Source organism: Klebsiella sp. HMSC16C06 (assembly GCF_001808325.1).
Lineage (GTDB): Bacteria > Pseudomonadota > Gammaproteobacteria > Enterobacterales > Enterobacteriaceae > Klebsiella > Klebsiella variicola.
The window spans coordinates 248,673-305,418 of record NZ_KV793000.1; the positions used below are offsets into that span (position 1 = coordinate 248,673).

General features: G+C 55.6%; 56 protein-coding genes and 2 tRNA genes (2 of these 58 only partly in view). 22 read left to right on the forward strand and 36 right to left on the reverse strand.

What is annotated here, in order from left to right; genetic code table 11:
- Window positions 1–540, forward strand: partial view of a luciferase-like monooxygenase gene (locus tag HMPREF3142_RS12500; protein ID WP_022066332.1) — the 3' portion only. 468 nt of this gene lie to the left of the window's left edge; only the last 540 of its 1,008 coding nucleotides appear in the window; its start codon lies beyond the left edge, outside the window; its stop codon occupies window positions 538–540.
- Between the two features lie 44 nt (window positions 541–584).
- Here HMPREF3142_RS12500 and mtr read toward each other — a convergent pair whose 3' ends face one another.
- From mtr to HMPREF3142_RS12560, 12 genes are all read right to left on the reverse strand, one after another.
- Window positions 585–1,829, reverse strand: coding sequence for a tryptophan permease (gene mtr / locus HMPREF3142_RS12505; protein WP_012540482.1), 1,245 nt, complete (start codon window positions 1,827–1,829; stop codon window positions 585–587).
- Window positions 1,830–1,972: 143 nt separating this feature from the next.
- The gene (gene deaD, locus HMPREF3142_RS12510; protein WP_070612108.1) at window positions 1,973–3,886 is read right to left on the reverse strand and encodes an ATP-dependent RNA helicase DeaD; all 1,914 of its coding nucleotides are present in this window, start codon (window positions 3,884–3,886) and stop codon (window positions 1,973–1,975) included.
- Window positions 3,879–3,959 carry a protein YrbN gene (gene yrbN / locus HMPREF3142_RS29035; protein WP_085903200.1) on the reverse strand — a complete coding sequence of 27 codons (81 nt, stop codon included), beginning with the start codon at window positions 3,957–3,959 and terminating at the stop codon, window positions 3,879–3,881. Before yrbN ends, deaD begins: the two co-directional genes overlap by 8 nt.
- A 104-nt stretch (window positions 3,960–4,063) precedes the next feature.
- Window positions 4,064–4,948, reverse strand: a complete 885-nt coding sequence (nlpI, locus tag HMPREF3142_RS12515) for a lipoprotein NlpI (RefSeq protein WP_002918241.1) — start codon at window positions 4,946–4,948, stop codon at window positions 4,064–4,066.
- A gap of 108 nt (window positions 4,949–5,056) precedes the next feature.
- Window positions 5,057–7,192: a polyribonucleotide nucleotidyltransferase gene (gene pnp, locus HMPREF3142_RS12520; RefSeq protein WP_008806626.1), complete on the reverse strand. Its 2,136-nt coding sequence runs from the start codon at window positions 7,190–7,192 to the stop codon at window positions 5,057–5,059.
- 242 nt (window positions 7,193–7,434) lie between these two features.
- On the reverse strand, window positions 7,435–7,704 hold the full coding sequence (rpsO, locus tag HMPREF3142_RS12530) for a 30S ribosomal protein S15 (protein ID WP_012540479.1): 270 nt from the start codon (window positions 7,702–7,704) through the stop codon (window positions 7,435–7,437).
- Between the two features lie 148 nt (window positions 7,705–7,852).
- The gene (truB, locus tag HMPREF3142_RS12535; RefSeq protein WP_008806628.1) at window positions 7,853–8,797 is read right to left on the reverse strand and encodes a tRNA pseudouridine(55) synthase TruB; all 945 of its coding nucleotides are present in this window, start codon (window positions 8,795–8,797) and stop codon (window positions 7,853–7,855) included.
- Window positions 8,797–9,198, reverse strand: coding sequence for a 30S ribosome-binding factor RbfA (rbfA, locus tag HMPREF3142_RS12540; RefSeq protein WP_002918248.1), 402 nt, complete (start codon window positions 9,196–9,198; stop codon window positions 8,797–8,799). The genes truB and rbfA overlap by 1 nt, the downstream gene beginning before the upstream one ends.
- Window positions 9,199–9,300: 102 nt before the next feature.
- Window positions 9,301–11,991, reverse strand: coding sequence for a translation initiation factor IF-2 (gene infB, locus HMPREF3142_RS12545; protein WP_008806629.1), 2,691 nt, complete (start codon window positions 11,989–11,991; stop codon window positions 9,301–9,303).
- A 24-nt stretch (window positions 11,992–12,015) separates the two neighbouring features.
- Window positions 12,016–13,503 carry a transcription termination factor NusA gene (gene nusA / locus HMPREF3142_RS12550; protein WP_008806630.1) on the reverse strand — a complete coding sequence of 496 codons (1,488 nt, stop codon included), beginning with the start codon at window positions 13,501–13,503 and terminating at the stop codon, window positions 12,016–12,018.
- Between the two features lie 27 nt (window positions 13,504–13,530).
- On the reverse strand, window positions 13,531–13,983 hold the full coding sequence (gene rimP, locus HMPREF3142_RS12555; RefSeq protein WP_002918364.1) for a ribosome maturation factor RimP: 453 nt from the start codon (window positions 13,981–13,983) through the stop codon (window positions 13,531–13,533).
- A gap of 208 nt (window positions 13,984–14,191) precedes the next feature.
- Window positions 14,192–14,268: transfer RNA gene (locus tag HMPREF3142_RS12560), tRNA-Met, on the reverse strand.
- A gap of 307 nt (window positions 14,269–14,575) precedes the next feature.
- Here HMPREF3142_RS12560 and argG point away from each other — a divergent pair.
- The 3 genes from argG to HMPREF3142_RS12575 all read left to right on the forward strand — a co-directional run bounded on the left by argG (window position 14,576) and on the right by HMPREF3142_RS12575 (window position 17,621).
- A complete protein-coding gene (gene argG, locus HMPREF3142_RS12565) occupies window positions 14,576–15,919 on the forward strand; it encodes an argininosuccinate synthase (protein ID WP_008806631.1) in 1,344 nt (447 codons plus the stop codon).
- 171 nt (window positions 15,920–16,090) lie between these two features.
- Window positions 16,091–16,720, forward strand: a complete 630-nt coding sequence (locus tag HMPREF3142_RS12570; protein WP_012540476.1) for a winged helix-turn-helix transcriptional regulator — start codon at window positions 16,091–16,093, stop codon at window positions 16,718–16,720.
- Between the two features lie 349 nt (window positions 16,721–17,069).
- Window positions 17,070–17,621, forward strand: coding sequence for a YfaZ family outer membrane protein (locus HMPREF3142_RS12575; protein WP_008806633.1), 552 nt, complete (start codon window positions 17,070–17,072; stop codon window positions 17,619–17,621).
- A gap of 41 nt (window positions 17,622–17,662) precedes the next feature.
- Here the strand turns inward: HMPREF3142_RS12575 and HMPREF3142_RS29420 are convergent, their stop codons facing one another.
- From HMPREF3142_RS29420 to rlmE, 7 genes are all read right to left on the reverse strand, one after another.
- Window positions 17,663–17,911, reverse strand: coding sequence for a hypothetical protein (locus HMPREF3142_RS29420; protein WP_162493299.1), 249 nt, complete (start codon window positions 17,909–17,911; stop codon window positions 17,663–17,665).
- Window positions 17,912–18,208: 297 nt separating this feature from the next.
- A tRNA-Leu gene (locus tag HMPREF3142_RS12585) sits at window positions 18,209–18,295 on the reverse strand.
- A gap of 9 nt (window positions 18,296–18,304) precedes the next feature.
- On the reverse strand, window positions 18,305–18,634 hold the full coding sequence (gene secG / locus HMPREF3142_RS12590; protein WP_002918369.1) for a preprotein translocase subunit SecG: 330 nt from the start codon (window positions 18,632–18,634) through the stop codon (window positions 18,305–18,307).
- A gap of 229 nt (window positions 18,635–18,863) precedes the next feature.
- Window positions 18,864–20,201 (reverse strand): phosphoglucosamine mutase, encoded by a 1,338-nt coding sequence (gene glmM / locus HMPREF3142_RS12595; protein WP_002918370.1) that lies wholly within the window; start codon window positions 20,199–20,201, stop codon window positions 18,864–18,866.
- Window positions 20,194–21,042 carry a dihydropteroate synthase gene (gene folP / locus HMPREF3142_RS12600; RefSeq protein ID WP_070612109.1) on the reverse strand — a complete coding sequence of 283 codons (849 nt, stop codon included), beginning with the start codon at window positions 21,040–21,042 and terminating at the stop codon, window positions 20,194–20,196. Before folP ends, glmM begins: the two co-directional genes overlap by 8 nt.
- Before the next feature lie 98 nt (window positions 21,043–21,140).
- Complete coding sequence (ftsH, locus tag HMPREF3142_RS12605; protein WP_008806637.1) at window positions 21,141–23,075, reverse strand: ATP-dependent zinc metalloprotease FtsH; 1,935 nt, start codon at window positions 23,073–23,075, stop codon at window positions 21,141–21,143.
- 99 nt (window positions 23,076–23,174) lie between these two features.
- On the reverse strand, window positions 23,175–23,804 hold the full coding sequence (rlmE, locus tag HMPREF3142_RS12610; protein ID WP_008806638.1) for a 23S rRNA (uridine(2552)-2'-O)-methyltransferase RlmE: 630 nt from the start codon (window positions 23,802–23,804) through the stop codon (window positions 23,175–23,177).
- Between the two features lie 123 nt (window positions 23,805–23,927).
- Here rlmE and yhbY point away from each other — a divergent pair, with 123 nt between their 5' ends.
- Window positions 23,928–24,221, forward strand: a complete 294-nt coding sequence (gene yhbY / locus HMPREF3142_RS12615) for a ribosome assembly RNA-binding protein YhbY (protein WP_002918374.1) — start codon at window positions 23,928–23,930, stop codon at window positions 24,219–24,221.
- A gap of 152 nt (window positions 24,222–24,373) precedes the next feature.
- Here the strand turns inward: yhbY and greA are convergent, their stop codons facing one another.
- Window positions 24,374–24,850: a transcription elongation factor GreA gene (gene greA, locus HMPREF3142_RS12620; protein ID WP_008806639.1), complete on the reverse strand. Its 477-nt coding sequence runs from the start codon at window positions 24,848–24,850 to the stop codon at window positions 24,374–24,376.
- Window positions 24,851–25,085: 235 nt separating this feature from the next.
- Here greA and dacB point away from each other — a divergent pair, with 235 nt between their 5' ends.
- Entirely contained in the window at window positions 25,086–26,519 is a 1,434-nt protein-coding gene (gene dacB / locus HMPREF3142_RS12625) for a serine-type D-Ala-D-Ala carboxypeptidase (protein ID WP_070612110.1), read from the forward strand.
- A 51-nt stretch (window positions 26,520–26,570) separates the two neighbouring features.
- On the opposite strand, the gene cgtA is transcribed toward dacB, so the two are convergent.
- The 4 genes from cgtA to rplU form a co-directional block, all read right to left on the reverse strand.
- The gene (gene cgtA / locus HMPREF3142_RS12630; protein ID WP_008806641.1) at window positions 26,571–27,749 is read right to left on the reverse strand and encodes an Obg family GTPase CgtA; all 1,179 of its coding nucleotides are present in this window, start codon (window positions 27,747–27,749) and stop codon (window positions 26,571–26,573) included.
- 15 nt (window positions 27,750–27,764) lie between these two features.
- Window positions 27,765–28,730 (reverse strand): DMT family transporter, encoded by a 966-nt coding sequence (locus HMPREF3142_RS12635; protein ID WP_008806642.1) that lies wholly within the window; start codon window positions 28,728–28,730, stop codon window positions 27,765–27,767.
- 92 nt (window positions 28,731–28,822) lie between these two features.
- Window positions 28,823–29,080 (reverse strand): 50S ribosomal protein L27, encoded by a 258-nt coding sequence (gene rpmA / locus HMPREF3142_RS12640; protein WP_002434222.1) that lies wholly within the window; start codon window positions 29,078–29,080, stop codon window positions 28,823–28,825.
- 20 nt (window positions 29,081–29,100) lie between these two features.
- Window positions 29,101–29,412 carry a 50S ribosomal protein L21 gene (rplU, locus tag HMPREF3142_RS12645; protein WP_002918379.1) on the reverse strand — a complete coding sequence of 104 codons (312 nt, stop codon included), beginning with the start codon at window positions 29,410–29,412 and terminating at the stop codon, window positions 29,101–29,103.
- 260 nt (window positions 29,413–29,672) lie between these two features.
- Between rplU and ispB the strand changes: the two genes are divergently transcribed.
- Together ispB and sfsB are read left to right on the forward strand one after the other, a co-directional pair.
- The gene (gene ispB, locus HMPREF3142_RS12650; RefSeq protein WP_008806643.1) at window positions 29,673–30,644 is read left to right on the forward strand and encodes an octaprenyl diphosphate synthase; all 972 of its coding nucleotides are present in this window, start codon (window positions 29,673–29,675) and stop codon (window positions 30,642–30,644) included.
- 196 nt (window positions 30,645–30,840) lie between these two features.
- Window positions 30,841–31,113, forward strand: a complete 273-nt coding sequence (gene sfsB, locus HMPREF3142_RS12655; protein ID WP_008806644.1) for a DNA-binding transcriptional regulator SfsB — start codon at window positions 30,841–30,843, stop codon at window positions 31,111–31,113.
- A 54-nt stretch (window positions 31,114–31,167) separates the two neighbouring features.
- Here the strand turns inward: sfsB and murA are convergent, their stop codons facing one another.
- The 7 genes from murA to mlaF form a co-directional block, all read right to left on the reverse strand.
- Window positions 31,168–32,427: a UDP-N-acetylglucosamine 1-carboxyvinyltransferase gene (murA, locus tag HMPREF3142_RS12660; protein WP_008806645.1), complete on the reverse strand. Its 1,260-nt coding sequence runs from the start codon at window positions 32,425–32,427 to the stop codon at window positions 31,168–31,170.
- A 53-nt stretch (window positions 32,428–32,480) separates the two neighbouring features.
- Window positions 32,481–32,735: a BolA family iron metabolism protein IbaG gene (ibaG, locus tag HMPREF3142_RS12665; protein WP_004144910.1), complete on the reverse strand. Its 255-nt coding sequence runs from the start codon at window positions 32,733–32,735 to the stop codon at window positions 32,481–32,483.
- Between the two features lie 136 nt (window positions 32,736–32,871).
- Entirely contained in the window at window positions 32,872–33,162 is a 291-nt protein-coding gene (gene mlaB, locus HMPREF3142_RS12670) for a lipid asymmetry maintenance protein MlaB (RefSeq protein ID WP_008806646.1), read from the reverse strand.
- Window positions 33,162–33,797, reverse strand: coding sequence for a phospholipid-binding protein MlaC (gene mlaC / locus HMPREF3142_RS12675; protein WP_002918386.1), 636 nt, complete (start codon window positions 33,795–33,797; stop codon window positions 33,162–33,164). Before mlaC ends, mlaB begins: the two co-directional genes overlap by 1 nt.
- Window positions 33,798–33,815: 18 nt before the next feature.
- Window positions 33,816–34,367, reverse strand: coding sequence for an outer membrane lipid asymmetry maintenance protein MlaD (gene mlaD, locus HMPREF3142_RS12680; RefSeq protein WP_004206195.1), 552 nt, complete (start codon window positions 34,365–34,367; stop codon window positions 33,816–33,818).
- Window positions 34,368–34,371: 4 nt separating this feature from the next.
- Window positions 34,372–35,154, reverse strand: coding sequence for a lipid asymmetry maintenance ABC transporter permease subunit MlaE (gene mlaE / locus HMPREF3142_RS12685; RefSeq protein WP_004150949.1), 783 nt, complete (start codon window positions 35,152–35,154; stop codon window positions 34,372–34,374).
- Between the two features lie 7 nt (window positions 35,155–35,161).
- Window positions 35,162–35,974 (reverse strand): phospholipid ABC transporter ATP-binding protein MlaF, encoded by an 813-nt coding sequence (mlaF, locus tag HMPREF3142_RS12690; RefSeq protein ID WP_012540470.1) that lies wholly within the window; start codon window positions 35,972–35,974, stop codon window positions 35,162–35,164.
- A gap of 209 nt (window positions 35,975–36,183) precedes the next feature.
- Between mlaF and HMPREF3142_RS12695 the strand changes: the two genes are divergently transcribed.
- From HMPREF3142_RS12695 to npr, 11 genes are all read left to right on the forward strand, one after another.
- Window positions 36,184–37,161, forward strand: coding sequence for a calcium/sodium antiporter (locus tag HMPREF3142_RS12695; protein ID WP_008806648.1), 978 nt, complete (start codon window positions 36,184–36,186; stop codon window positions 37,159–37,161).
- The gene (gene kdsD / locus HMPREF3142_RS12700; protein ID WP_075206807.1) at window positions 37,158–38,162 is read left to right on the forward strand and encodes an arabinose-5-phosphate isomerase KdsD; all 1,005 of its coding nucleotides are present in this window, start codon (window positions 37,158–37,160) and stop codon (window positions 38,160–38,162) included. Before HMPREF3142_RS12695 ends, kdsD begins: the two co-directional genes overlap by 4 nt.
- A 14-nt stretch (window positions 38,163–38,176) precedes the next feature.
- Window positions 38,177–38,743 carry a 3-deoxy-manno-octulosonate-8-phosphatase KdsC gene (gene kdsC / locus HMPREF3142_RS12705; RefSeq protein WP_008806650.1) on the forward strand — a complete coding sequence of 189 codons (567 nt, stop codon included), beginning with the start codon at window positions 38,177–38,179 and terminating at the stop codon, window positions 38,741–38,743.
- Entirely contained in the window at window positions 38,740–39,315 is a 576-nt protein-coding gene (gene lptC / locus HMPREF3142_RS12710; RefSeq protein ID WP_008806651.1) for an LPS export ABC transporter periplasmic protein LptC, read from the forward strand. The genes kdsC and lptC overlap by 4 nt, the downstream gene beginning before the upstream one ends.
- Window positions 39,284–39,829 (forward strand): lipopolysaccharide ABC transporter substrate-binding protein LptA, encoded by a 546-nt coding sequence (lptA, locus tag HMPREF3142_RS12715; protein WP_002918415.1) that lies wholly within the window; start codon window positions 39,284–39,286, stop codon window positions 39,827–39,829. The genes lptC and lptA overlap by 32 nt, the downstream gene beginning before the upstream one ends.
- Before the next feature lie 6 nt (window positions 39,830–39,835).
- A complete protein-coding gene (gene lptB / locus HMPREF3142_RS12720) occupies window positions 39,836–40,561 on the forward strand; it encodes an LPS export ABC transporter ATP-binding protein (protein WP_002918417.1) in 726 nt (241 codons plus the stop codon).
- 47 nt (window positions 40,562–40,608) lie between these two features.
- Window positions 40,609–42,042, forward strand: coding sequence for an RNA polymerase factor sigma-54 (rpoN, locus tag HMPREF3142_RS12725; protein WP_008806652.1), 1,434 nt, complete (start codon window positions 40,609–40,611; stop codon window positions 42,040–42,042).
- Window positions 42,043–42,064: 22 nt separating this feature from the next.
- The gene (hpf, locus tag HMPREF3142_RS12730) at window positions 42,065–42,352 is read left to right on the forward strand and encodes a ribosome hibernation promoting factor (RefSeq protein ID WP_004206206.1); all 288 of its coding nucleotides are present in this window, start codon (window positions 42,065–42,067) and stop codon (window positions 42,350–42,352) included.
- Window positions 42,353–42,422: 70 nt separating this feature from the next.
- Window positions 42,423–42,911: a PTS IIA-like nitrogen regulatory protein PtsN gene (gene ptsN, locus HMPREF3142_RS12735; RefSeq protein ID WP_004144926.1), complete on the forward strand. Its 489-nt coding sequence runs from the start codon at window positions 42,423–42,425 to the stop codon at window positions 42,909–42,911.
- Between the two features lie 45 nt (window positions 42,912–42,956).
- Window positions 42,957–43,811, forward strand: coding sequence for an RNase adapter RapZ (gene rapZ, locus HMPREF3142_RS12740; RefSeq protein WP_002918428.1), 855 nt, complete (start codon window positions 42,957–42,959; stop codon window positions 43,809–43,811).
- Entirely contained in the window at window positions 43,808–44,080 is a 273-nt protein-coding gene (gene npr / locus HMPREF3142_RS12745; protein ID WP_002918431.1) for a PTS phosphocarrier protein NPr, read from the forward strand. Before rapZ ends, npr begins: the two co-directional genes overlap by 4 nt.
- A gap of 63 nt (window positions 44,081–44,143) precedes the next feature.
- On the opposite strand, the gene mtgA is transcribed toward npr, so the two are convergent.
- The 4 genes from mtgA to uxuA form a co-directional block, all read right to left on the reverse strand.
- On the reverse strand, window positions 44,144–44,869 hold the full coding sequence (mtgA, locus tag HMPREF3142_RS12750) for a monofunctional biosynthetic peptidoglycan transglycosylase (RefSeq protein WP_008806653.1): 726 nt from the start codon (window positions 44,867–44,869) through the stop codon (window positions 44,144–44,146).
- Window positions 44,866–45,519: an isoprenoid biosynthesis glyoxalase ElbB gene (gene elbB, locus HMPREF3142_RS12755; RefSeq protein ID WP_042946704.1), complete on the reverse strand. Its 654-nt coding sequence runs from the start codon at window positions 45,517–45,519 to the stop codon at window positions 44,866–44,868. The genes mtgA and elbB overlap by 4 nt, the downstream gene beginning before the upstream one ends.
- 233 nt (window positions 45,520–45,752) lie before the next feature.
- Entirely contained in the window at window positions 45,753–48,092 is a 2,340-nt protein-coding gene (gene arcB / locus HMPREF3142_RS12760) for an aerobic respiration two-component sensor histidine kinase ArcB (protein WP_012540466.1), read from the reverse strand.
- A gap of 149 nt (window positions 48,093–48,241) precedes the next feature.
- A complete protein-coding gene (uxuA, locus tag HMPREF3142_RS12765; protein ID WP_008806656.1) occupies window positions 48,242–49,306 on the reverse strand; it encodes a mannonate dehydratase in 1,065 nt (354 codons plus the stop codon).
- A gap of 288 nt (window positions 49,307–49,594) precedes the next feature.
- On the opposite strand from uxuA, the gene HMPREF3142_RS12770 reads away from it, so the two are divergent.
- Both HMPREF3142_RS12770 and HMPREF3142_RS12775 read left to right on the forward strand, forming a co-directional pair.
- Window positions 49,595–50,611 (forward strand): Zn-dependent oxidoreductase, encoded by a 1,017-nt coding sequence (locus HMPREF3142_RS12770; RefSeq protein WP_012967168.1) that lies wholly within the window; start codon window positions 49,595–49,597, stop codon window positions 50,609–50,611.
- An 86-nt stretch (window positions 50,612–50,697) separates the two neighbouring features.
- A complete protein-coding gene (locus HMPREF3142_RS12775) occupies window positions 50,698–51,981 on the forward strand; it encodes an MFS transporter (protein WP_008806658.1) in 1,284 nt (427 codons plus the stop codon).
- A 46-nt stretch (window positions 51,982–52,027) separates the two neighbouring features.
- Here HMPREF3142_RS12775 and HMPREF3142_RS12780 read toward each other — a convergent pair whose 3' ends face one another.
- A complete protein-coding gene (locus tag HMPREF3142_RS12780) occupies window positions 52,028–52,963 on the reverse strand; it encodes a tRNA modification radical SAM protein MnmL/YtqA (RefSeq protein WP_070612111.1) in 936 nt (311 codons plus the stop codon).
- 673 nt (window positions 52,964–53,636) lie between these two features.
- Here HMPREF3142_RS12780 and gltB point away from each other — a divergent pair.
- Window positions 53,637–56,746, forward strand: partial view of a glutamate synthase large subunit gene (gltB, locus tag HMPREF3142_RS12785; protein ID WP_008806660.1) — the 5' portion only. Its footprint extends 1,351 nt past the window's final position; 3,110 of the gene's 4,461 nt are visible here — the first part of the coding sequence; the start codon lies at window positions 53,637–53,639; the stop codon falls past the right edge of the window.

Sequence of the window (56,746 nt, forward strand, 5' to 3'; positions counted from 1 at the left end):
CCGGTTCCCGGCTATGGCGAACGAATTCCGGTGTGGCTGCTGGGCTCAAGCCTGTACAGCGCCCAGCTGGCGGCGCAGCTCGGCCTGCCGTTTGCTTTCGCCTCGCATTTCGCGCCGGATATGCTGTTCCAGGCGCTGCATCTGTATCGCAGCAATTTCAAACCTTCGGCGCGGCTGGAAAAACCGTACGCGATGGTGTGTATCAATATTATCGCCGCCGACAGCAACCGCGATGCGGAGTTCCTCTTTACCTCTATGCAGCAGGCGTTCGTTAAGCTGCGGCGCGGCGAAACCGGACAGCTGCCGCCGCCGGTGGAAAATATGCATCAGCTGTGGTCAGCGTCCGAGCAGTATGGCGTGCAGCAGGCGTTAAGCATGTCGCTGGTCGGCGATAAAACGAAAGTCCGCCACGGCTTAGAGTCCATTCTGCGCGAAACCAAGGCGGACGAAATCATGGTCAACGGCCAGATCTTCGACCATCAGGCTCGCCTGCATTCTTTCGATTTAGCGATGCAGGTGAAAGAGGAGCTGTTGGGGTAACACAAACGTCAGCCCGGTGGATGTTATGCCACCGGGCATTAACCTTACTGATAAACCGGCAGCAGATTAAAGCTCGACAGGAAGTGCACCACCGCGTTGCCGAGACCAAAGAGCAGGATCAGCACAATCATCGCTTTTCCGCCCCACACGCGGAACTGTGGGCTGCCGAAGCGTTTACGCGAAGCGCGGGCCAGCAGCGCCGGCACAATGGCCGCCCATACCGTCGCCGCCAGGCCGGCATAGCCGATGGCGTAAAGGAAACCATCTGGTTTCACCAGCCCACCGAGCATCGGCGGGATAAAGGTCAACAGCGCGGTCTTAAAGCGCCCCATCGCGCTATCGTCAAAGCCAAACAGATCCGCCAGATAGTCGAACAGACCCAGCGTCACGCCGAGGAACGAACTCGCGACGGCAAAGTTGGAGAACACTACCAGCAGCAGATCCAGGCCGCGGTTATTCAGTACGCCGCTCAGGGCCTGTACCAGTACATCAATGTTACCGCCCTTCTGCGCAATATCGATAAACTGCGGACGCGGGATATTGCCCATCGTCACCAGCAGCCAGACCACGTACAGACCCAGCGCCAGCAGCGTACCGTAAATCAGACAGCGGGTAATGGTGCGCGGATCCTTACCATAATATTTCATCAGGCTCGGCACGTTACCGTGATAGCCAAACGAGGCCAGGCAGAACGGCAGAGTCATCAGCAGGTAGGGCGCATAGGAGGCATTCTTCTCCGCGACGTTAAACAGCGTCGTCGGTTCGACGTGTCCCAGCAGGCTGCCGAAGGTCAGGAAGAAGGTGATGACCTTGGCGCCGAGCACGATAGCCGTCATGCGGCTCACCGCTTTGGTGCTCATCCAGACAATAAATGCCACCAGAAGCGCAAAGCCGAAGCCCGCCGCGCGCGCCGGTACGTTCAGCGACATTTCACTGAAGGTATGGTGCAGGATCGAACCGCTCGCCGAAATATAGGCGTAAGTCAGGATATACAGCACAAAGGCGATCGACACGCCGTTCACCAGGTTCCAGCCCTTGCCGAGCAGGTCTTTGGTGATGGTGTCGAAACTGGAGCCAATCCGGTAGTTGAGGTTGGCTTCCAGGATCATCAGACCGGAGTGCAACATGCAGAACCAGGTAAAAACCAGCGCCGCCAGCGACCAGAAGAACCACGCGCCGGACATCACCACCGGCAGCGAGAACATGCCCGCGCCAATAATCGTGCCGCCGATAATCACCACGCCGCCAAACAGGGACGGCCGGGTGGTTGTAGTGGTTAGTGTCGCCATTTACCGAAATCTCCAGTCAAAAAAACTTTCCCACAGTGGGTGCGACGCACTGTACCAGTACACGAGTACAAAAGGAATAAAAAAAGCCCCAATCATGGCGATCGGGGCTGTATTATTTACTTTACGCTAGCGTGTTGCGCTAATTACGCATCGCCACCGAAACGACGACGACCAGCGGAGTCATCACGGCGCGGCGCAGCTGCATCGTCACGACGCGGCGCACGGCCTTCACGACGTTCGCCGCTGAAACGACGACCATCACCACGACCGCCTTCACGACGTTCGCCACCGAAGCTACGGCCGCCTTCACGACGCTCACCGCCGAAACCACGACCGCCTTCACGACGTTCAGTGCGCGGCTGCGCATCGCCCATCAGCTGCATGTTCATCGGTTTGTTCAGGATGCGGGTGCGAGTAAAGTGCTGCAGTACTTCGCCCGGCATACCTTTCGGCAGTTCGATGGTGGAGTGAGAACCGAACAGCTTGATGTTACCGATGTAACGGCTGCTGATATCGCCTTCGTTAGCGATCGCGCCAACGATATGACGAACTTCAACGCCGTCATCACGGCCTACTTCAATGCGGTACAGTTCCATCTCGCCAACATCACGACGCTCACGCTTCGGACGATCTTCACGATCGCCACGCGGGCCGCGGTCATTACGGTCGCCACGACGCTCGAAACGGTCATCACGATCGCGGAACTCACGCTTAGGACGCATCGGCGCATCCGGCGGGACGATCAGAGAACGTTCGCCCTGGGCCATTTTCAGCAGCGCGGCGGCCAGCGTTTCCACGTCCAGCTCTTCGCCTTCCGCCGTCGGCTGGATTTTCGCCAGCAGCGCACGGTACTGGTCCAGATCGCTGCTTTCCAGCTGCTGCTGAACTTTAGCCGCGAATTTTTCCAGGCGACGTTTGCCCAGCAGTTCTGCGTTTGGCAGTTCTACTTCAGGGATCGTCAGTTTCATCGTACGTTCGATGTTACGCAGCAGGCGACGCTCGCGGTTCTCAACGAATAGCAGGGCGCGGCCAGCACGACCCGCACGACCGGTACGGCCGATACGGTGAACGTAAGACTCGGAATCCATCGGGATGTCATAGTTAACAACCAGGCTGATACGCTCAACGTCCAGACCACGGGCCGCAACGTCGGTAGCGATCAGAATGTCCAGACGACCGTCTTTCAGACGCTCCAGCGTCTGCTCACGCAGCGCCTGGTTCATATCGCCGTTCAGCGCGGCGCTGTTATAGCCGCTACGCTCCAGCGCTTCAGCCACTTCCAGGGTCGCGTTTTTGGTACGCACGAAGATAATCGCCGCATCAAAGTCTTCCGCTTCCAGGAAGCGCACCAGCGCTTCGTTTTTACGCATGCCGTAGGCCGTCCAGTAGCTCTGGCTGATGTCCGGGCGCGTGGTGACGCTGGACTGAATGCGCACTTCCTGCGGCTCTTTCATAAAGCGGCGGGTAATGCGACGAATCGCTTCCGGCATGGTGGCAGAGAACAGCGCGGTCTGATGACCTTCCGGGATCTGCGCCATAATGGTTTCTACGTCTTCGATAAAGCCCATGCGCAGCATTTCATCGGCTTCGTCCAGTACCAGACCGCTCAGTTTAGAGAGATCCAGCGTGCCGCGCTTCAGGTGGTCCAGCAGACGACCCGGGGTACCGACAACGATCTGCGGACCCTGACGCAGAGCGCGCAGCTGCACGTCATAACGCTGGCCGCCGTACAGGGCAACCACGTTTACGCCGCGCATATGTTTAGAGAATTCCGTCATTGCTTCAGCAACCTGTACCGCCAGTTCGCGGGTCGGCGCCAGCACCAGAATCTGTGGTGCTCTCAGCTCAGGATCAATGTTGTTCAGCAGCGGTAAAGAGAACGCTGCGGTTTTACCGCTACCGGTCTGGGCCATACCCAGAACATCGCGGCCGTCCAGCAGATGCGGAATGCACTCAGCCTGGATCGGAGATGGTTTTTCGTAACCCAGATCGTTAAGCGCTTCAAGGATGGGAGCCTTCAGGCCCAGATCTGCAAAAGTGGTTTCGAATTCAGCCATGTAGTACGTGTGCCTCAAAATTAATGGCGGCCAGTCTACATAACTCATCGTGAAAATTTACGGTAATTTTCATTGAAAAGTGTGAACCGGCTCAAAGTAGGTGTATTAACGAACAACAACGCCCTCACCCGCAAAGGTGATGGCAAGCAAAAAACTATGGGCTGATGTGTTCGTCAGCTATTGCTGGTCCGATTCTGCCAGGTCATCTTGCTCCTGGCCCAAGAGCGATAATTCCAACAATGCGTATCGGTGCTCAACGTAGTTATGTACGTTGTTAGCGACCGCCAGTTTGAACAGTGCCGTAGCGCTGTCCTTGTCCCCCAGACTTAGGTAGTACTTACCTAAATAGAAGTTGGTTTCACTGAGATGCTCAGCGAGCGAGGTGTTATCCGTTGCGTCTGCCTTCAGACGAGTCATCAGCTCTTTTTCGCTAATGTCGCCAAGGTAGAACTCGACAATGTTCCATCCCCATTGCTCTTTGTCCGACTTGTTTAAGCGCTCTCTGAGTGCTTCAAGCGCCCGCTTCTCGTCGAGTTTACGCTCGGCGATATAAAGCCACAGGCTACGGAAAGGATCATTGGGATCGTCTTGATAAAACGCCAGCAGATCATCTTGCGCTAACTTAGCCCGGCCGCCGTAATACAGGGCGATACCGCGGTTCAAGTGCGCGTAGTTGTAAGTTGGATCAAGCTCAAGTACAGAATCAAACGCTTCATAGGCAGCATCAAAATTGCCTGCCTGCGTTAAGTAAATGCCTAAGTAATTGAATACTTCAGGCATATCGGGTCGGATTGCCAGCGCTTGTGAAAAATCATTTCGCGCTAATGCCCTCAGACCGAGACTATCATACAACACTCCGCGCTCATATAAAAGCTGTGCGCGTTCGTCATCGGATAAAGCCCGACTGGCAAGAATTTGTTCCATGCGTGCCAGAATCACTTCTTGCTGTAAAGTCGGTTGCAATGGTACTGCGAGGACGGCGTCCTTACGCCAGGCGGTGCTACTGCATCCTGCCAGCGTGAGAGCTGTCGCCACGAAACACCAGCGCAAAAAAGGCTTCATTTCCCACTCCCGAAGACAACGATTGGATGAACGTCCTGTTCCCCGGCTGCAAACGAGGCGTCCTGCCCGTAAAACGCCCTCCGCAAAAGCGGAGGGCTAACGGCAACCTTACTCGCCCTGCTCGGCGACCGGAGCTTCCGGCGCTGCGGCAGACGGAGTCTGTTCAGTTGCTTCTTTGATGCTCAGACGAACACGGCCCTGGCGGTCAACTTCCAGAACCTTAACCGGCACTTCCTGACCCATCTGCAGGTAGTCAGTCACTTTCTCAACGCGCTTATCAGCGATCTGCGAGATGTGAACCAGACCTTCTTTACCGCCGCCGATGGCAACGAACGCGCCAAAGTCAACGATACGGGTCACTTTACCATTGTAGATGCGGCCAACTTCGATCTCAGCGGTGATCTCTTCGATACGACGGATAGCATGCTGTGCTTTATCGCCGTCGGTCGCTGCGATCTTCACGGTACCGTCATCTTCGATTTCGATGGTGGTGCCGGTTTCTTCGGTCAGGGCACGGATAACAGAACCGCCTTTACCGATAACGTCTTTGATCTTGTCCGGGTTGATCTTGATGGTGTGGATACGCGGTGCGAATTCAGAGATATCGCCGCGCGGCGCGTTAATCGCCTGCTCCATCACGCCCAGGATGTGCAGACGCGCACCTTTAGCCTGGTTCAGAGCAACCTGCATGATTTCTTTGGTGATACCTTCAATTTTGATATCCATCTGCAGCGCAGAGATACCGTCGCGGGAACCCGCAACTTTGAAGTCCATATCGCCAAGGTGGTCTTCGTCACCCAGGATGTCAGACAGAACGACGAAGTTGTCGCCTTCTTTCACCAGACCCATTGCGATACCCGCAACGGCGGCTTTCACCGGCACACCCGCATCCATCAGCGCCAGAGAGGCGCCACAGACGGAGGCCATGGAAGAAGAACCGTTGGATTCGGTGATTTCAGATACCACGCGAACGGTGTACGGGAATTCGTCGATTGTCGGCATTACGGCCAGAACGCCGCGCTTAGCCAGACGACCGTGACCGATTTCACGACGCTTCGGAGAACCCACCATGCCAGTTTCGCCTACGGAGTACGGAGGGAAGTTGTAGTGGAACAGGAAGGAGTCGGTGCGCTCGCCCATCAGTTCGTCGATGTTCTGCGCGTCGCGTGCGGTACCCAGAGTCGCGGTAACCAGCGCCTGCGTTTCGCCACGGGTGAACAGTGCGGAACCATGAGTACGCGGCAGTACGCCGGTACGAACGTCCAGACCACGGATCATGTCTTTTTCGCGGCCATCGATACGCGGCTCGCCTGCCAGTACGCGGCTACGAACCACGTTTTTCTCGATGGCGTGCAGGATTTCACCCAGCTCGTTAGCGTCCAGGGTTTCATCTTCTGCTACCAGCGTGGCGATGGTTTCAGATTTGATCACGTCAACCTGAGCGTAACGCTCTTGTTTGTCGGTGATACGGTAAGCATCGCTCAGGCGGGATTCAGCCAGCGCAGCCACGCGCGCGTTCAGCGCTTCGTTGACGGCTTCCGGCTGCCAGTCCCAACGCGGTTTACCGGCTTCTTTCACCAGGTCGTTGATGTTCTGAATAACAATCTGCTGCTGCTCGTGGCCGAAGACCACCGCGCCCAGCATCTGGTCTTCGCTCAGCAGTTCAGCCTCGGATTCAACCATCAGCACGGCCGCTTCAGTACCGGCAACCACCAGATCCAGTTTGCTGGACTTCAGTTCTTCCTGGGTTGGGTTCAGTACGTACTGGTCGTTGATGTAACCCACGCGCGCGGCGCCGATTGGGCCATTGAACGGAATACCAGACAGGGACAGCGCAGCGGAAGCGCCGATCATCGCGACGATATCCGGGTTAACCTGCGGGTTAACGGAAACGACGGTGGCGATAACCTGAACTTCGTTAACGAAGCCTTCCGGGAACAGCGGGCGAACCGGGCGGTCAATCAGACGCGCGATCAGGGTTTCGCCTTCGCTTGGACGGCCTTCACGACGGAAGAAACCACCCGGGATTTTACCGGCAGCGTAAGTACGCTCCTGGTAGTTAACAGTCAGCGGGAAAAAGTCCTGGCCTGGCTTCGCTTTTTTCTGACCCACAACGGTCACGAATACCGCGGTGTCATCCATGCTAACCATCACAGCGGCCGTTGCCTGGCGCGCCATCATGCCGGTTTCCAGGGTTACGGTATGCTGGCCGTACTGGAATTTACGAACGATCGGATTAAGCAAAATTCTATCCTTTTTATCTATAAATCACGCCATATCAAAGACATAGCGTCTATTGACCCGATCCTCTGCATCCTCGCGACTAATGACAACCTTTACCCGCCCCTGCGGATGAAGCCTCTCATTAGCCGCGCGAACCTCTGCATGAAGATCATTACTAGCAACAATACATGAGTTTTGAATGAATTGCTGCCGCCCGGTCGAAAAAAGGGGCCGTCAGGCCCCTTTTTCTGAAACTCGCAGAATTAGCGACGCAGACCCAGACGCTCGATCAGCGCAGCGTAACGTGCAACATCTTTACGTTTCAGGTAGTCGAGCAGTTTACGACGCTGAGAAACCATGCGCAGCAGACCACGACGGCTGTGGTGATCTTTTTTGTGCTCTGCAAAGTGGCCCTGCAGGTGGTTGATCTGTGCAGTCAGCAGTGCAACCTGAACTTCGGTAGAACCGCTGTCGTTTTCGCCACGACCAAACTCAGAAACGATTTTTGCTTTAGCTTCAACGCTTAGAGACATTTTAGAACTCCAAAAATTAAAAGAAAGAAAGGGTGCCGATCTCTAATTCAGCGACCCCTGATGCAACGCCCGAAAATGTTAAAACACTTTAGCGGACGTTAAGCGGCGATATTCTACTCGTAGCAGGCTTTTATCGCAAGAAAAGCGCTTACGCCGGGTATTCCACCACCAGACGACGCGGCGCCACGCGGCCTTCATCGTCAATTTCGCCCATGCCGAGAAACTTGCCGGATTCGTTTTCCATCACCCGCACCAGCCCGTTAAGCGGCGCGCCTGACTGACGAACCGGGTTACCGTTTTTAAAGTAAACCGCGGAGGTCTCCGGAATCGCCACCAGCGGATAGTCCGACGCCGGGCTGTCCATCGGCATCAGCAGCGGATCAAGCAGCTGCGCGGCAGGAATATCCTGCGCTGCCGCCTGATCGACCAGCGCCTGCAGCTGCTCGAGGGTCACCATCCGCTCAACCGGGTATTTGCTCACCGCCAGGCGACGCAGGAAAATCACGTGCGCGCCGCAGCCGAGCTTTTCACCTAAATCATCGATAATCGTCCGGATGTAGGTGCCTTTCGAGCAGTGGATCTCCAGCTCCAGTTCATCGCCTTCATGGCGAATAAACAGCAGCTCATAGACCGTAATCGGCCGGGCTTCACGCGGGACCTCAATGCCCTGACGAGCATACTCGTACAGCTTCTTGCCCTGATACTTCAGCGCCGAGTACATCGACGGTACCTGCTGCGTCTCGCCGCGGAAACTATCCAGCGCCGCCGCCAGCTGCTCGTCGCTAAAGGTTAGCGGACGCTCTTCCACCACCTGACCGTCGGCATCGGAGGTATCCGTGCGCTGGCCCAGTTTGGCGATCACGCGATAACGCTTATCGGAGTCCAGCAGATACTGGGAAAACTTGGTCGCTTCGCCAAGACACACTGGCAGCATACCGGTCGCCAGCGGATCCAGCGCGCCGGTGTGGCCAGCGCGGTTGGCGTTATAAATACGCTTTACTTTCTGCAGCACATCGTTGCTGGAAGCGCCCTGAGGCTTGTCCAGCAACAATACGCCGTGCACGTCGCGGCCGCGACGACGAGGACGACTCATCAGTCCTCCTTGCTGTCGTCCGGGTTCACACGACGTTCATCGTCGTGTTTCACCACGCTGGTGACCAGGTTGGACATACGCATCCCTTCCACCAGCGAGTTGTCGTAGAAGAAAGTCAGTTCCGGCACGATACGCAGACGCATCGCTTTACCCAGCAGGGAGCGGATAAAACCAGAAGCTTCCTGCAGCGCTTTGATGCCCGCTTTCACCGCGGCTTCATCTTTGTCGTTGAGGAAGGTGACATACACCTTGGCATAGGCCAGGTCACGGGACATTTCCACACCGGAAACGGTGGTCATCATACCCAGACGCGGATCTTTGATTTCACGTTGCAGGATGATGGCAATCTCTTTTTGCATCTCCTGGGCCACACGCTGCGGGCGACCAAATTCTTTCGCCATAATAAGTTCTCCAGAATAAAGACAAAAAAGGGGCCAAAAGCCCCTTTTTAAAATGATTGCCGGGTGGCGCTTCGCTTCCCCGGCTGCTTAGCCATCAAATGATTAATCGATGCTACGCTGGATTTCGATGATTTCGAACACTTCGATCATATCGCCAACGCGAACGTCGTTGTAGTTCTTCACACCGATACCACATTCCATGCCGTTACGGACTTCGTTAACGTCATCTTTGAAGCGGCGCAGGGATTCCAGCTCGCCTTCATAGATAACCACGTTGTCACGCAGGACGCGGATTGGGTTGTGACGTTTGATCGTCCCTTCGGTAACCATACAGCCCGCGATGGCGCCGAATTTCGGCGATTTGAACACATCACGCACTTCAGCCAGACCGATGATCTGCTGTTTCAGTTCCGGAGACAGCATGCCGCTCATCGCCGCTTTCACTTCGTCGATCAGGTTATAGATGACGGAGTAATAACGCAGATCCAGGCTTTCCGCTTCGATAACTTTACGCGCAGAGGCATCGGCACGAACGTTGAAGCCAACCAGAATCGCGTTGGATGCTGCTGCCAGGGTCGCGTCGGTTTCGGTGATACCACCTACGCCGGAACCGATGATCTTCACTTTCACTTCGTCGGTAGACAGTTTCAGTAAGGAATCGGAAATCGCTTCGACAGAACCCTGTACGTCCGCTTTCAGCACGATGTTCACTTCGTGAACTTCGCCTTCGGTCATGTTAGCGAACATGTTTTCCAGCTTAGATTTCTGCTGACGCGCGAGCTTAACTTCACGGAATTTGCCCTGACGATACAGTGCCACTTCACGCGCTTTTTTCTCGTCACGAACCACAGTCACTTCATCACCCGCAGCCGGCACACCGGACAGACCGAGGATTTCCACCGGAATGGACGGACCCGCTTCCAGCACTTCGCGACCCAGTTCGTCACGCATCGCACGCACGCGGCCATATTCAAAGCCACACAGGACAATATCGCCCTTATGCAGAGTACCTTCGCGAACCAGAACGGTAGCCACCGGGCCACGACCTTTATCGAGGAAGGACTCGATGACCGCGCCGCTCGCCATACCGTTACGTACAGCTTTCAGTTCGAGAACTTCAGCCTGCAGCAGAATCGCGTCCAGCAGGTCGTCGATGCCGGTACCGGCTTTCGCGGAAACATGGACGAACTGGCTCTCGCCGCCCCACTCTTCCGGCAGGATGCCGTACTGGGACAGTTCATTCTTCACGCGATCCGGATCAGCTTCTGGCTTATCGATTTTGTTCACCGCAACCACCACCGGTACCTGCGCCGCTTTAGCGTGCTGGATAGCTTCGATGGTCTGCGGCATCACGCCGTCGTCTGCCGCCACCACCAGAACCACGATATCCGTCGCCTGCGCGCCACGAGCACGCATGGAGGTAAACGCGGCGTGGCCCGGGGTGTCCAGGAAGGTGATCATGCCGTTGTCGGTTTCTACGTGGTAAGCACCGATGTGCTGGGTAATACCACCCGCTTCGCCGGAGGCAACCTTAGTAGAACGAATATAGTCCAGCAGCGAGGTTTTACCGTGGTCAACGTGACCCATGATGGTCACGACCGGTGCGCGCGGTTCAGCCGCAGCGCCGGTGTCACGGTCGCTCATTACCGCTTCTTCCAGTTCGTTTTCACGACGCAGGATAACTTTGTGGCCCATCTCTTCGGCAACCAGCTGCGCGGTTTCCTGGTCGATGACCTGGTTAATGGTCGCCATGGCGCCCAGTTTCATCATCGCTTTGATGACCTGAGAACCTTTCACCGCCATCTTGTTAGCCAGTTCACCAACGGTGATGGTTTCGCCGATGATAACGTCACGGTTAACGGCCTGCGCCGGCTTCTGGAAGCCCTGCTGCAGAGCGGAACCTTTACGGTGCTTACCGCCTTTACCGCCGCGAACGGCCGCACGGGCTTCTTCACGATCAGCTTTAGATTCAGCGTGTTTGTTGCCTTTCTTCGCCGGACGCGCCGCTTTGCTGCTACGGCTACGGCCGCGACCGCCTTCAACTTCACGATCGTTATCATCTTCAGCCTGACGAGCATGCTGTGACGTAGTGACGTGATAGTCGCTGCTATCTTCCGGGCTGTCTGAGGTTTCAGACCAATTTTTTTCGTTTTCTTCTGCCATACGGCGTGCTTCTTCCGCTACACGGCGCGCTTCTTCTTCAAGTTTGCGGCGTGCTTCTTCTTCCGATTTGCGCTTCAGTTCCGCGGCTTCGTTCTCACGGCGGATCTTTTCAGCCTGGGCGGTTTTGGTCATTTCGTCGGTATGTTGATTGCTCACTTTGTCTTTTTCCGCAGCTTCACGTTTCGCTTTATCAGCGACTTCACGTTTAGCTTGTTCTGCGGCCTCACGTTCAGCTTTTAATTGCGCCTCGCGTTTCGCTGCTTCTTCAGCTTCACGACGGGCCTGCTCTTCCGCTTCACGCTGCGCCTGCTCTTCCGCGGCCAGACGTTCAGCCTCTTGCGGATCGCGTTTCACAAAGGTGCGTTTCTTGCGGACTTCGATTTGTACCGATTTACTCTTTCCACCGGTACCTGGAATATTCAACGTGCTGCGGGTTTTACGCTGCAACGTCAGCTTGTCGGGCGCCGAGCCGTGTTCACGGTTCAGGTGCGTCAACAAAGTTTGTTTCTCTTGCGCGGTCACAGAATCATCAGCCGATTTGCGGATGCCTGCGTCAGCAAATTGCTGTATCAGGCGATCCACAGAGGTCTGAATCTCTGAGGCCAGCGCTTTAATAGTCACATCTGTCATGCTGTTCCTTCCTGCTACAGTTTATTACGCTTCGTCGCCGAACCAACAAATGTTGCGAGCGGCCATGATGAGCTCGCCAGCTTTCTCGTCGGTCATCCCTTCGATATCAGCCAGGTCATCAACGCCCTGCTCGGCGAGATCTTCCAGCGTACAAACACCACGGGCAGCCAGTTTGAATGCCAGGGCACGATCCAGACCTTCCAGATTCAACAAATCATCGGCAGGTTTGTTATCTCCCAGGCTTTCTTCCTGAGCCAGCGCCAGCGTAGTCAGTGCGTTTTTCGCACGCTCACGAAGTGCTTCAACGGTGGCTTCATCCAGACCGTCGATTTCCAGCAGTTCTTTCATCGGCACATAGGCCAGCTCTTCCAGCGAGGAGAAGCCTTCTTCAACCAGCACTGTCGCGAAATCTTCATCAATATCGAGATATTTGGTGAAGGTATCGATAGCGGCATGCGCTTCCGCCTGGTGCTTAGCCTGCAGGTCGTCAACGGTCATCACGTTGAGTTCCCAGCCGCTGAGCTGCGAAGCCAGACGAACGTTCTGACCGTTACGGCCAATCGCCTGCGCCAGGTTGCCCGCTTCTACCGCGATATCCATGGTGTGTTTATCTTCATCCACCACGATAGACGCGACGTCTGCCGGCGCCATGGCGTTGATCACGAACTGCGCCGGGTTATCATCCCACAGGACGATATCGATGCGTTCGCCGCCCAGCTCAGTAGAGACGGCCTGCACGCGCGCACCGCGCATACCGACGCAAGCGCCAACCGGGTCGATGCGCTTGTCGTTGGTTTTCACCGCGATTTTGGCACGAGAGCCCGGATCGCGAGCCGCCGCTTTGATCTCCAGCACTTCTTCACCGATTTCCGGCACTTCAATGCGGAACAATTCGATCAGCATCTCAGGTTTGGAACGGGTCACGAACAGCTGGGCGCCACGCGCTTCCGGACGGACAGCGTACAGTACGCCGCGGATGCGGTCGCCCGGACGGAAGTTTTCACGCGGCAGCATATCTTCACGCAGGATCACGGCTTCAGCGTTGTTGCCCAGATCCAGGGTGATGTTGTCGCGGTTCACTTTTTTCACCACGCCGGTGATGATCTCACCTTCGTGCTCGCGGAACTGATCTACCACCATCGCGCGCTCGGCTTCGCGGACTTTCTGCACGATAACCTGTTTAGCGGTCTGCGTGGTGATACGGTCGAAGGTAACAGATTCAATCTGATCTTCGACATAGTCGCCGACGTTCATGCTTTCATCTTCGTAACGCGCTGCTTCCAGCGTGATCTCGCGCGTCGGCTGAGTCACCTCTTCAACAACCAGCCAGCGACGGAAGGTGTCGAAATCGCCGCTCTTACGGTCGATTTCTACGCGAACGTCGATCTCTTGTTCGTATTTTTTCTTGGTGGCCGTTGCCAGCGCGCTTTCCAGCGCTTCGAAAATTTTCTCGCGCGGCAGCGCTTTTTCGTTGGAAACGGCTTCAACAACAGCCAAAATTTCTTTGTTCATCGGGGCCTTTCACCTCAATCCAGACTGTTAAAAGTGGGGAACCAGGTTCGCCTTCTGGATGTTACTCAGCGCGAACACTTCATCTTTGCCTTCGACGGTTACCGTGATCATTTCACCGTCTACCGCTTTGATAATGCCCTGCCATTTGCGACGGTTCTGAACCGCCATGCGCAGCACCAGCGCAACTTCTTCGCCAGTGAAACGTTGGTAGTGTTCGGCGGTGAACATCGGACGGTCGAGACCAGGCGAAGAGACTTCCAGGTTGTAAGCGACAGTGATCGGGTCTTCAACATCCATGACGGCGCTTACCTGGTGGCTCACATCAGCACAATCATCAACGTTGATGCCATCTTCACTATCAATATAGATGCGCAGTGTGGATGTGCGACCGCGAATAAATTCGATGCCGACCAGCTCAAAGCCAAGCGCTTCAACCGGCGCTGTGAGCATCTCTGTCAATTTTTGCTCTAATGTGGACAAACCCACCCCCAAGACATAAAAAAAGGGCGTATAGCCCAGTTATTCTGAAGTCAGATAACAAAAAACCCCGATAAATCGGGGCTTTAGATAACTGAACCCTGAGATCGCCATGGCGATCTGGAACACCTTCCGCAAGAATTCTTTCAAATTCGGCTACGAAGGACACTTAGTCCTCACAGTATATTTGAAAAAGTACTTAATGGGAAAGTGGTTGCGGGGGCCGGATTTGAACCGACGACCTTCGGGTTATGAGCCCGACGAGCTACCAGGCTGCTCCACCCCGCGCCTGAAACGTGGCATATTTTACTCTTATTGAGCAAAAGACGCAAATACTGCTGGGATTTGGTACCGAAGACGGGACATAAAATCGGGGTGAATTGTATCGGCAATTAGTATATTTTGTCAACATGCTTTTTATCGCCCCCGATTGCCGTTTGTGCTGGTATTTCAGGCTTTTTTAGCAAAAAGATGATGAAGCCCTTCCTGTCGCCAGTAAAAGATGGTTAAATGAATACTCACAATTAATGCATAAAAATGCAGTTAAGGTTGTTGAGTCGAACTCACCACAGTCTATCGAGCAGGGTTTTATTTTATGACGACGATTCTCAAGCATCTCCCGGTTGGTCAACGTATTGGTATCGCTTTCTCTGGTGGACTGGATACCAGCGCCGCGCTGTTATGGATGCGCAAAAAAGGCGCCGTGCCTTATGCATATACCGCTAACCTGGGTCAACCGGACGAAGACGACTACGATGCTATTCCGCGCCGCGCGAAAGAGTATGGCGCTGAAGGTGCCCGTCTGATCGACTGCCGCAAACAGCTGGTCGCAGAAGGGATCGCGGCGATTCAGTGTGGCGCTTTCCATAACACCACCGGTGGGTTGACCTACTTCAACACCACGCCGCTGGGCCGCGCGGTCACCGGCACCATGCTGGTGGCGGCAATGAAAGAAGATGGCGTCAACATCTGGGGCGATGGCAGCACCTATAAAGGCAACGATATCGAACGTTTCTATCGTTACGGCCTGCTGACCAATGCTGAACTGCAGATTTACAAGCCGTGGCTGGACAGTGATTTCATCGATGAGCTCGGCGGCCGGCACGAAATGTCCGAATTTATGATCGCCTGCGGCTTTGACTACAAGATGTCGGTTGAAAAAGCCTATTCCACTGACTCCAACATGCTCGGCGCGACGCACGAAGCGAAAGACCTCGAATTCCTCAATTCCAGCGTGAAAATCGTCAACCCGATTATGGGCGTGAAGTTCTGGGACGAAAACGTGAAGATCCCAGCGGAAGAGGTAACCGTACGCTTTGAGCAAGGCCATCCGGTGGCGCTGAATGGCAAAACCTTCGCTGACGACGTCGAGATGATGCTGGAAGCCAACCGCATCGGCGGCCGCCACGGTCTGGGGATGAGCGATCAGATTGAAAACCGCATTATCGAAGCGAAAAGCCGCGGTATTTATGAAGCCCCCGGGATGGCGCTGCTGCATATCGCCTACGAGCGTCTGCTGACCGGTATCCATAACGAAGACACAATCGAGCAATACCATGCCCACGGTCGTCAGCTGGGCCGCCTGCTGTATCAGGGACGCTGGTTCGATTCCCAGGCGCTGATGCTGCGTGATTCTCTGCAGCGCTGGGTCGCGAGCCAGATCACCGGCGAAGTTACCCTTGAGCTGCGTCGCGGTAACGACTACTCGATCCTCAATACCGTTTCAGACAACCTGACCTATAAAGCAGAGCGTCTGACCATGGAAAAAGGCGATTCCATGTTTACCGCCGAAGACCGTATCGGTCAGCTGACCATGCGTAATCTGGATATCACCGATACCCGCGAGAAGCTGTTCGGCTATGCCCAGTCTGGCCTGCTGAGCGCCTCCTCGGCAACCGGTTTACCGCAGGTTGAGAATCTGGAAAACAAAGGCAAATAATCGCCTGACGATGTTTGCTCCCCGCCGGCGGCCCTCCGCCGGCTTTTTATTTTTTGTTCCCTGTCAGCGCCAGAAAAATTGAAAAGAGGCATTTTTTCCTTATCGCCCGGTCAGCAAAATTGTTGACTATAATAGCCTCAATTGATTAATTCATATCTGGTGATAAACATCATGAATATTAAACCGCCGATCAGGCCGCAAAAGGCCATTGACCGACTGATCGATGTGCTTGAGCCACACGCGACGCCCGTTAACGCGATCGCCAGAAAAAGACTCACCTGGGAATATAAAGGCAAAACCCAGCTCTTTATTTTTAAAAAAGGCGAGCTATCGATTATTCGGAATTCCGACAAGCTATTGATGGTGACCGTCTATGAGCCCCACCTTTTCGGCGTGGCGGAAATGCTACAGCCCAGCCGCAGCCATAGCCTGCGAGCGGAAGTCTCTTCCGAACTGCTACGCATCGACTATGACCTGGCTTCCGCGCTCTTTCGTCAGCATAACCTGTGGGAGGAGGTGACCAGCCTGCTGGCCTATCATACTTCTTACCTGGTATATCGTGACGATCTGGTCCTGCAACAGCGAACCTATTCAGTGATCCGTAACCATCTGCTGGAAATGATGCTATTAACCGCAGAGACCCGACTGCGCGTGTCTATTCTTGAATATATTCAGGACAGGACCCACCTGTCGCGCAGCAGTATTCTCAATGTCTTGTCAGCATTAAAGAAAGGTGGTTATATTGCTTTCGCCCGCGGCGGTTATTTGCAAAGCATCACCTCACTTCCTGAAAAATTTTGACCGCGTCAGTCACCTTTATTTGTTGTTACTCGCCTCAATGTTGAAAATGTTTAAATTTAAATTAATAAACGCTAACGGTAAAAAAAGAAAAATTTTATGCTGAGCACCTGAATTTACCGGCGGACAACATGTCCCTGGGCTCGACCAGCAGGCAACCACTCACGGCGTTAACCGCCGGGCCTGCACCGGCTCAGGATATGCCCCGGAAATCGGCCAGGCGTGAGCAGCGGTAGCGGGAGTTGACCCCCTCGCCTGCCGTCTGCAGCGACCATAACGATGAGATCCAAGAACCCGTTAATTTTGCCCGAACGCCCGTATCGGGCTTTTTTTTATCTGAAGGAATTCAACAATGAAGTCGATTGCTCCAAAATTGTTTGCCGTGATGATCGCCCTGGGGGCCAGCAGCGCCGTCTGCGCATCCGTTAACCTGCATGGTGAAGCCGGTGCCGAGTTCACCAATCTGTCCGCCAGCTTTGGCGCCGGGGAACCGGGTATGACGTTCAATACCCAGTGGGCTCACAGCGACAATGACGGGGACAGCGTAGGGCTGGGAATGGGCTACAACTTTAACCTTGGACCTTTTCTGATGACGCTGGGCGGTAAAGGCGTCTATCTGAATCCCAAAGATGGTGATGAAGGCTATGCCATCGCCGCTGGCGGCGGCGCAGAGCTGCCCCTCGGCCAGTACTTCACGCTCTTCGGTGAGGGGTATTACTCGCCGGACTCAATGTCCAGCGGCGTCGATGATTATGTGGAGGCCAATGCCGGATTACGTATTAACGTACTCCCGTCTCTGAATATCGAAGCAGGCTATCGTTATATCGATATGGCGGGGAAAGATGGCAATCGTGACAATACCCTTGCCGACGGGGCCTATGCCGGGGTTAATTTCCGCTTTTAATCCTTACACAGGGATTGCTGTCCGGCAGTCCCTGTCTTCTCTCAGCTGGCCAACGGCACGCTTTTCAGCACGCGGTTGATCTCCTGCAGACCGGCAACATTATTCTCTTTACGGTAAACATCATTCATGGACGCCATCTGCTCCAGACGGGTCAGGGCGCCATACACCTGGTACGCCTCACTATGTCTGTCAAACACATCGCGGCGCTCCACATCCTGCAAATAATGATTTTTCAACGAATGGTTAAGGCGACCAATCAGCGCCGTATTGTCCTGGAAATAGCGCGTCACCGCCTGGGCATTATTCGCTGTAGCCCCAGGCTCACTGTGCGATACCGGTACCGTTAGCGCATTAATCGTCTCCACCGTTTGGGAGGGTGATGTTGAACTGCACCCTGCTAAACCGAGCACACCGGCGACGATAAGCAACCCGATCTTGTTCATTATGTCACTTCACCTCTGTTAATTTGACGAGGCGACTTTAACGACAGTAAAAGAAGGGAACCAGCAAAGAGATGTTTATAATTAAATGGCCGGAGGGGACAAAAACAAAAAAAGACGCTTTTCAGCGTCTTTTTTCTGGAATATTGGTACCGAGGATGGGACTCGAACCCACAAGCCCGTTAGGGCACTACCACCTCAAGGTAGCGTGTCTACCAATTCCACCACCTCGGTACAGAATACTTAGTGCGGGATGTCGCTGGTCGGCTGAGCCGGCGCAGTTGGCTGAGTTTGCTCCGTTTTCGGTGCACTCAGGTTATCCCACTCACTTCCTTTACTGGTCTTGTTGCTGTTGATATTACCCAGCGCCAGACTGATGATGAAGAACAGCGCAGCCAGGATGCCGGTCATACGGGTCATGAAGTTGCCAGAACCGCTGGACCCAAACAGTGTGCCGGAAGCGCCTGCACCGAAGGAGGCTCCCATATCAGCGCCTTTACCTTGCTGCAGCATAACCAGACCAACAAGGCCAATCGCTACAATAAGGAAAACAACCAAAAGAGCTTCGTACATAATCAACCTGTTCCTTGCGGATTTGCCGCATACCAAGTGCTTCGACCAATAAAGCGGGACGTTTTAACGTTTCCCACTGAAGCGGGTGTGAATACTAACCAAAGCGGATGACCTTCGCAAGGGCAATTTCGACACATTGTATCAACTGCAGAAAAAAACAGCAAAAAGCCGGTATTCGATCATAAAAAAGGCGGCAAGCGCCGCCTTTTTAACCACTTAGCCGGCAAGCTTAGACGCTTTTTACCGCTTCGGCGATGCGATGCGCAAACTCGTGCACCTGATCTTCATGCTCGCCTTCCACCATGACGCGGATCAGCGGCTCCGTTCCGGATTTACGCAGCAGGACACGGCCGCGTTTCCCTAACGCTGCTTCCACTTCTGCGGTCACCGCTTTGACATGCTCGTTCTCCAGTGGGTTACCGCTGCCTTCGGTAAAACGCACATTCACCAGTAACTGAGGGAACATCTTCATGCCACTGCAAAGGTCATGCAGACTCATATGGTTACGTACCATCGCCGCGACCACCTGCAGACTGGCGACGATGCCATCGCCGGTGGTGGTTTTATCCAGCAGGATCACATGGCCTGAGTTTTCCGCACCAATGCGCCAGCCTTTTTCCTGCAGCATCTCCAGTACATAACGGTCACCGACCTTCGCGCGGGCAAACGGGATGCCTAACTGCTTGAGCGCCAGCTCCAGTCCCATATTACTCATCAGCGTGCCCACGGCGCCGCCGCGCAGCTGCCCCTGACGCAGCCCTTCCCGGGCGATGATGTAGAGGATCTGGTCGCCATCGACTTTATTGCCTTCATGGTCAACCATGATCACCCGATCGCCATCGCCGTCGTAGGCAATACCCAGATCGGCTTTCTCCGCCAGCACGCGCGCCTGCAGCGCACGCACGTCGGTGGCGCCGACCTCTTCGTTGATGTTGAGGCCGTCAGGCTCGCAGCCCATCGCGATAACCTGAGCGCCCAGCTCGCGGAAGACATTGGGGGCAATGTGATAGGTCGCACCGTGCGCGCAATCCACCACCACTTTCAGCGTGCCGAGGCTCAGTTCGTTGGGAAAGGTGCCTTTACAAAATTCAATGTAGCGCCCGGCGGCATCAACGATACGGCTGGCTTTGCCCAGCTCTGCCGAATCCACGCAGGTGAGTTCTTTCTCCATTTCGGCTTCAATCGCCTCTTCCACATCATCCGGCAGCTTGGTGCCCTCAATGGAGAAGAATTTAATACCGTTGTCGTAGAAAGGGTTATGCGAAGCTGAAATAACGATCCCCGCCTCGGCGCGGAATGCGCGCGTCAGGTAGGCGATGGCCGGTGTCGGCATTGGCCCGGTGAACGACGCAGAGAGCCCCGCGGCCGCCAGCCCAGCTTCCAGCGCGGACTCCAGCATATAGCCCGAAATACGGGTATCCTTGCCGATGATAATTTTACGCGAGCCGTGGCGCGCTAACACTTTCCCCGCCGCCCAGCCCAGCTTAAGCACAAATTCCGGAGTGATCGGCGCATCGCCGACGCGGCCACGAATACCATCGGTGCCAAAATACTTGCGGTTACTCATAACGTTTTTTTCCCTTAGCGGCGAGGGTGGCTTCCACCACGCGCAGCGCTTCTACCGTTTCTTTGACATCATGGACGCGGATTATCTGCGCGCCCTGCATTGCTGCAATGACGGCACACGCCAGGCTGCCGTTCAGCCGTTCCGACGGCCCGACGTTCAGCAACTGACCTACCATCGACTTACGCGACATACCGACCAGCAGAGGCAGCCCAAAGTGGTGAAATTCACCCAGCCTGGCCAGCAGTTGATAATTATGGGAGAGATTTTTACCGAAACCGAATCCCGGGTCGAGCAGCAATTTTTCTTTTGCGATCCCCGCCTGCTCGCAGCGCACAATATGTTCTGCAAAAAAGCGCTCGACATCGGCGAAGACATCCTCATATTTTGGCGCCTCCTGCATGGTTTTCGGCTGACCCTGCATATGCATCAGACACACCGGCAGCCCGGTTTCCGCAGCGGCCTGCAGCGCGCCAGGTTCGGTCAGCGAACGAATATCGTTAATGATATGCGCCCCGGCCCGGGCTGATTCGCGGATAACCTCCGGTTTGGACGTATCCACCGAGATCCACACTTCAAAGCGCTGAGCGATCGCTTCGACAACCGGGATCACCCGCGCGAGTTCCTCTTCTACGCTCACCTCAGCCGCCCCTGGCCGCGTGGATTCACCGCCGATATCAATGATGGTCGCCCCTGCGTTAATCATCAGATTGGCATGCTTCACCGCCTCAACCAGCGAGTTGTGAGCGCCGCCATCTGAGAAAGAGTCGGGCGTCACATTAAGAATGCCCATCACATGCGGATGAGAGAGAGCGAGGGTTGAGCCCTGGGCTACAAGTTTCATCACAAAATCCCTGAGACTGAAGAGGTTAAAAAAAGAAAAACCCCGGAGCGGGCGCCCCGGGGTTTTTAAGGTTAAAACAAGACATCAACAGCGGTAGCTTACTTGTCGCCCAGCTGCTCTGACATGGTGTTGCCCGGGTTCGGCGTACGCGGTTCATCAACCGGACGCGGCGCACGAGGCGTGCCATTGTTGTCAGAGTTATTCGAAGAACCCGGTTCTTCCCAACCCGCCGGCGGACGAACATCGCGACGAGCCATCAGGTCGTCAATCTGCGGCGCATCGATAGTCTCATATTTCATGAGCGCATCTTTCATCGCGTGCAGGATATCCATGTTGTCGTTCAGCAGCTGGCGAGCACGACCGTAGTTACGCTCGATCAGCGATTTCACTTCCTGGTCGATGATACGCGCGGTTTCATCGGACATATGCTTCGCTTTCGCTACGCTACGGCCGAGGAAGACTTCGCCTTCTTCTTCCGCATACAGCAGCGGACCGAGTTTGTCGGAGAAGCCCCACTGGGTCACCATGTTACGCGCCAGGTTCGTCGCCACTTTAATGTCGTTGGACGCGCCGGTAGAAACATGTTCCGGACCGTAGATAATCTCTTCCGCCAGACGACCGCCGTACAGGGTGGAGATCTGACTTTCCAGTTTCTGACGGCTGGCGCTGATCGCATCGCCTTCCGGCAGGAAGAAGGTCACACCCAGCGCACGACCGCGCGGGATAATCGTCACTTTATGGACTGGATCGTGTTCCGGAACCAGACGGCCGATAATGGCGTGGCCTGCTTCGTGGTAAGCGGTCGATTCTTTCTGCGCTTCCGTCATCACCATGGAGCGACGTTCCGCACCCATCATGATTTTGTCTTTCGCTTTTTCGAACTCAACCATCGAAACAACACGTTTGTTGCCGCGAGCAGCAAACAGCGCCGCTTCGTTGACCAGGTTCGCCAGGTCCGCACCAGAGAAGCCAGGGGTACCGCGCGCAATGATCGCCGCGTCAATATCCGGCGCCAGCGGTACGCGACGCATATGCACTTTCAGGATCTGTTCACGACCGCGAACATCCGGCAGACCAACGACAACCTGACGGTCGAAGCGGCCTGGACGCAGCAGCGCGGGGTCCAGAACGTCCGGACGGTTAGTCGCCGCGATAACGATAATACCTTCGTTACCTTCGAAGCCGTCCATTTCAACCAGCATCTGGTTCAGGGTCTGCTCACGTTCATCGTGACCACCGCCAAGACCCGCGCCACGCTGGCGGCCGACGGCGTCGATTTCATCGATGAAGATGATGCAAGGCGCTGCTTTCTTAGCCTGCTCGAACATGTCACGCACACGAGATGCACCGACACCGACGAACATTTCGACGAAATCAGAACCGGAAATTGTGAAGAACGGTACTTTTGCTTCGCCAGCGATCGCTTTCGCCAGCAGCGTTTTACCGGTACCCGGAGGGCCGACCATCAGGACGCCTTTCGGGATCTTACCGCCCAGTTTCTGGAAGCGGCTCGGCTCACGCAGGTATTCCACCAGCTCACCGACTTCCTCTTTCGCTTCGTCACACCCGGCAACGTCGGCAAAAGTGGTTTTGATCTGGTCTTCCGTCAGCATACGGGCTTTGCTTTTGCCGAAGGACATCGCGCCCTTCCCGCCACCGCCCTGCATTTGCCGCATAAAGAAGATCCAGACGCCGATCAACAGCAGCATTGGGAACCAGGAGATGAAGATGGAAGCCAGCAGGCTTGGCTCTTCTGGTGGTTCGCCAATAACTTTGACGTTTTTAGTCAACAGGTTATCGAGCAGCTTCGGATCGTTAACCGGAATGTAAGTCGTGTAACGGTTACTATCTTTCTTGGTAACGTTGATCTCACGTCCGTTGATACGCGCTTCGCGAACCTGGTCCTGATTGACCTCTTGCAGGAAGGTAGAATAATCCACCTTGCGGCCATTCGACTCGCTGGGCCCAAAGCTCTGGAATACTGACATCAGCACAACGGCAATGACCAGCCAGAGTATTAGGTTTTTCGCCATGTCACTCAAGGGATTAACCTCTTATTACAACTGTGTTAAAAACAGCGTCAGGATACTCTATATCCAGTTTCTTTCAAACTTTCGTTTGAAATCTGCCGGTTATGGTTTACGCCCGGTCGCTACAATATACACTTCACGCGAACGAGCGCGGGAAGAGTCCGGTTTACGAACTTTGACCTTCGTAAACAGGGAGCGAATTTCTCGAAGATACTCATCGAAGCCTTCGCCCTGGAACACCTTCACTACAAAACTACCACCTGGCGCTAATACATCACGAGACATTTCAAGCGCCAGTTCTACCAGATACATAGCCCGGGGAATATCCACCGCCGGTGTTCCGCACATATTCGGCGCCATATCGGACATGACAACTTGGACTTTACTGTCGCCCACTCGCTCAAGTAACGCTTTCAGGACTAATTCATCACGAAAATCGCCCTGAAGGAAGTCCACACCAACGATTGGATCCATTGGTAAAAGATCGCAAGCGATGATGCGGCCGCTGTTGCCGATCTGCGTGACCGCATACTGCGACCAGCCACCGGGAGCAGCACCGAGATCGACTATCGTCATCCCCGGCTTAAAAATTTTGTCACTTTGCTGTATTTCATCAAGTTTAAACCAGGCACGGGAACGTAACCCCTTTTTCTGTGCCTGTTGAACATATTTATCGCTAAAGTGTTCCTGAAGCCAGCGGCTTGAGCTGGCAGAACGCTTTTTACCTGTCATTTAACATTCCCGTTCGGGTTCATCGTACTTTACTGCGTAAAAATCGACGCGGTAGTTTGGCGATATATGGGAGATGGCGGTAGAATGACCCGTTTTCAATCCCAACGTAAGCAAAAAAACACGATGAATCTGAGTACTAAACAAAAACAGCACCTGAAAGGTCTGGCACATCCGCTCAAGCCGGTAGTTATGCTTGGCAATAATGGTTTGACCGAAGGGGTACTGGCCGAGATCGAACAAGCGTTAGGGCACCATGAGCTCATCAAGGTGAAGATCGCCTCAGAAGATCGCGAAACTAAAGCCTTGATCGTGGAAGCCATCGTACGTGAAACCGGCGCCTGTAACGTACAGGTCATCGGTAAAACGCTGGTTCTGTACCGCCCAACGCCAGAGCGTAAGATCTCGCTGCCACGCTAAGAATATCCTGAATCTCGACACAACTTTGTGTAAAACGAGGGATTTCTGCGGCCAGGCGAGCAAAATGCCATGCTCCTGACGTTGATAAAAGGCCGCTATGCGGCCTTTTTCCTTTCTTTACAATCTATAAACATCGTAGCGGGAAATACGCCTTACAGGTATTCAACCTTAGTAATTTCGTATTCCACTTCACCACCCGGGGTACGGATAGTCACGACGTCATCCTGCTCTTTGCCGATCAGACCACGGGCGATCGGCGAGTTCACGGAGATCAGATTCTGCTTAAAATCAGCTTCATCATCACCCACGATGCGGTAGGTCTGTTCCTCATCGGTATCGAGGTTGAGCACGCTGACGGTTGAGCCAAAAATTACCCGGCCATTGTTCGGCATTTTGGTGATATCGATCACCTGGGCATTGGACAGCTTCGCTTCAATATCTTTGATACGCCCTTCGCAGAAGCCCTGCTGCTCACGCGCAGCATGATACTCAGCATTCTCTTTCAGATCGCCGTGTTCACGAGCGTCAGCAATAGCGGCAATGATTTCAGGACGACGCACAGACTTCAGATAATCCAGTTCTTCGCGCAGTTTCTCAGCGCCACGTAAGGTCATCGGAATCGCTTGCATTTGTTATACCTCTTTATCATTCCTTCAGGGAACGGAGAGCTCCGCCCCGCCACCTGCCCTGCCCACAGGCAGGACACGAGCAAAAAGAAACCGACCCGGGAAACACTCCCCAGGTCAGCAGCAATTTTTCATTTGATAGGTATTTTACCCCGAAGTTCATTATGGGTCATCGTTTACTTTACTGGGCGTTGCACCGTAGTATGACGGCCTGGCTTCAGGTTGTTAGCGCGAGATTATGCGATTTCCCAGATTTATCATCGGATTGACTGCCGGTATAGCGCTTAGCGCTCAGGCGGCGAATATTGACGAGTACATCAACCAGCTTCCCGCCGGTGCGAACCTTGCCTTTATGGCGCAAAAGGTCGGCGCATCGACGCCGGAAATCGACTATCACAGCCAGCAAATGGCGCTCCCGGCCAGTACGCAAAAGGTCATCACCGCGCTGGCGGCTCTGCTGCAGCTGGGGCCCGATTTTCGCTTTACCACCACGCTGGAAACCAAAGGCTCACTTGACGGCGGCGTGCTGAAAGGCGACCTGATTGCGCGCTTCGGCGGCGATCCGACGCTCAAACGGCAGGATATTCGCAATATGGTGGCGACGCTGAAAAAAGCTGGCGTGCAGCGTATCGAAGGCAATGTGCTCATCGATACCTCGGTCTTCGCCAGCCATGACAAAGCGCCGGGCTGGCCGTGGAACGACCTGACGCAGTGCTTCAGCGCCCCGCCGGCGGCCGCAATTGTCGACCGTAACTGCTTCTCTGTCTCGCTGTATAGCGCGCAGAAACCGGGCGATCTCGCCTTCATTCGCGTTGCGTCCTATTATCCGGTCACCATGTTCAGCCAGGTGCGAACGCTGGCGCGCGGCTCAGCAGAAGCACAGTACTGCGAGCTCGACGTAGTGCCAGGCGATCTCAATCGCTATACCCTCACTGGCTGCCTGCCGCAGCGTAGCGAGCCGCTGCCGCTGGCCTTCGCCATTCAGGATGGCGCCAGCTACGCCGGGGCGATCCTCAAAGCGGAGCTGACCCAGGCGGGGATCACCTATAGCGGCACGCTGCTGCGCCAGACGCTGGCCAATGACCCCGGAACGGTATTAGCCACCACCCAGTCGGCTCCACTGCACGATCTGCTGCGGATCATGCTGAAGAAGTCAGATAACATGATTGCCGACACCGTCTTTCGTACCATCGGCCACGCCCGCTTCGGCGTACCAGGCACCTGGCGGGCAGGATCCGATGCCGTACGCCAGATCCTGCGTCAACAGGCTGGGGTCGATCTCGGCAACACGATCATCGCCGACGGCTCTGGCTTGTCGCGCCACAACCTGCTCGCCCCGGCGACCATGATGCAGGTGCTGCAGTATATCGCCCAGCACGATACCGAGCTCAACTTCATCTCCATGCTGCCGCTGGCGGGCCACGACGGGTCGCTGCAATACCGCGCCGGTCTCCACCAGGCGGGCGTGGATGGCAAAGTCTCGGCGAAGACAGGTTCGTTGCAGGGGGTTTATAACCTTGCAGGCTTTATCACTACCGCCAGCGGACAAAAGGTGGCCTTCGTGCAATATCTCTCCGGCTACGCCGTGGAACCCGCCGACCAGCGTAATCGCCGCATCCCGCTGGTCCGCTTTGAAAGCCGCTTGTATAAAGATTTGTACCAGAACAACTAAAACAAAAGGGCCGCATCAGATGCGGCCCTTTTTGATCCAGCGAAGTCAGGATTAGCGTTTGTAGATGAATTCGACGCCTTCTTCGTCGTCTTCGTCCCAGTCGTCATCCCAGTCTTCGTCATCTTCCACTTCGACTTCGGCTTCTTCAAGCTGCTGACGGTGATAGTCGTCCCACATGAACTCGACTTTCTCCGGCTTCTGCTCTTCTTCCACATGCACGATCGGGTTTTCGATGATAAAGGTCATCACGTCCCAGCACAGCTCTTTCACGCCCTGCTGGCTGGCCGCGGAGATCAGGTAGAATTTATCTTCCCAACCCAGCGCTTCGGCAATCGCCTTCGCTTTGGCTTCGGCTTCCGCTTTGTCCATCAGGTCAATCTTGTTAAAGACTAACCAGCGTGGCTTGGAGGCCAGCTTCTCGCTGTATTTCTCCAGCTCGCCAATGATAATGCGGGCATTCTCAACCGGATCGGAACCATCGATAGGCTCGATGTCGATGAGATGCAGCAGCACACGGCAGCGCTCAAGGTGCTTGAGGAAGCGGATACCAAGGCCTGCGCCTTCCGCTGCGCCTTCAATCAGCCCCGGGATATCGGCGACCACGAAGCTCTTCTCGTTGTCCATACGCACCACGCCCAGGCTTGGCACCAGGGTGGTAAACGGATAGTCAGCCACTTTCGGCTTGGCGGCGGAGACCGCGCGGATGAAGGTGGATTTGCCGGCGTTCGGCATCCCCAGCATCCCGACATCGGCCAGCAGCATCAGCTCCAGCTGCAGGTCGCGTTTATCACCCGGGGTACCCATGGTCTTCTGACGCGGGGTGCGGTTAACGGATGATTTGAAACGGGTGTTGCCCAGACCGTGCCAGCCACCTTTCGCCACCATCAGACGCTGACCGTGTTTGGTCATGTCGCCCATGGTCTCGCCGGTTCCCTGGTCGATAACCCGGGTCCCGACCGGCACTTTCACCGTCACGTCTTTACCACGCTTACCGGTACAGTCGCGGCTCTGGCCATTCTGCCCGCGTTCGGCGCGGAACGATTTTTCAAAACGGTAGTCGATCAGGGTGTTCAGGTTCTCGTCCGCTTCCAGCCAGACATCGCCGCCGTCACCGCCATCGCCGCCGTCCGGACCGCCTTTCGGAATATACTTTTCGCGGCGGAAGCTTACGCAACCATTGCCGCCGTCACCTGCTACGACCAGGATCGTTGCTTCATCTACAAACTTCATTTTACTCTCCGTAAATCATTCGCCTGAGCGGGGCAGCGGTACTACCGCCTCTCGCTTACGCCAACGCCCCCAAAGACGATGGCCGATGGCGGAATACATCGCGCCCGCAACCACGACAAACGCACCGAGATAACCAATCAGGTTTAACATCGGTCTGGCGAAAACATCGGGCCAGGCCATTGATAATAAATCAGAAAACAGTAGCGTAAACAGTGGCGTCAAGGTGATTAACGCGCTGACCTGCGCCGCCTGCCAGCGCGCCATGGCTTCCGCCAGCGCCCCGTAGCCGACCAGGGTATTTAGCCCGCAAAAAATCAGGCATGCCAGTTGCCAGTCGCTTAGCTGGGATATCACCCCGGGCTTAGCGAGCGGCAGTAATGCAATCGTACATAAAGTGTACAGCAAAAATAGTATCTGCTGTGATGCCAGACGGCGCAATAACACCTTTTGCGCGACGCCATAGCTTACCCACACCGTTGCAGCAGCAACGCCGAAAATTACCCCCCATGTGTAATCCGTCAGGCGGGTAAAGATTTCAATCAGGCTGGTGTTGAAAAACATCACCAGCCCGCTGAGCAACATCAACGCGCCCACCACCTGGGTACCGCGCATGCGCTCTTTCAGAATCACGACGCTTGCCACCATCATGCCCACCGGCGATAGCTGGCCGATGACCTGAGAAGCAGTGGGGCTGAGATATTGCAGGGAAGAACTGAACAGAATGAAGTTACCGAACAGGCCACCGGTGGCAATGGCTAACAAAACCAGCCAGCGCGGCTTGCGAAAAATTCGCAGCGGCGGCAGTTTGCCTTTGATCGCGAGGATCGCGCCAAGCCCAATGCTGGCCATCAGGAAGCGATAAAACACCACCGTAGGCGGCTCCATCACCTCAAGAACCTGTTTCATCGCAATCGGCAACGCTCCCCAACACATCGCGGTGGTAAGCGCCAGAATAATGCCAATCCCAGCCTGCTGCTTCATGCCTGTTTCCCTGCAAAATTTTCCAGTAGACGAATGTAAAAAGCCCCGCAACGTGTTGCGGGGCTTTCATCCGTTACCGGGACGCGAAAAACTTATTCAGCAACGATGCTGATGAATTTACGGTTTTTCGGGCCTTTAACTTCGAACTTGACTTTACCGTCAGTCAAAGCGAACAGAGTGTGGTCACGGCCGCAACCAACGTTGGTGCCAGCGTGGAATTTGGTACCACGTTGACGAACGATGATGCTACCTGCCAGAACTGCTTCACCGCCGAAACGTTTTACGCCCAGACGTTTAGCTTCTGAATCGCGACCGTTACGAGTCGAGCCGCCAGCCTTTTTATGTGCCATTTAAATCTACTCCTCAGGTCTTAGGCGCTGATGCCAGTGATTTTCACATCAGTGAACCACTGACGATGGCCCTGCTGCTTACGATAGTGTTTACGACGACGAAACTTAACGATTTTAACTTTCTCGCCACGACCGTGAGCAACAACTTCAGCTTTGATTACGCCGCCCTCAACGAAAGGAACGCCGATCTTGATTTCTTCACCGTTTGCGATCATCAGCACTTCAGCGAATTCAACAGCTTCGCCAGTTGCGATGTCCAGCTTTTCCAGGCGAACGGTCTGACCTTCGCTTACTCGGTGTTGTTTACCACCACTTTGGAAAACCGCGTACATATAAAACTCCGCTTCCGCGCACCTCTTTATGTGATTCAGAGTGCGCTATAAATATTCACAATAGGGCGCGAATATTACGCAAAACGCGAGCCTTTGACAAGAGCGATTAGCGATCAATGCAGAAAAAAAACACAACTTTCACGACAACGTTTATCTACGGCAATTTTTCAGTACAATCATATCTTCTTTTAATTCTGTCTTAATCCTTCTGTGATCCCACCTGGATTCATGGTAACAGGACATTTGGCCCGGCTTTTGCGATGAATTTAGAAAAAATCAATGAGTTAACCGCGCAAGATATGGCGGGTGTCAATGCGACGATTCTTGAGCAACTCAACTCCGATGTTCAGCTTATCAATCAGTTAGGCTATTACATCGTCAGCGGCGGCGGCAAACGCATTCGCCCGATGATTGCTGTGCTTGCCGCGCGCGCGGTGGGCTATCAAGGGAGCGCGCATGTCACTATTGCTGCGCTGATTGAATTTATTCATACCGCCACGCTACTGCATGACGACGTCGTCGATGAGTCTGACATGCGTCGCGGCAAAGCCACGGCCAATGCGGCGTTCGGCAATGCCGCCAGCGTGCTGGTTGGCGATTTCATCTATACCCGCGCCTTCCAGATGATGACCCAGCTAGGCTCACTGAAGATCCTCGAGGTCATGTCGGAGGCGGTGAACGTCATTGCCGAAGGCGAAGTGCTGCAGTTGATGAACGTCAACGATCCGGATATCACGGAAGAGAACTATATGCGCGTCATCTACAGCAAGACGGCGCGCCTGTTTGAGGCGGCCTCGCAGTGTGCGGGAATGCTGGCCGACTGCTCCGCGGAAGAAGAGCGCGCGTTGCAGGATTATGGTCGCTATCTCGGCACCGCTTTCCAGCTGATCGACGATTTACTCGACTACAGCTCCGACGGAGAGCGACTCGGTAAAAACGTCGGTGATGACCTGAACGAAGGCAAACCGACGCTACCGCTGCTGCATGCTATGCATCATGGCACCCCCGATCAGGCGGCGATGATCCGCGGGGCGATCGAGCAGGGCAATGGTCGCCATCTGCTGGATGCTGTTCTGGAAACCATGGCCACCTGCGGTTCGCTGGAGTGGACGCAGAAGCGTGCTGAAGAAGAAGCCGATAAAGCGATTGCAGCCCTGCAGATCCTCCCGGACACACCGTGGCGCGAAGCTTTGATTGGACTGGCACATATTGCGGTCCAGCGCGATCATTAATCCCCCCTCCTTTCCCGCGCGATGCGCGGGAAAGTTCCAGTAAAATGCCACTTCTCTCCCTAAACTTCCGAATATCTTGATAGATTCTGAATATTCTGGCGCCTTAACAGAACTTGTTAGAACCCTACATAGTACGCGGGTATAGTGTCCCCATCGCCCATGTGGACGATCTGGACCTTTAACACCAGGAGAATTTATGGATAAGTTCATCGACTGGCATCCCGCCGATATTGTTGCTGGGTTACGTAAACGGGGAACATCGCTGGCGGCAGAGTCGCGACGGCACGGCCTGAGTTCTTCAACGCTGGCGAACGCCCTGACCCGCCCCTGGCCGAAAGGCGAGTTGATTATCGCCACGGCGCTGGAAACGCAGCCGTGGGTCATCTGGCCGTCACGCTACCACGACCCGGTGACTCATGAGTTTATCGACAGAACGCAGATGATGCGTCAAAAGAAGACAGACAGGTGATGTGATAATCGACAGGGTCCCGAAGCAACGCCCCGGGGCCCTGTCAGGACACGGTTACTCGCCCTTCACGCGCTGAATATTGGCACCCAACGCCTGCAGTTTATCCTCGATACGCTCATAGCCACGATCGATGTGGTAGATGCGATCAACGATGGTGGTCCCTTCAGCGATGCAGCCTGCCAGCACGAGGCTCGCCGACGCACGCAAATCGGTCGCCATCACCTGCGCGCCCGAAAGCTGCTTCACGCCGTGACAGATAGCGGTATTGCTCTCGATCTCCGCGTGCGCGCCCATACGGATCAGTTCCGGAATGTGCATGAAGCGGTTTTCAAAGATCGTTTCGGTGATCACGCCGGTCCCTTCCGCCACCAGGTTAAGCAGCGTGAACTGGGCCTGCATATCGGTCGGGAAGCCCGGGTGCGGCGCGGTACGCACGTTGACCGCTTTCGGACGGTTGCCGTGCATATCGAGGCTAATCCAGTCTTCTCCCGTTTCGATGTCAGCCCCGGCGTCACGCAGTTTCGCCAGAACGGCATCCAGAGTATCCGGCTGCGCGTTACGGCAGAGGATCTTGCCGCCGGAAATCGCCGCGGCCACCAGGAAGGTGCCAGTTTCGATACGGTCCGGCAGTACACGGTATACGCCGCCCCCCAGACGCTGCACGCCTTCGATGGTAATGCGATCGGTGCCCTGGCCTTTGATTTTCGCGCCCAGCGCGTTAAGGAAGTTGGCGGTATCGACAATTTCCGGCTCGCGCGCGGCGTTTTCGATAATCGTCGTCCCCTCCGCGAGGGTCGCTGCGCTCATGATAGTTACGGTAGCGCCGACGCTCACCTTATCCATCACGATATGCGCGCCTTTCAGGCGACCGTTGACCGAGGCTTTGACATAACCTTCTTCCAGTTTGATCTCGGCGCCCAGCTGTTCCAGACCGCTAATGTGCAGGTCGACCGGACGCGCGCCGATGGCGCAGCCGCCTGGCAGAGAAACTTGTCCCTGACCAAAACGCGCCACCAGCGGGCCCAGCGCCCAGATGGAGGCACGCATGGTTTTCACCAGGTCGTACGGAGCACAGAATACATCAACCGGGCCGGCGTCAATCCATACTGAACCATTGCGCTCAACCTTCGCGCCCAGCTGGCTCAGCAGCTTCATGGTGGTATCGATATCTTTCAGCTTAGGTACGTTCTGGATCTCTACCGGCTCTTCGGCAAGCAGCGCGGAAAAGAGGATTGGCAGGGCGGCGTTCTTTGCACCAGAAATGGTGACTTCGCCCTGAAGGCGAGTCGGCCCCTGAACACGGAATTTATCCATTGATTCTGTTCTCTATTAAAAATTCACATACGCTGCAGGGGACCCCCCACAGCTTAGAAGCCATTTAGTTTGCGGTCTCGCGCCCACTCCTGCGGAGTGAAGGCCTTGATCGACAGCGCATGGATACGGTTGTCAGCAATATATTCCATCAGCGGCGCGTAGACGCTCTGCTGCTTTTTAACCCGACTCATGCCATCGAACATCTCACCCACAGCAATAACCTGAAAGTGGCTGCCATCGCCAGAGACGTGGACTTCCTGGAGGGGGAGTGCGTTCATCAGCACGGTCTGAATTTCATGATTTTCCATGGGCTCAAATTTATCTGATAGTGAAAACAGCCCAACATCTTAGAGGAAAGTGGCGCGGTCTTAAACAAGCAAAAAGCCCCGACGAAAAGATTGCCGGGGCTTTCGGAATAGCTTCAACGCTAAGACACTGAAAAGATTATGGGATCATATCGACAGGCAGGTTGTAAAGACCGATCAGCGTTTGCAGATTTTCGCTCTTCGCGATCAGCTGCGCTTCCCGCCCCTGACGGCGGATCAGTGCCACAAAATGCACTAACAGCGCCAGGCCCGCCGTGTCCACGCGCGTAGTCTGGCTGAGATCGATGATCGTCGCCCCCTCCGTCGCCCTGGCGCGTGCTTCCCAGAGCGGGACCAGCAGATCCTGGTCCAGCTCTCCGTGCAGCGCCAGCGTCTCGCCCTCGCGAGTCCAGCTCAGCTGCCCGGTCATTATTTTTTCTGTTCCAGCGTGATCGGCTGAGCGGAGATCGCTTTCAGCTGCGCGGTCAGGCCGTCAACGCCCTTGGTGCGCAGCAGATCGCTCCACTCATTCTGTTTGGTAGTGATCATACTGACGCCTTCGGCGATCATATCGTAGGCCTGCCAGTTACCGGTCTGGGTATTTTTACGCCACTGGAAGTCCAGACGCACCGGCGGACGACCGTTCGGGTCGATGATAGTGACGCGGATCGGAACGATGGTTGCGCTGCCCAGCGGCTGCTCCGGCGCAATCTGGTAAGTCTGCCCGTGGTACATCGCCAGCGCCTGGCCGTAGGCCTGCTTCAGATATTCACGGAAGGCGGCAAAGTAGGCCTCACGCTGCGCGGGGGTCGCTTCTTTGTAATAGCGGCCCAGCACCAGCGCGCCAGCATATTTCACCTGCACATACGGCAACAGCTCCTGGTCGACGATGTCGCGCAGATAGTTAGGGTTGGCTTTGATCTTCGGCTGTTCATTCTTCAGGCGATCGAAGGTTTTCTGCGCCGCTTCATTCATCAGCTTATACGGGTTGGACTGGTCTGCCGCCTGGACAGCGGTCAGCGGGGCAATCACCAGCATGGCGACCATGAGTAAGCGTTTAAACATATCGTGTTTCTCCTGAAATTAATGCGTCGTGCCGGCTGCCGGCGTCGCGTCAGTATGACCTTCTGCCTCGGCCTTATCATTGCCAGAATTCTGATTGTCGCCGCCCTTGCTGTTATAAAGGAACTGACCAATCAGATCTTCCAGCACCATGGCGGACTTGGTGTCCTGGATAGTACCGCCGTCTTTAAGGATAGTCGTCCCAAGGTCCGGGTCTTCAAAACCGACGTTCAGCGCCAGATACTGTTCGCCCAGCAGACCCGAGGTGCGGATCGCCAACGAACTGGTATCCGGGATATGGTTGTAGCGCTCATCGATATCGAGCTCCACGCGTGGCAGATAGGTTTTCGGGTCGAGAGTGATGTCCGCTACCCGTCCCACAACCACACCGCCGATGCGTACCGGCGAACGCGCCTTCAGGCCGCCGATGTTATCGAAGGTCGCGTAAAGGCGGTAAGTCGGCTCAGTACGTAGCGAGGTGACGTTCGCCGCCTTCAGGCAGACAAACAGCGCCGCCAGCAGCGCCACCAGTAAGAACACCCCTACCCAGATTTCATTTTTTTTCGTTTGCATGAACTCAATTCCCAAACATCAGCGCAGTCAGCACAAAATCCAGCCCCAGAACCGCCAGCGACGCATGCACCACGGTGCGTGTTGTCGCCCGGCTAATCCCGGCGGAAGTGGGGATAGCGTCATAACCGTTAAATAACGCAATCCAGGTTACCGTAATGGCGAATACCAGACTCTTAATCAGGCAGTTCACCAGGTCCATTCGCCAGTCGACGGCATTTTGCATCGCGGTCCAGAAAAAACCACCGTCAATGCCTTTCCAGCTTACGCCTACCAGCGCACCACCCCAGATCCCTACCGCGACAAAGATAATCGTCAACAGCGGCAGCGAAATGACGCCAGCCCAGAAGCGTGGAGAAATCACGCGACGCAGCGGGTCCACCGCCATCATCTCCATACTCGAGAGCTGCTCCGTGGCCCGCATCAGGCCAATCTCGGCGGTCAGCGCCGATCCGGCGCGCCCGGCAAACAGCAGCGCAGCGACAACCGGCCCCAGCTCGCGCAGCAGCGACAGCGCCACCAGCATGCCAAGACTGGTCTCTGCGCTGTAGGTGGTTAAGACCAGATACCCCTGCAGCCCGAGCACCATACCGATAAACAAGCCCGATACAATGATAATCAGCATCGACAGAACGCCAACGTTATAGAGCTGACGAACCAGCAGCGGCGCGTGCTTGCGAAACTCTGGTTTGCCCACAACGGCGTTGAAAAGCATTAATCCGGCGCGTCCAAACGTCGCGGTGGTTTTAATCCCGCGATGTCCTAGCGCGGCCAGCGCATTAAACAGCATGAGTCGCTCAACTCCCTATGCCTAATAAATCATGGTGATAGTCGCCAGCCGGATAACGGAACGGCACCGGGCCGTCGGCAATACCATCAATAAACTGACGAACCCGAGGATCGGTATTCTCCCGCAGCGACTGGGCGCTACCGTGGGCGACAATCTTTTTATCCGCCACGATATACGCGTAGTCCGCAATGCTAAGCACCTCAGGTACATCGTGCGAAACCACGATGCAAGTGACACCCAGCGTGTTGTTGAGTTCAGAAATCAGCTTCACCAGCACGCCCATGGTGATGGGATCCTGCCCGACAAACGGTTCGTCGAACATAATCAGATCCGGCTCAAGGGCAATCGCTCTCGCCAGGGCGGCACGGCGCGCCATCCCGCCGGAAAGCTCGGAGGGCATTAACTTCGCCGCCCCACGCAACCCCACCGCTTCCAGCTTCATCATCACCGTCGTATGCAGCAGCGCAGGCGGCAGCTGCGTATGCTCGCGCAGCGGATAGGCAACGTTATCAAAGACATTGAGATCGGTGAACAGCGCGCCAGACTGGAACAGCATGCTCATCCGCTTACGCACCGTATAAAGACGCGATCGCGTCATCTGCGGCACGTTCTCGCCATCAAACAGGATCTCTCCCCTGTCCGGCGGGATCTGCCCGCCGATCAGGCGTAACAGGGTAGTCTTGCCGATCCCCGAAGGTCCCATGATCGCAGTAATTTTACCGCGCGGCACCGACAGCGAGATGTCGTCGAAGATCACACGATCGCCGCGTGAAAAGCGGATACCGCGCACTTCAACTAAATTCGCCTGAGTTTGGCTCATAAAATCATCCTTACTAAACACCTGACGGGCAAGCATGGCCCTTTCTTGCGCCACAATCACAACATTTTTACAGAATCTTACCTGCACAGGTTAGCGAAAGCTGGCATTTGTTTTACTTTTGGCACACATAAAGTCAAAATTAAGAATTCGTTACGCTGCGTAGGGATAACCCAGCGAGGCGACGATTATACCTGAAGAAAGGACTTTAGATGCTCTTAGCGACGGCTCTGTTAATTATTGGTTTACTGCTGGTTGTCTACAGCGCCGATCGTCTGGTCTATGCCGCTTCCATCCTGTGTCGTATGTTGGGGATCCCGCCGCTGATCATCGGTATGACGGTGGTGAGTATCGGCACCAGCCTGCCCGAGATCATGGTTTCCACCACGGCCTCGCTGCATGGGCAGATCGATCTGGCGGTCGGCACCGCGCTCGGCTCCAACATTACCAATATTCTTCTGATCCTCGGTCTCGCCGCCTTACTCAGGCCATTTACCGTGCATTCTGATATTCTGCGCCGCGAATTACCGCTAATGTTGCTGGTCAGTGTGCTGGCCGGGCTGGTGCTCTACGATGGACAGCTGTCCCGTCTCGACGGGCTGTTTTTACTGGCGTTAGCGCTTCTGTGGCTGCTGTTTACCATCAAAATCGCCCGTCTGGCGGAGCGCCAGGGCAGCGATAGCCTGACTCGCGAACAGCTGGCGGAGCTGCCGCGTGAAGGATCGCTGCCGGTCGCTCTGCTCTGGTTAGGGGTCGCGATGATTGTCATGCCCATGGCTACCCGTATGGTGGTGGATAACACCACGGTATTGGCAAACTTTTTTGCCATTAGCGAGCTGACCGTCGGTCTGACGGTGGTGGCGATAGGTACCAGCCTGCCAGAGCTGGCCACCGCTATCGCCGGGGCGCGGAAAGGGGAAGATGACATTGCTATCGGCAATATCATCGGCGCCAATATCCTCAATATTGCGCTGGTGCTGGGTTTACCGGCGCTGATCGCGCCGGGGAGCTTTGCGAGCGAAGCCTTCACGCGCGATTATGGCGTGATGCTGCTGGTCAGCCTGATCTTCGCGGTGCTGTGCTGGCGCCGCCAGCAGCAGCCGGGACGGCTGGTTGGCGCACTGCTGGTCGGCGGCTTTGTGGTTTGGTTGGCGATGCTGTTCTGGACAGCGCCGCTCTTCGTTGAATGACTCGGGATAACATCATGTCGCAAATAGATTTGCCCACGGATTTTGACTTTCAACAGGCAGGCCGTCAGGTGCTGGAAATTGAACGTGAAGGTCTGGCCCAGCTCGATCAATATATAAATGAAGACTTTACCCATGCTTGCGAAACGATTTTCCGCTGCGGCGGCAAAGTCGTGGTGATGGGGATGGGCAAATCCGGCCACATCGGCCGCAAAATGGCGGCGACGTTCGCCAGTACCGGCACCTCGGCTTTTTTTGTCCACCCCGGCGAAGCGGCGCACGGCGATTTAGGAATGGTCACTCCACAGGATGTGGTGATTGCGCTGTCGAATTCCGGCGAATCGAATGAAATTCTGGCGCTGATCCCGGTCCTGAAGCGCCAGCAGGTGAAGCTTATCTGCATCACCAGCCGGCCTGAGAGCAGCATGGCGCGCGCAGCGGATATCCATCTGTGCGTGAAAGTGCCCAAAGAGGCCTGCCCGTTAGGGCTGGCGCCCACCTCCAGCACCACCGCGGCGCTGGTGATGGGTGATGCCCTCGCCGTCGCTCTGCTGGAAGCCCGTGGCTTTACCGCCGAAGATTTCGCCCTGTCTCATCCTGGCGGCGCACTCGGTCGTAAGCTGTTGCTGCGCGTCAATGATATTATGCATACCGGTGATGAAATCCCGCACGTCGGCCTGCAGGCCACCCTGCGCGATGCGCTGCTGGAAATCACGCGTAAAAATTTAGGCATGACCGCCGTCTGCGATGACGATATGAACATCATCGGGATCTTCACCGATGGTGACCTGCGCCGGGTCTTTGATACCGGCGTCGATATGCGTAATGCCAGCATTGCCGATGTCATGACCCGGGGAGGGATCCGCATCCGTCCCGGCACCCTGGCGGTAGATGCGCTAAACCTGATGCAATCCCGTCATATCACCTGCGTGCTGGTTGCCGATGGCGACCACCTGCTAGGTGTGGTACATATGCACGATCTCCTGCGCGCGGGCGTAGTGTAAGTAAGGAAAAAATAATGAATAATGCTGATGCTCAGTTAGCGACATGCTATGGGCCGGTAAGCCAGGCGTTTCTCGATCGCGCGGCTAAGATCCGTCTACTGATCCTCGATGTTGACGGTGTATTATCCGACGGACTTATCTATATGGGTAATCACGGCGAGGAGCTGAAAGCGTTCAACGTCCGCGATGGCTATGGTATCCGCTGCGCGCTGACCTCCGGCATCGAAGTGGCGATTATTACCGGGCGAAAAGCTAAACTGGTAGAAGACCGCTGCCAGACGCTGGGCATTACGCATCTCTATCAAGGTCAGTCGGATAAGCTGTTGGCGTTTCGCGAATTAGTCAGCAAACTGGCGGTTCGTCCGGATGAAGTGGCGTATATCGGCGACGATCTGATCGACTGGCCGGTGATGGCGGAAGTGGGTTTAAGCGTCGCCGTCGCCGATGCGCATCCGCTGCTGCTGCCGCGGGCGAATTATGTCACGCGCATTAACGGCGGACGCGGCGCGGTACGCGAAGTCTGCGATTTGTTACTATTGGCGCAGGGCAAGTTGGATGAGGCCAAAGGGCAATCAATATGAGTAAAACCAGACGTTGGGTTATCATTTTACTGTCGCTGCTCGCGCTGATCCTCATCGGCCTGAATCTGGCGAATACGGACGACACGGCCCAGCCGGAGGTCAATCCCAACGACCCGACGTATAAAAGCGAACATACCGACACCGTCGTGTACAGCCCGGAAGGCGCCCTGAGCTATCGGCTGATTGCCGAGCATGTGGAATACTTTTCCGATCAGGAGGTTTCCTGGTTTACCAAGCCGGTGATGACCACCTTTGATACCAATAAGGTGCCAACCTGGTCAATCAGGGCAGATAAAGCGAAGCTGACGAATGACCGTATGCTCTATCTTTACGGGCACGTTGAGGTGAATGCGCTCGCGCCTGACTCTCAACTGCGCAAAATTACGACGGATAACGCCCAGATAAATCTGGTCACACAGGACGTTACCTCCGATGACATGGTGACGTTATACGGCACCACATTTAATTCCAGCGGCCTGAAAATGCGTGGAAACCTTCGCAGCAAAAATGCCGAGCTGATTGAAAAGGTGAGAACCTCTTATGAAATTCAGAACAAACAAACTCAGCCTTAAGATTGCGCTCGCCGGCGCTTTACTGGCCGCCAGCCTGCCGGCCCTGGCCAAGACGGGAGATACCGATCAGCCGATCCATATCGAGTCCGATCAGCAGTCACTGGATATGCAGGGCAACGTCGTCACTTTCACCGGTAACGTGGTCGTCACCCAGGGGACGATCAAAATTAACGCTGATAAAGTGGTGGTCACCCGTCCGGGCAATGAGAAAGGTAAAGAGGTGATCGAAGGCTTCGGTAACCCGGCCACCTTCTACCAGATGCAGGATAACGGCAAGCCGGTAAAAGGCCGGGCGTCGAAAATGCGCTACGAGCTGCAGAATGATTACGTCGTGCTGACCGGCAACGCTTACCTTGAGCAGCTCGACAGCAATATCAAGGGCGATAAGATCACCTATCTGGTGAAAGAGCAAAAAATGCAGGCCTTCAGCGACAAAGGTCGACGCGTCACCACCGTTCTGGTGCCGTCTGAGCTGCAGGATAAAAGCGGCAATCAGCAAAAGAAGAGTAACTAATTCGTTATGGCAACCTTAACTGCGAAGAACCTCGCCAAAGCTTATAAAGGCCGCCGCGTGGTGGAAGATGTCAGTCTCACCGTTAACTCCGGAGAGATTGTCGGCTTGCTCGGCCCGAACGGCGCCGGTAAAACCACCACCTTCTACATGGTGGTCGGCATTGTGCCGCGCGACGCGGGCAATATTATTATCGATGACGAAGACATCAGTCTGCTACCGCTGCACGCGCGCGCGCGCCGGGGCATCGGCTATCTGCCGCAGGAAGCCTCTATTTTTCGTCGTCTGAGCGTCTATGACAACCTGATGGCGGTCCTGCAGATCCGTGACGATTTAACCAGCGAACAGCGGGAAGATCGCGCCAAAGAGCTGATGGAAGAGTTTCATATTGAGCACCTGCGCGACAGCCTCGGTCAGGCGCTCTCCGGTGGTGAACGCCGCCGTGTCGAAATCGCGCGCGCGCTGGCGGCGAACCCGAAATTTATCCTTCTGGATGAACCCTTTGCCGGTGTTGACCCCATCTCCGTTATCGATATCAAACGCATCATTGAACACCTGCGCGACAGCGGCCTCGGCGTACTGATCACCGACCATAACGTCAGAGAGACCCTCGCCGTCTGCGAACGGGCGTATATTGTCAGTCAGGGACACCTTATTGCTCATGGTACGCCGCAGCAGATCCTCGAAGATGAGCAGGTTAAGCGCGTGTATCTTGGGGAAGACTTCAGACTCTGATAGGGTAGAGGTTACAGACGTTTTAGCCGGAGATATTTACCCTGAACATGAAGCAAGGTTTGCAATTAAGGCTTAGCCAACAGCTTGCCATGACGCCGCAACTGCAGCAGGCTATTCGTTTGCTGCAGTTGTCCACGTTAGAACTCCAGCAAGAGCTCCAGCAAGCGCTGGAAAGTAACCCATTGCTTGAGCAAACCGATCTTCACGACGAGGTAGAGGCGAAAGAAGTGGAGGATCGCGAGTCCCTCGATACCGTCGATGCGCTTGAGCAAAAAGAGATGCCGGACGAGCTCCCTCTCGATGCCAGCTGGGATGAAATCTATACCGCCGGTACGCCGTCAGGCAACGGCGTGGATTATCAGGACGACGAGCTGCCCGTCTATCAAGGCGAAACCACTCAGACGCTGCAGGATTATCTGATGTGGCAGGTCGAGCTGACGCCCTTCACCGACACCGACCGCGCCATTGCCACCTCCATCGTCGACGCCGTCGACGATACGGGCTATCTCACCATTCAGATTGAAGACATCGTCGACAGCATTGGCGATGACGAAATCGGCCTGGAAGAGGTGGAGGCCGTTCTGAAGCGCATCCAGCGTTTTGATCCGGTTGGCGTCGCGGCGAAAGATCTGCGCGACTGCCTGCTGATCCAGCTGTCGCAATTCGCTAAAGAGACGCCGTGGCTGGAAGAGGCCCGGTTGATTATCAGCGACCATCTCGATCTGCTGGCTAACCACGATTTCCGCACCCTGATGCGAGTAACGCGCCTGAAAGAAGAGGTGCTGAAAGAGGCGGTGAATCTGATCCAGTCGCTGGATCCCCGCCCTGGCCAGTCCATTCATACCAGTGAACCGGAATATGTCATTCCCGACGTACTGGTCCGCAAGGTCAGTGGCCGCTGGACCGTGGAGCTCAACGCCGACAGCATTCCCCGGCTGAAGATTAATCAGCAATATGCGGCAATGGGCAACAGCACCCGCAATGACGCCGACGGCCAGTTCATTCGCAGCAATCTGCAGGAAGCCCGCTGGCTAATCAAAAGTCTCGAAAGCCGCAACGATACGCTGCTGCGCGTCAGCCGCTGCATCGTTGAACAGCAGCAGGCTTTTTTCGAACAGGGTGAAGAGTATATGAAGCCGATGGTGCTGGCCGATATCGCCCAGGCTGTCGAGATGCATGAATCCACCATTTCCCGTGTCACCACGCAAAAATATCTGCACAGTCCGCGCGGTATTTTTGAACTGAAGTATTTCTTCTCCAGCCATGTGAATACCGAAGGCGGCGGCGAAGCCTCGTCGACGGCCATTCGCGCGTTGGTGAAGAAGTTAATCGCCGCGGAAAACCCCGCGAAGCCGTTGAGCGACAGTAAGCTCACCTCCATGCTGTCCGAGCAGGGTATCATGGTCGCGCGCCGCACTGTCGCGAAGTACAGAGAGTCTTTATCCATTCCGCCGTCAAACCAGCGTAAACAACTGGTCTGACACAACCGATAAGGAAGACACTATGCAGCTCAACATTACAGGACACAACGTCGAGATCACCCCCGCGATGCGCGACTTCGTCACGGCGAAGTTCAGCAAACTGGAGCAATTTTTCGACCGGATCAATCAGGTCTATATTGTGTTAAAAGTAGAGAAAGTGACGCAAATTGCGGACGCGAATCTGCATGTCAACGGTGGCGAAATCCATGCCAGTGCGGAAGGGCAGGATATGTATGCAGCTGTCGATGGTCTTATCGACAAGCTGGCAAGGCAGTTAACGAAGCACAAAGATAAACTAAAACAACACTAATTGTCCGGGCCCCCCTGCGTCCGTCGTGGTTTAACATCGGCGGCGGGCGCGGGGGCGCTCAGGTGAAATTATGATGAACAACGATTCGGCTCTACAACTGAGCAACGTCCTGAACCAGGAATGTACCCGTAGCCAGGTTCACTGCCAGAGCAAGAAGCGTGCTCTGGAAATCATTAGCGAACTGGCCGCCAAACAGTTAAGTTTGCCGCCGCAGGTGGTGTTCGAAGCGATCCTCACCCGCGAAAAAATGGGCAGTACCGGGATTGGCAATGGTATTGCCATTCCTCACGGTAAACTGGAAGAGGATACGCTGCGTGCTGTCGGCGTTTTTGTCCAGCTGGAAACCCCCATCGCCTTCGACGCGATCGACAATCAGCCTGTCGACCTGCTGTTCGCGCTGCTGGTGCCAGCCGACCAGACAAAGACTCACCTGCATACGCTCTCCCTGGTGGCCAAACGGCTGGCGGACAAAGCGATTTGCCGTCGCCTGCGCGCGGCGCAGAGCGATGAAGAGTTGTATGAGATCATCACCGAAGCAGGAAGCAGCGATGACGCATAACGGCAGTCGCACCTTATCCTTTATCGTACTGAGGAGAAACGGTACATGGTACTGATGATCGTCAGCGGCCGCTCGGGCTCGGGGAAATCCGTCGCTCTGCGAGCGCTGGAAGATATGGGCTTTTACTGCGTGGATAACCTGCCGGTCGTGCTGCTGCCCGATCTGGCGCGGTCGCTGGCTGACCGCAATATCTCTGCGGCCGTCAGCATCGACGTGCGTAACATGCCGGAATCACCGGAAATCTTTGAACAGGCGATGCAGAACCTGCCGGAATGCTTTTCTCCACAATTGCTGTTCCTTGATGCCGATCGTAATACCCTGATCCGCCGTTACAGCGATACTCGTCGCTTACACCCGCTCTCCAGCAAGAACCTGTCGCTCGAAAGCGCCATCGACGAAGAGAGCGACTTGCTGGAGCCACTGCGCTCCCGTGCGGATCTGATCGTCGATACGTCCGAAATGTCGGTGCATGAGCTGGCGGAAATGCTGCGTACTCGCTTGTTAGGCAAACGCGAGCGCGAACTGACGATGGTCTTCGAATCCTTCGGCTTCAAGCACGGTATTCCGATCGATGCTGATTACGTCTTTGACGTGCGCTTTCTGCCAAACCCGCACTGGGATCCGAAACTGCGTCCAATGACCGGTCTGGATAAACCGGTGGCCGCCTTCCTTGACCGGCACACTGAAGTGCACAACTTTATTTACCAGACCCGGAGCTATCTTGAGCTATGGTTACCGATGCTGGAGACCAACAATCGCAGCTATCTGACGGTGGCCATTGGCTGCACCGGCGGTAAACATCGTTCGGTTTATATTGCTGAACAACTGGCTGACTACTTCCGCTCCCGCGGCAAGAACGTACAGTCTCGTCATCGGACGCTGGAAAAACGTAAATCATGACCGTAAAGCAGACCGTTGAAATCACCAATAAGCTGGGCATGCACGCCCGCCCGGCGATGAAGCTGTTTGAGCTGATGCAGAATTTCGATGCCGAAGTACTGCTGCGCAACGATGAAGGCACGGAGGCGGAAGCAAACAGCGTGATTGCCCTGCTGATGCTGGACTCCGCGAAAGGGCGGCAGATAGAGGTGGAAGCCAGCGGTCCGCAGGAAGTTGAGGCGCTCGCCGCGGTGATTGCTCTTTTTAATGCCGGATTTGATGAAGACTAAGCGTCACGCTTCCCGGCGACGGCCGACTGGCGACAGTGCCAGCCCCGGCGCCGGATTCACGCGCTAATACAGCTTATGCTCGCGCATAAACCCTTCCCCGCCCAGCTGTCGCATCTGGCGTAAGATCCAAGCCTGGCGGCTGCGCACATAGCCCGAAGGCGCGTCAGCGCGATAGCGGATCGGATTTGGCAGCACCGCGGCCAGCAGAGCCGCTTCCCCCGGCGTCAGCTGGCTGGCAGGCTTATGAAAATAGCGCTGCGCGGCCGCTTCCACACCAAATATCCCATCGCCAAACTCGGCAATATTCAGGTAGACGGTCAGGATCCGCTTTTTACTCCAGACGGTTTCTATACCGACCGTCAGCCCGGCTTCCAGCCCCTTACGCAACCAGCTGCGGCCATCCCATAAAAACAGGTTTTTCGCCGTCTGCTGCGACAGCGTTGACGCGCCGCGGATGCGGGTATCATGACGCTCATTGTGCGCCAGCGCTTTTTCTATCGCCGATACGTCGAACCCCCAATGTTCCGGGAACTTTTGATCTTCGGCGGCAATCACCGCCAGCCCCATCCATGGAGAGATCTCATCCATGCCGACCCAATCAGAGTGCGCCAGATAGTGGACATCTCCGGAGAGCCAAGCGCTCACCTGCCGCTCAAGCATCACCGCCGAAAACGGCACCGGCAGCACGCTAAACAGCGCGATCCCCCCGCCCCAGAAGACGGCGGCGATCAGCAGCAGACGCAGCGCCAGTCGTTTTAGCAGCGCAAAGGGCGCAACGCGGAGCCTCATGCGCTCAGCGCCAGCACGCGGGCGACCAACTTTTCGATCCCGGTGGCGGCTTGAGCAATATTCTCTGCCAGCATATACGCCGGGGTGGTGACCACTTTGTTCTCTTCATCCACCACGATGTCGTCGACCGGGCAAGGCACGTGCTCCGCCCCCATCTCTTCGACCACATCGGCAGTATCGAGATCGGTCCCGATGGTTATGCGCAGCGGAAACGCAAAAATCTTCGGCAGCAGCGCCGGGGCAATGCACATGAAACCCAGCGGTTTGCCGGCCTGATGCATCGCCAGTGCCAGAGCCTGCAGATCGCGGTCCACCTGACATTCGCTGCCCTCGGTGGCGAAGCTGCTTAAATTTTTCGCCGCGCCGAAGCCGCCGGGGACGATCAGCGCGTCCAGCGTCTCCGCACGCGCCTGCGTCAGCGGTAAGATGTCGCCGCGGGCAATTCGCGCCGCTTCCACCAGCACATTGCGTTGCTCCGTCAGCGGTTCCCCCGTCAGATGGTTGATGACGTCGCGCTGCGGTTTATCGGGTGCAAAGCACACCGCCTGCGCGCCGTTGCGCGCGATCGCCAGCAGGGTAATCACCGCTTCATGAATTTCACTGCCGTCGTACACGCCGCAGCCGCTCAGTACCACACCAATTTTTTTCATCGCTTTCGCTCCTCCATGCAACTCGCTGAAACCAGTCAAAAATGTCGATTTACTCGCTATGCTTCACATATTTTACTGATTCATGTAACAAATTAGTTAAGCTTTGCTATCTTAATGAGCGAGCAATCCACTTCTCAGGTTGCGCCACGTAACAACATCACTCAAATAACACTGGCTCAACCACCAGTTCCCTGGTGTTGGCGCAGTATTCGCGCACCCCGGTCTGTCCGGGGTCATTTTTTCCCGGCCTTCGCCACCCACGCCTTCAGTACCGCCACGTCGTTTTGCCACTCAGATTTCATCTCTTCAACCCATTCAGCGACATTATCAGACCAGGCTGGCAGATCCGGCGTCTGGATCTGCTGCCCCAGCTGCTGGATGTGGCGCAGACCAATAGAACCCGCCGCCCCTTTGATCTTATGCCCCTCTTCGACAATCCCTTTTTGATCGCGGGCGGTGAGATTGGACTCGAGGACAGACATATAGCCCGGCATCATCTTCTCAAACACCGCGAGGCCATCGTTGATAAGCTTCGGTCCCACCAGTTCGATATATTGCTCCAGCATATCGGTATCCAGCACCGCGTCGGCTTTATGCAGATCGGCCGCCGGCGCTTCCTGCGCTTCCTCTTCCGGCGCATCCCAGAATTTCTTGATCATGGCCGTGAGCGCTGGCACCGACAACGGCTTGCTCAGCACATCGTCCATCCCGGCGTCGAGATACTCTTTCTTATTCTTCAGTACGTTGGCGGTCAGGGCCACCAGCGGCGGCAGCTCATCCGCGGCAAAGTTCTGTTTTAGCTGGCGAGAGATATCCAGCCCCGTCATATCCGGCAATTGAATATCCAGCAACACCAGGTCGTACTCGCCTGGCTCAAACATCTCCAGCGCGGCTTTCCCGGTCATGGCGACATCCACGCTGTTGCCCAGCTTTTCCAGCACCGAACGGGCCACAATGACGTTGAGCTCGATGTCTTCCACCAGCAGCACGTTAAGCGCGGGTAATGGCATGTCGTCTTCCGCCAACGTATCTTCCACTTCTTCCGCAATGGCAGGCGCATGGACGGTGAGCGTAAAGGTCGCCCCTTTACCCGGCTGGCTGGTTACGCTGATATCGCCGCCCATATTGCGCGCCAGGCGACGCGAGACGGCGAGACCAATGCCGGTTCCGGTGGCTGGTTTGCCGCCGTGGCTGTCTTTGACCTGGTAATACATGGCGAAAATTTTGTCCTGTTCCGCTTCAGGAATACCGATACCGGAGTCTTCCACTTCGAAGTGCAGGATATCGCCTTCGTCATAGCGCACGCGGACATTCACCCCGCCGCCCTGGGGGGTAAACTTCACGGCGTTGCTGATAAGGTTCCACAGGATCTGGCGCAAACGCGTACCGTCGGTGATCACTTTATGCGGTAGCGGCAGGCTCGGCTCCAGCACAAAGCGCAGGCCCTTCTGCTGGGCCTGCAGACCGGAGAGGTTTTCAAGGTCGGCAAGGAAGCTGGTGAAGTCCACCGGCTGGTTATCGAGCTGTACCTTACGGCGCTCCATTTTATCCATGTCGATAATATCATTGAAGATATTCCCCAGCGTCACCGCCGAGACATGGATGGTTTTCAGGTATTTCTCCTGCTCGCTGGTCAGTTCGGTATCCAGCAAAATACGGCTCAGCCCGACGATCCCGTTTAGCGGGGTACGCAGCTCATGGCTGATGGTCGAGATAAAGGTAGTTTTATCCCGGCTGGCGCGCTCGAGGGCGTCCTGATAGCGTTTTCGTTCGGTGATATCGCGCCCGAAGCCCATCAGGCCGCGACGCTTACCGACGCGATCGTAGTACGGGACCTTGCGGATTTCGAAGCACGCTTTGCGACCATCGGGATAGTCCAGCCACTGCTCATAGGTCAGCGATACATTGTGGCGGAACACCTTCTCGTCGGTTTCCAGCACCTTTTCCGCGGCCTCTTCGCTATAGACGTCCTGCGGTTTGAGATGGATCAGCTGTTTCTCACTTTTGCCGGTCAACAGCTCCATCGCCCGGTTACAGCCTGAAAACTCCTTATCTTCATTGCGATAGAAGACCAGGTCCGGGGAAGCATCAAGGAAAGAGCGCAGAAAGGAGGATTGCTGTTCGAGTTGGATCTGCGTCTCTTCACGCTCTTTCATCTCGATCTTCAACTGCTCGAGAGTGGTCTCGCGCTCGGCTTCCGCCTTTTCACGTTCGCCAATCTCCTGATTCAACTGCGCGATGTTATCTTTCAGCTGCACGTTCAGCTTCAGATCGCGCTCTCGCATCTCCTCCAGCTTGTCCACCAGCCGCGAAAGACGCTGGCGGGACTCTTCGAGCTGCTCCACCACCACCGAGAGAAAGTAGACCGCCCAGGGGGTGATCAGCAGACCGAAGAAGATAGAGCGGATAACGTCGATACTTTCTACCTGGCCATGCAGCACCATGGTGACCGCCATCTGTACCACAATGGCCAGCACCACCAGCGCAAGAGCCAACAGCATCGAAAAGCGGACCAGACCCAGCTTCATCATCAGGTCGACATAATACTGCGCCAGCATACGAATTTGCTTCATAGAGGATTCCTTCACGACAACTCCGCACAATAATACTCAATTCTGAGCAATGCGCTGTAAGTTGTGCAAAAAATGCGGGAAGGAGCTGATATGACGGCTGGTCGCCAAGGCGAACCAGCCGCTAAAAAGAGGCAAGGTCAGGAGAACGGTTAGCGCTTGCTTAACGCCTCCCAGAGCCCCTTCAGGTAGGTCACGCCGAGAGCGCGGTCGTACAAGCCATAGCCTGGCCGTCCGGTCTCTCCCCAGATAAAGCGGCCATGATCCGGGCGAATATAGCCGTCGAACCCGTTGTCATACAGCGCTTGCATCACCTTGTACATATCCAGGGAACCGTACTCTGACGGATGGGCGCACTCGTAAAAATCTTTATCCCGTATCAGCTTAATATTGCGGACGTGGGCAAAGTGGATCCGTTTGCGCCGGGTAAACTCTGCCAGGATGGCGTACACATCGTTATCCGGATCTTCGGCAATCGAGCCGGTGCAGAGCGTGATGCCGTTGGCGGGCGAATCGACGGCCCGGCAGATCCAGTCCAGATCGTCGCGGTTTTTGACCACCCGCGGCAGGCCAAAAATGGAGTACGGCGGATCGTCCGGATGGATCGCCATTTTCACCCCGACCTCTTCACAGACCGGGATCACCGCCCGCAGAAAATAGACCAGATTCTCCCGCAGCTTGTGGTCATCCACCGCGCTATATTTGGCAAACAGGGTCTGCACCTCCGCCAGCCTTTCTGGCTCCCAGCCCGGCAAGGCGAAGCCGTTTGAGTTCTCCAGTACCTCTTTCACTACGTCTTCCAGCCGTTTATCGATATCTTTCTTCTCAAAAGCCATCGTCAACGAACCATCCGGCAGGACGTAGTTCATATCCGTCTTCATCCAGTCAAAAACCGGCATGAAGTTATAACAGATAACTTTGACGCCGAAGCGGGCAAGGTGGCGAATGGTCTGCTGATAGTTGGCAATATAGCGGTCACGGGAAGGAAGGCCGATTTTAATGTCATCATGAATGTTGACGCTCTCTATCACCTCCATTTTCAGGCCCGCGGCATGGGCCTGGCTGACCAGACGCTCAATTTTATCGACTGGCCATACCTCACCCACCGCGACGTCATAGAGCGCGCCGACGACCCCCTCCACGCCGGGCACCTGTCGTATATGCTCTAATGAAACCTTGTCTTCCTCTGGCCCAAACCAGCGCATTGTCATCTGCATCGTTATCACCTGCTTCATAATTTGTGTTTTTACCCTACTACCATACCAGCAATCATAATCGAATTGCCCTTTCCTGTCGTGATAACGATCACATTCCTGCACCGGGCAAGCCCATCCCGGCGCATTCATATTTTTTTTCAATTTATTTCAATAGATTAATAATAGTCTGGCTTTTTCTGACGACCTCTTCCAAATGTGATCCAGAGCTATTTATGATCAAATGCATACTTGTATGGTAATAAAAACAGGCGAAATTCGTTCGCGAAACAGACAATGGAAGGAACAGAAATGAGAAGCGTCATCGTCAAAGAGCCAGGCCAACTGAACATTGCATCACGTCCGGTTCCCGTTCCGGGCAGCCATGAAGTACGGGTGAAAATCGCCTTTGCCGGGATCTGCGGTTCCGATGTACACATCTATCAGGGCCACAACCCCTTCGCGAAATATCCCCGCGTTATTGGTCATGAATTCTTCGGCATTGTCGATGCCGTCGGCGAGCAGGTCTCTCCGGCGCGTATTGGCGAACGCGTCGCGGTCGATCCGGTGGTCAGCTGCGGCCATTGTTATCCCTGCTCGGTTGGTCGGCCGAATGTTTGCGCGCAGCTCCAGGTCATCGGGGTGCACCGCGATGGGGGATTCAGCGACTATGCCTGCGTGCCGGCCAAAAATGCCTGGCGCATTCCGGAGGCTATCAGCGATCGTCAGGCGACAATGGTTGAGCCTTTTACTATTGCGGCAAATATTACCGCCCAGCTGCAGCCCACGCCGCAGGATATCGCCCTGGTTTACGGCGCTGGCCCAATGGGCCTGACGGTGATCCAGGCGCTGAAGGGGGTGTATGGCGTTAAGCAGGTGATCGTCGTGGACCGCATTGCCGAACGTCTACAGATGGCACGGGACAACGGCGCCGATCTGACGCTAGATAACACCCATCAGCCGCTGGCGGATCAGCTGGCGCAGCGGCAGATAGCCCCCACGCTGGTCATTGATGCCGCCTGCCACCCAGCCATTCTGCAGGAGGCAATCCTCCTCGCCTCCCCTGCAGCCCGCATCGGCATACTCGGTTTCTCCGGCGAGGCGTCCACGCTGACCCAGCAAAGCATCACCAGTAAAGAGATCTCCATTTTCTCCTCGCGGCTGAACAGCGGGCGCTTTCCGCTGGTCATCGACTGGATGGAAAAAGGCCTTATCCATCCTGAGGCGTTAATCACCCACTGTATGCCGCTGGAGCAGGTGAAAGAAGCCATGGAGATTTTCGCCAACGATCGGAAGACCTGCTGCAAAGTGCTGCTGCAATTAGGCTAAGCCGACATTATTTTTAAATAACGGCCGACGGATATCTGTAGATCCGCCGCGCCTGATATAAATCATATAATGAGCATGGTGTTATCATGGGAAAAAATATTCGCTGGATTATCGTCCTGTTATTATTTTTAGTGTATATGATAAATTATCTGGACCGGGTGGCGTTATCCATTACGGTGCCGATGATTGAAAAGGACCTTGCACTTAACGCTGAACAATTTGGTATGATTTTCGGCAGCTTTTTCTTCGGCTACGCGGTCTTTAATTTTATTGGCGGCCTCGCCGTCGATAAATTTGGCGCCACATTGGTGATGGGCCTGGCGGTTGGGTTATGGTCGCTGTTTTGCGGCTTAACCGCGGTTGCCACCGGCTTTTATTCCATGCTGGTGCTCCGCGTGCTCTTCGGGATGGCAGAGGGCCCGATTTGCGCCTCAGCGAACAAGATGATTAACGGCTGGTTTCCTAAAAAGCAAGCAGCAACCGCAGTGGGGTTCCTCAGCGCCGGCTCTCCGCTGGGCGGCGCGGTCGCCGGACCTATCGTCGGTTATCTGGCCCTGGCTTTCGGCTGGCGTCCCGCGTTTATGATTATTTTCGCCATCGGTATTGTGTGGATGGTCGTGTGGTTTTTTATTGCCGCCAACTCGCCTGACAAACATAAGCATGTCAGTCAGGAAGAGCTCATGCTCATTAATAAAATGAAGCAAGAGGAGGACGCCCTGGAAACCGTAGAAAATCAAACGGCCCACTCACTGGGTTATTATCTCAAGCAGCCTATTATTCTGGTGACGGCATTTGCCTTCTTCTGCTACAACTATATTCTGTTTTTCTTTCTCAGCTGGTTTCCGTCCTATCTGGTCCAGCAGCACCATCTGGATATTAAACAGATGAGTCTCACCACCATGATCCCGTGGATCGTCGGTTTTGTCGGTCTGGCGCTGGGGGGTTATATATCCGATAAAATATTTAACCTTACCGGAAGGCTGCTGCTGTCGCGCAAAATCGTGCTGGTGGTATGCCTGCTAATGGCCGCGCTCTGCGTGGGGCTCGCCGGTACCGTTAGCAGCGTCGTTCCTGCCGTTCTGCTGATGTCGGTCTCCATCTTTTTCCTCTATGTGACCGGGGCGATCTACTGGGCGATTATTCAGGACGTGGTGCATAAATCCCGCGTCGGCGGCGCCAGCGGCTTTATCCATCTTATCGGCAGCGTCTCCGGCATCGTGGGGCCGATTGTCACGGGCTATATCGTGCAGTCCACCGGCAAATTCGACAGCGCCTTTATTCTCGCCGGCACTATCGCCGCGCTTGGCGCCGTGCTGGTGCTGCTGGTGATTAAAACCCCGCGGATGACGATGAAAGCCAGTCAGGCATAAATGGCTGAAGAGCGATGTCCGGCCTTGGCCCGGACATCGTCTGCTTCTACTTCTCCGTCAGGGGCACAGCCCAGCTGCGGCCTAGCGCCGAGCCCTGAGCGCCCTGCTCATTCAGATAGCGATCCAGTTCAACCATTCCGGTCCAGCGATTTTCGCACCACAGCGGCGCCAATAGCGTGGGTCGACGGGCGCTGGCCGATATCCGGTGATAGATCACCTCCGGCGGCGTATGGCGAATCATCTCCCCGGCGGTCACGGTATACGCCTCCAGCTCAATGCCATTGAGACGCCCGGCCTGCCACGCTTTGGCCATAATACTGCCTTTGACAATGTGCAGCGGGTGCAGCTTGATGCCGTCCACGCCGGTCGCCACCACCCGCTCCAGCGTCTCCAGGCAATGGCCCTGGGTCTCTCCGGGCAGGCCGACGATCAGATGTGCGCAGACCTTCAGCCCTCGCGCTCGCGCCAGACGCGCAGTACGCTGGTAGCAAGCGAAATCATGCCCACGGTTAATCCGATGCAGGGTTTTATCGTGCGCGGTTTGCAGTCCCAGCTCCAGCCATACCTCATATCCTTGCTCATGATATTCACTCAGCAGATCGAGGACCGCCTCCGGCACGCAGTCCGGGCGGGTGCCGACGCAGAGGCCGACAATATTCGCCTGGCTGATGGCCTGACGATACATCGAGCGGAGCACCTGCACTTCAGCGAAGGTGCTGGTATAGGCCTGGAAATAGGCCAGATAGCGCTTTGCCCGGTTGACGAGCTGCGCCTGATGAGCGAGCTGTTCGGCGATGGAGCGATGCTGCTGCGCCTCATCGGCAAAGGAAGCCACATTACAGAAAGTGCAACCGCCGCGGCCCAGCGTGCCGTCGCGGTTCGGGCAGCTAAAACCGCCGTGCAGCGTCAGCTTATGGACCTTTTCGCCATAGCGGCGCATAAGATCCCCACCAAACATATTGACTAATTTCTGTAACTGCATAATCTGATAGACCGGCCTCAACAAAGGGGGCCAAGCCTGCCACTTTTTGTCACCGACGGCGATGACCTGGATCAATCGTCAGCGCGGCGGCCACCCTCATTGCATAAACAATCATGATTACTGCAATTTCATTCACCGCTGCGGTGATGAGTTTTCCTTATATTTCACCTGCGGATAGCCCTAATCTTCTTCACGGTAAAAAACAGTATTAATATCCATTGAGAAAATATTTGGCAGTCAAATATGCTAATGATGACATGCATTTCAGCGCATAACGGTAATGCAAAGCCGCGTGCACAGTGAGACAGATCACACTAGCCTGACCTTCCTGAGGCGTACCCAGAGCACGAAAAATGGCACTATTTATTTTTAAAACAACAAGTTAACACCTGTATAGCACATTTTTGTATTAATAAGATTGCCATTTGACGTAAGTGTGGATTCCCGATAAGTTGGGAATCCGCTGGAAGCTTTCTGGATGAGCACTCTGCTCATCATATTTATGCAGTAATTGAGATTCCCTCTTAACAGCAAGTCCTCAAACTTGTGTACCGATGCGAAAAGGATTTAAAGAGGGCGAATGCGAGGTGCAAACCCCGTCGCCATGCTCTTTCTGTGCCTGTGCGCAATCGGTATCGGAGGGTGTCCGCAGAGCCTGGGGAGGTTCACTGATATGTTGTACGACAAATCCCTTGAGAGGGATAACTGTGGTTTCGGCCTGATCGCCCACATAGAAGGCGAACCTAGCCACAAGGTAGTGCGAACCGCGATACACGCACTGGCCCGCATGCAGCACCGTGGCGCAATCCTTGCCGATGGTAAAACCGGCGACGGTTGCGGTCTGCTGCTGCAAAAACCCGATCGTTTCTTCCGCATCGTTGCTGAAGAGCGCGGCTGGCGTTTAGCCAAAAACTACGCCGTTGGGATGCTGTTCCTGAATAAAGATCCTGAGCTGGCTAAAGCGGCGCGCCGCATCGTTGAAGAAGAACTTCAGCTTGAGACCCTGTCGATTGTCGGCTGGCGCGATGTGCCGACCAACGAAGGCGTCCTCGGTGAAATCGCCCTCTCCTCGCTGCCCCGTATTGAGCAAATCTTTGTGAACGCCCCGGCTGGCTGGCGCCCGCGCGATATGGAGCGCCGTCTGTTTATTGCGCGTCGTCGCATTGAAAAACGCCTGCAGGAAGACAAAGATTTCTACGTTTGTAGCCTGTCCAACCTGGTCAACATCTATAAAGGTCTGTGTATGCCGGCGGATTTGCCGCGCTTCTACCTGGACCTCGCGGACCTGCGCCTGGAGTCGGCTATCTGCCTGTTCCACCAGCGCTTCTCCACCAACACCGTGCCGCGCTGGCCGCTGGCGCAGCCGTTCCGTTACCTGGCGCACAACGGTGAAATCAACACTATCACCGGCAACCGCCAGTGGGCCCGCGCCCGTACCTATAAGTTCCAGACCCCGCTGATCCCGGATCTGCACGACGCCGCGCCGTTCGTTAACGAAACCGGCTCTGACTCCAGTTCAATGGACAACATGCTGGAGCTGCTGCTGGCCGGCGGGATGGATATCGTGCGCGCCATGCGCCTGCTGGTGCCGCCAGCCTGGCAGAACAACCCGGATATGGATCCGGAGCTGCGTTCGTTCTTCGACTTTAACTCTATGCACATGGAGCCGTGGGACGGCCCGGCGGGCATCGTCATGTCCGATGGCCGCTACGCTGCCTGTAACCTCGATCGTAATGGCCTGCGCCCGGCGCGCTACGTCATTACCAAAGATAAGCTCATCACCTGCGCCTCTGAAGTCGGTATCTGGGACTACCAGCCGGACGAAGTGGTCGAGAAAGGCCGCGTGGGCCCGGGCGAGCTGATGGTTATCGATACCCGCGCCGGACGCATTCTGCACTCGGCGGAAACCGATGACGATCTGAAGAGCCGCCACCCGTACAAAGAGTGGATGGAGAAAAACGTTCGTCGCCTGGTGCCGTTCGAAGATCTGCCGGAAGAAGAAGTCGGCAGCCGCCAACTGGATGACGACACGCTCGCCAGCTACCAGAAACAGTTTAACTACAGCGCGGAAGAGCTGGACTCCGTCCTGCGCGTGCTCGGCGAAAATGGCCAGGAAGCAGTCGGTTCGATGGGCGATGACACGCCTTTCGCCGTGCTCTCCAGCCAGCCGCGCATTATCTACGATTACTTCCGTCAGCAGTTCGCCCAGGTGACTAACCCGCCTATCGATCCGCTGCGTGAAGCGCACGTCATGTCGCTGGCCACCAGCATCGGTCGCGAAATGAACGTCTTCTGCGAAGCGGAAGGCCAGGCCCATCGCCTGAGCTTCAAATCGCCGATCCTGCTGTACTCCGATTTCAAACAGCTGACGACGATGGAAGAAGAGCACTATCGTGCCGACGTCCTCGACATCACGTTTAACCCGGCAGAGGCCTCGCTCAGCGAGACGGTGAAAGCCCTGTGTGACAAAGCAGAGCAAATGGTGCGCGAGGGTACCGTGCTGCTGGTGCTGTCCGACCGCAACATCGCCAAAGACCGTCTGCCGGTACCGGCGCCGATGGCCGTTGGCGCGATCCAGACCCGTCTGGTCGATAAAAGTCTGCGCTGCGATGCCAACATCATCGTTGAAACCGCCAGCGCCCGCGATCCGCATCACTTTGCGGTCCTGCTCGGCTTCGGCGCGACCGCTATCTATCCGTACCTCGCCTATGAAACGCTGGCGAAGCTGGTCGACAGCAAAGCTATCGATAAAGCCTACCGTGCGGTGATGCTGAACTATCGCAACGGTATCAACAAAGGTCTGTACAAAATCATGTCGAAGATGGGGATCTCCACCATCGCGTCCTACCGCTGCTCGAAGCTGTTCGAAGCCGTCGGTCTGCATCGCGAGGTTTCCGATCTCTGCTTCCAGGGCGTGGTCAGCCGCATCGGCGGCGCCGGCTTCGACGATTTCCAGCAGGATCTGCTGAATCTGTCGAAACGCGCCTGGCTGGCACGTAAGCCACTGGCTCAGGGCGGCCTGCTGAAGTTCGTGCACGGCGGTGAATATCACGCCTACAACCCGGACGTGGTTCAGACCCTGCAGAAGGCCGTGCAGAGCGGCGAATACAGCGACTATCAACAATACGCGAAACTGGTTAACGAACGTCCGGCGGCCACGCTGCGCGATCTGCTGGCGCTCAATCCAGGCGAAGACGCTATCAGTATCGACGACGTAGAACCGGCGAAAGAGCTGTTTAAACGCTTCGATACCGCGGCGATGTCGATCGGCGCGCTGAGCCCGGAAGCACACGAATCGCTGGCGGAAGCGATGAACAGCATCGGCGGTTTCTCTAACTCCGGTGAAGGCGGTGAAGACCCGGCGCGCTACGGCACCAATAAAGTGTCGCGCATCAAGCAGGTCGCGTCCGGCCGCTTCGGCGTCACGCCAGCCTATCTGGTCAATGCCGACGTCATCCAGATCAAAGTCGCCCAGGGGGCGAAACCGGGTGAAGGCGGTCAGTTGCCGGGTGATAAAGTCACCCCGTATATCGCCAAACTGCGCTATTCCGTACCGGGCGTGACGCTGATTTCCCCGCCGCCGCACCACGATATCTACTCTATCGAGGATTTGGCGCAGCTGATTTTCGACCTCAAGCAGGTCAACCCGAAAGCGATGATTTCGGTCAAACTGGTTTCTGAACCGGGCGTTGGCACCATCGCCACCGGCGTGGCCAAAGCCTATGCCGATCTGATCACCATCGCCGGCTACGACGGCGGTACCGGGGCGAGCCCGCTCTCATC

Excerpts from the sequence above, each read along its gene's own strand:
- mtr (WP_012540482.1), bottom strand. The coding sequence starts at position 1,829 with ATGGCGACACTAACCACTACAACCACCCGGCCGTCCCTGTTTGGCGGC.
- deaD (WP_070612108.1), bottom strand. The coding sequence starts at position 3,886 with ATGGCTGAATTCGAAACCACTTTTGCAGATCTGGGCCTGAAGGCTCCC.
- yrbN (WP_085903200.1), bottom strand. The coding sequence starts at position 3,959 with ATGAAAATTACCGTAAATTTTCACGATGAGTTATGTAGACTGGCCGCC.
- nlpI (WP_002918241.1), bottom strand. The coding sequence starts at position 4,948 with ATGAAGCCTTTTTTGCGCTGGTGTTTCGTGGCGACAGCTCTCACGCTG.
- rpsO (WP_012540479.1), bottom strand. The coding sequence starts at position 7,704 with ATGTCTCTAAGCGTTGAAGCTAAAGCAAAAATCGTTTCTGAGTTTGGT.
- truB (WP_008806628.1), bottom strand. The coding sequence starts at position 8,797 with ATGAGTCGTCCTCGTCGTCGCGGCCGCGACGTGCACGGCGTATTGTTG.
- rbfA (WP_002918248.1), bottom strand. The coding sequence starts at position 9,198 with ATGGCGAAAGAATTTGGTCGCCCGCAGCGTGTGGCCCAGGAGATGCAA.
- infB (WP_008806629.1), bottom strand. The coding sequence starts at position 11,991 with ATGACAGATGTGACTATTAAAGCGCTGGCCTCAGAGATTCAGACCTCT.
- nusA (WP_008806630.1), bottom strand. The coding sequence starts at position 13,503 with ATGAACAAAGAAATTTTGGCTGTTGTTGAAGCCGTTTCCAACGAAAAA.
- argG (WP_008806631.1), top strand. The coding sequence starts at position 14,576 with ATGACGACGATTCTCAAGCATCTCCCGGTTGGTCAACGTATTGGTATC.
- HMPREF3142_RS12570 (WP_012540476.1), top strand. The coding sequence starts at position 16,091 with ATGAATATTAAACCGCCGATCAGGCCGCAAAAGGCCATTGACCGACTG.
- HMPREF3142_RS12575 (WP_008806633.1), top strand. The coding sequence starts at position 17,070 with ATGAAGTCGATTGCTCCAAAATTGTTTGCCGTGATGATCGCCCTGGGG.
- secG (WP_002918369.1), bottom strand. The coding sequence starts at position 18,634 with ATGTACGAAGCTCTTTTGGTTGTTTTCCTTATTGTAGCGATTGGCCTT.
- glmM (WP_002918370.1), bottom strand. The coding sequence starts at position 20,201 with ATGAGTAACCGCAAGTATTTTGGCACCGATGGTATTCGTGGCCGCGTC.
- folP (WP_070612109.1), bottom strand. The coding sequence starts at position 21,042 with ATGAAACTTGTAGCCCAGGGCTCAACCCTCGCTCTCTCTCATCCGCAT.
- ftsH (WP_008806637.1), bottom strand. The coding sequence starts at position 23,075 with ATGGCGAAAAACCTAATACTCTGGCTGGTCATTGCCGTTGTGCTGATG.
- rlmE (WP_008806638.1), bottom strand. The coding sequence starts at position 23,804 with ATGACAGGTAAAAAGCGTTCTGCCAGCTCAAGCCGCTGGCTTCAGGAA.
- yhbY (WP_002918374.1), top strand. The coding sequence starts at position 23,928 with ATGAATCTGAGTACTAAACAAAAACAGCACCTGAAAGGTCTGGCACAT.
- greA (WP_008806639.1), bottom strand. The coding sequence starts at position 24,850 with ATGCAAGCGATTCCGATGACCTTACGTGGCGCTGAGAAACTGCGCGAA.
- dacB (WP_070612110.1), top strand. The coding sequence starts at position 25,086 with ATGCGATTTCCCAGATTTATCATCGGATTGACTGCCGGTATAGCGCTT.
- cgtA (WP_008806641.1), bottom strand. The coding sequence starts at position 27,749 with ATGAAGTTTGTAGATGAAGCAACGATCCTGGTCGTAGCAGGTGACGGC.
- HMPREF3142_RS12635 (WP_008806642.1), bottom strand. The coding sequence starts at position 28,730 with ATGAAGCAGCAGGCTGGGATTGGCATTATTCTGGCGCTTACCACCGCG.
- rpmA (WP_002434222.1), bottom strand. The coding sequence starts at position 29,080 with ATGGCACATAAAAAGGCTGGCGGCTCGACTCGTAACGGTCGCGATTCA.
- rplU (WP_002918379.1), bottom strand. The coding sequence starts at position 29,412 with ATGTACGCGGTTTTCCAAAGTGGTGGTAAACAACACCGAGTAAGCGAA.
- ispB (WP_008806643.1), top strand. The coding sequence starts at position 29,673 with ATGAATTTAGAAAAAATCAATGAGTTAACCGCGCAAGATATGGCGGGT.
- sfsB (WP_008806644.1), top strand. The coding sequence starts at position 30,841 with ATGGATAAGTTCATCGACTGGCATCCCGCCGATATTGTTGCTGGGTTA.
- murA (WP_008806645.1), bottom strand. The coding sequence starts at position 32,427 with ATGGATAAATTCCGTGTTCAGGGGCCGACTCGCCTTCAGGGCGAAGTC.
- ibaG (WP_004144910.1), bottom strand. The coding sequence starts at position 32,735 with ATGGAAAATCATGAAATTCAGACCGTGCTGATGAACGCACTCCCCCTC.
- mlaB (WP_008806646.1), bottom strand. The coding sequence starts at position 33,162 with ATGACCGGGCAGCTGAGCTGGACTCGCGAGGGCGAGACGCTGGCGCTG.
- mlaC (WP_002918386.1), bottom strand. The coding sequence starts at position 33,797 with ATGTTTAAACGCTTACTCATGGTCGCCATGCTGGTGATTGCCCCGCTG.
- mlaD (WP_004206195.1), bottom strand. The coding sequence starts at position 34,367 with ATGCAAACGAAAAAAAATGAAATCTGGGTAGGGGTGTTCTTACTGGTG.
- mlaE (WP_004150949.1), bottom strand. The coding sequence starts at position 35,154 with ATGCTGTTTAATGCGCTGGCCGCGCTAGGACATCGCGGGATTAAAACC.
- mlaF (WP_012540470.1), bottom strand. The coding sequence starts at position 35,974 with ATGAGCCAAACTCAGGCGAATTTAGTTGAAGTGCGCGGTATCCGCTTT.
- HMPREF3142_RS12695 (WP_008806648.1), top strand. The coding sequence starts at position 36,184 with ATGCTCTTAGCGACGGCTCTGTTAATTATTGGTTTACTGCTGGTTGTC.
- kdsD (WP_075206807.1), top strand. The coding sequence starts at position 37,158 with ATGACTCGGGATAACATCATGTCGCAAATAGATTTGCCCACGGATTTT.
- kdsC (WP_008806650.1), top strand. The coding sequence starts at position 38,177 with ATGAATAATGCTGATGCTCAGTTAGCGACATGCTATGGGCCGGTAAGC.
- lptC (WP_008806651.1), top strand. The coding sequence starts at position 38,740 with ATGAGTAAAACCAGACGTTGGGTTATCATTTTACTGTCGCTGCTCGCG.
- lptA (WP_002918415.1), top strand. The coding sequence starts at position 39,284 with ATGAAATTCAGAACAAACAAACTCAGCCTTAAGATTGCGCTCGCCGGC.
- lptB (WP_002918417.1), top strand. The coding sequence starts at position 39,836 with ATGGCAACCTTAACTGCGAAGAACCTCGCCAAAGCTTATAAAGGCCGC.
- rpoN (WP_008806652.1), top strand. The coding sequence starts at position 40,609 with ATGAAGCAAGGTTTGCAATTAAGGCTTAGCCAACAGCTTGCCATGACG.
- hpf (WP_004206206.1), top strand. The coding sequence starts at position 42,065 with ATGCAGCTCAACATTACAGGACACAACGTCGAGATCACCCCCGCGATG.
- ptsN (WP_004144926.1), top strand. The coding sequence starts at position 42,423 with ATGATGAACAACGATTCGGCTCTACAACTGAGCAACGTCCTGAACCAG.
- rapZ (WP_002918428.1), top strand. The coding sequence starts at position 42,957 with ATGGTACTGATGATCGTCAGCGGCCGCTCGGGCTCGGGGAAATCCGTC.
- npr (WP_002918431.1), top strand. The coding sequence starts at position 43,808 with ATGACCGTAAAGCAGACCGTTGAAATCACCAATAAGCTGGGCATGCAC.
- mtgA (WP_008806653.1), bottom strand. The coding sequence starts at position 44,869 with ATGAGGCTCCGCGTTGCGCCCTTTGCGCTGCTAAAACGACTGGCGCTG.
- elbB (WP_042946704.1), bottom strand. The coding sequence starts at position 45,519 with ATGAAAAAAATTGGTGTGGTACTGAGCGGCTGCGGCGTGTACGACGGC.
- arcB (WP_012540466.1), bottom strand. The coding sequence starts at position 48,092 with ATGAAGCAAATTCGTATGCTGGCGCAGTATTATGTCGACCTGATGATG.
- uxuA (WP_008806656.1), bottom strand. The coding sequence starts at position 49,306 with ATGCAGATGACAATGCGCTGGTTTGGGCCAGAGGAAGACAAGGTTTCA.
- HMPREF3142_RS12770 (WP_012967168.1), top strand. The coding sequence starts at position 49,595 with ATGAGAAGCGTCATCGTCAAAGAGCCAGGCCAACTGAACATTGCATCA.
- HMPREF3142_RS12775 (WP_008806658.1), top strand. The coding sequence starts at position 50,698 with ATGGGAAAAAATATTCGCTGGATTATCGTCCTGTTATTATTTTTAGTG.
- HMPREF3142_RS12780 (WP_070612111.1), bottom strand. The coding sequence starts at position 52,963 with ATGCAGTTACAGAAATTAGTCAATATGTTTGGTGGGGATCTTATGCGC.